A 56,406-nucleotide genomic window follows, 5' to 3' on the forward strand; every position below is an offset into this window, starting at 1 on the left:
CAGTTCTTGTTCGAGTTGGGTGATGCGTTGGGGTGCGTCGGTGGTGTGGTGGGGGTCGGTGGCGATGACGCGGTGGAACCATTGGAGGGCTTCGTGGGTGTTGCCGGTGGTGTGGAGGGTGTCGGCGTAGGTGTATTTGAGGCGGGTGGCCCAGGGGGCGCGGGTGGTGGTGTGGAGGGGTTCGGTTTGGAGGAGTTGGAGGGCGGCTTGGTGTTGGCCGAGGTCTCGGCGGGCGCCGGCGATGACGATGGTGAGTTCGATGTTGCCGGTTTGGTCGAGGTGGTTGCGGGTGGTGGGGGTGTCGTAGGTGAGGGCTTGGGTGGGTCGGCCGAGGGCGCGTTCGCAGTCGGCCATCATGGGGGCGTAGAGGTGTTGGCCGTTGATGCGGCGGGCGGCGCGGAGTTCGGCGAGGGCTTGGGCGTAGTGGCCGGCTGCGTAGGCGGTTTCGCCGCAGGCTTCGCGGATGAGGGCGTTGCGGGGTGCGCGGGCGCGGGCTGCGAGGGCGTGGGCGTAGGCGGTTTCGGGGTCTTCGTCGAGGAGGAGGCCGGCCATGATGAGGTGGCGGGCGACGCGGTCGGCGAGCTTGGCGGGGAGGTTGGAGAGCTGGTCGCGGGCGTAGCGGTCCAGGTCGGTGGCGGCGATGTCGTCGGGGATGGGGGGTCCGTCGTAGGTCTGCTGGTCGGTGGTGCGTTCCTCGCGGTCGCGGCTGCGGGTCGGGCCGCCACGCCGGTCGCCGGGCTTGCCACCGCGGGACTCTGCGGGCTTGCCGCCACGCCGGTCGCCGGGCTTGCCTTTACGGGTGTCGCCGGGCTTGCCGCCACGACGGTCGCTGGGCTTGCCGCCGCTGCGCCGGTCGGCGGGCTTGCCGCCACGGGACTCTGCGGGCTTGCCGTCACGCCGGTCGGCGGGCTTGCCGTCGCGCCGGTCGGCGGGCTTGCTTCCACGCGTGTCGCCGGGCTTGGCGGGTCTGCCGGTGTGGTTTCGGCGGTCGGGGCCGCGTCCAGAGGACTGGTTCATTCCTTGTACTCCTGGTGAAATGCAGCAAGGCCGCCCCCGGGTGGGGGCGGCCTTGTGCGTAATGATTGTCCGGCGGCGTCCTACTCTCCCACGCAGTCTCCCGCGCAGTACCATCGGCGCTGAAGGGCTTGACTTCCGGGTTCGGAATGTAACCGGGTATTTCCCCTTCGCCATGGCCGCCGAAACTCTATGGAGATATCAATCGTTCCCGACTCATATCTCGGGAACCTCACAGTGGACGCGCATGCTCTTGTTGTAGTGAAACAAGCCCTCGGCCTATTAGTACCGGTCAGCTCCATGCATTGCTGCACTTCCACTTCCGGCCTATCAACCCAGTGGTCTGCTGGGGGCCTTACCTGGTAAACCAGTGGGAAACCTCATCTTGAAACGTGCTTCCCGCTTAGATGCTTTCAGCGGTTATCACTTCCGAACGTAGCCAACCAGCCGTGCTCTTGGCAGAACAACTGGCACACCAGAGGTTCGTCCATCCCGGTCCTCTCGTACTAGGGACAGCCTTTCTCAAGTTTCCTACGCGCGCGGCGGATAGGGACCGAACTGTCTCACGACGTTCTAAACCCAGCTCGCGTGCCGCTTTAATGGGCGAACAGCCCAACCCTTGGGACCTGCTACGGCCCCAGGATGCGACGAGCCGACATCGAGGTGCCAAACCATCCCGTCGATATGGACTCTTGGGGAAGATCAGCCTGTTATCCCCGGGGTACCTTTTATCCGTTGAGCGACGCCGCTTCCACATGCCAGCGCCGGATCACTAGTCCCGACTTTCGTCCCTGCTCGAGCTGTCACTCTCACAGTCAAGCTCCCTTGTGCACTTACACTCGAAACCTGATTGCCAACCAGGCTGAGGGAACCTTTGGGCGCCTCCGTTACATTTTAGGAGGCAACCGCCCCAGTTAAACTACCCATCAGGCACTGTCCCTGATCCGGATAACGGACCTAGGTTAGATATCTAGTACGACCAGAGTGGTATTTCAACGATGACTCCACTCGAACTGGCGTCCGAGCTTCACAGTCTCCCACCTATCCTACACAAGTCGAACCAAACACCAATACCAAACTATAGTAAAGGTCCCGGGGTCTTTCCGTCCTGCCGCGCGTAACGAGCATCTTTACTCGTAGTGCAATTTCGCCGAGTTCATGGTTGAGACAGCGCCCAAGTCGTTACTCCATTCGTGCAGGTCGGAACTTACCCGACAAGGAATTTCGCTACCTTAGGATGGTTATAGTTACCACCGCCGTTTACTGGGGCTTAAGTTCTGTGCTTCGCTTGCGCTAACACGTCCCCTTAACCTTCCAGCACCGGGCAGGAGTCAGTCCGTATACGGCGTCTTTCGACTTAGCACGGACCTGTGTTTTTAGTAAACAGTCGCTTGGGCCTGGTCTCTGCGGCCTTCAACGCTTCGTGGAGCAAGTCCACTGACGAATCCGGCCCCCCTTCTCCCGAAGTTACGGGGGCATTTTGCCGAGTTCCTTAACCATGATTCACTCGATCACCTTAGTATTCTCTACCTGACCACCTGAGTCGGTTTGGGGTACGGGCGGCTCTGAAACATCGCTAGATGCTTTTCTCGGCAGCATAGGATCACTCACTTCGACTAAAACGTCTCCCCATCAGCTCTCAGGCATGTGAACGGCGGATTTGCCTACCGTTCGCCCTACGACCTTGGCCGCGGTCTACCATCGCCGCGGTTGAGCTACCTTCCTGCGTCACACCATTGCTTGCCTAGTACCAGTTCGGGTCATGCGCTCTGCCGGTCAATGCTCCCGAAGGAGCTGGAGACCGGTTTCGGGCACTTAGCATCACTGGATTCAGCAGGGTCGCTTCAGTGCCGGTACGGGAATATCAGCCCGTTGTCCATCGACTACGCCTGTCGGCCTCGCCTTAGGTCCCGACTTACCCAGGGAAGATTAGCTTGACCCTGGAACCCTTGGTCATCCGGTGGAGGAGTTTCTCACTCCTCATTCGCTACTCATGCCTGCATTCTCACTCGTGTCGCGTCCACGACTGGGTTACCCCGCCGCTTCACTCGCGACACGACGCTCCCCTACCCATCCACGCACCTGGACCACGAAGGCCTGGTTCATGCGCGAATGCCATAGCTTCGGTGGATTGCTTGAGCCCCGCTACATTGTCGGCGCGAAATCACTTGACCAGTGAGCTATTACGCACTCTTTCAAGGGTGGCTGCTTCTAAGCCAACCTCCTGGTTGTCTCTGCGACTTCACATCCTTTTCCACTTAGCAATCTCTTGGGGACCTTAGCTGATGGTCTGGGCTGTTTCCCTCTCGACTACGGAGCTTATCCCCCGCAGTCTCACTGCTGCGCTCTCACTTATCGGCATTCGGAGTTTGGCTGAGTTCAGTAAGCTTGTAGGCCCCCTAGCCCATCCAGTGCTCTACCTCCGACAAGAAACACGCAACGCTGCACCTAAATGCATTTCGGGGAGAACCAGCTATCACGGAGTTTGATTGGCCTTTCACCCCTATCCACAGGTCATCCCCCCAGTTTTTAACCTAGGTGGGTTCGGTCCTCCACGCGGTCTTACCCGCGCTTCAACCTGCCCATGGATAGATCACTCCGCTTCGGGTCTAGATGGTGCAACTCAAACGCCCTCTTCGGACTCGCTTTCGCTACGGCTACGGCCCTCGCCTTAACCTCGCTACACCACGCTAACTCGCAGGCTCATTCTTCAAAAGGCACGCTGTCACCCTTCACAAGGAAGAGCTCCAACGGATTGTATGCACATGGTTTCAGGTACTCTTTCACTCCCCTCCCGGGGTACTTTTCACCTTTCCCTCACGGTACTAGTCCGCTATCGGTCATCGAGGAGTATTTAGGCTTAACGGGTGGTCCCGCCAGATTCACACCGAATTTCAGGGGTTCGGTGTTACTCGGGGTAACGAACAAGAGCCATGAGCTTACGACTACGGGGGTATCACCCTCTATGCCACGACTTTCCAGTCGGTCTCTCGTCTTCACTCATGGTTTATGACTCTTCGCTGATACGGCAGTCTCAGCAGTTCGGCCCCACGACCCCCCAGTGACAACGCCTGCCGGCTATCACATCACTAGGGTTTAGCCTCTTCCGGTTTCGCTCGCCACTACTTCCGGAATCACGGTTGTTTTCTCTTCCTGCGGGTACTGAGATGTTTCACTTCCCCGCGTTCCCTCCACACGCCCTATGTGTTCAGGCGCAGGTACCTGGACTTTCCTCCAGGTGGGTTTCCCCATTCGGACATCCCCGGATCACAGGTCGGTTGTCACCTCCCCGGGGCTTTTCGCAGACTCCAACGTCCTTCATCGGCTCTCGATGCCAAGGCATCCACCATGTGCACTTAGTAGCTTGTTACATACATTGCTACAAGATGCTCGCGTCCACTGTGAAGTTCTCAAGATACGTCCGGTCCCGCACTCCGATCCGACGCCTACCCACCAACAAGCGGGCGGTTCACCGGGAAGAACGGTCCAAGAAGACCCAACCAACGGCTGATCCTTCAGGACCCAACAGTGTGCTAAGCGCGACCGCCACCAGATACTCGAGGTTCCTGCCCCTGCCCGAAGGAAGAGGTGTACTGACAAGCACCAGTCAACGACCGGCCAACTAATCGACGTCCACTAGTGAGCTGCACTGCGCAGGACATTCGCCCACGACCAGCACATATGGACCCACCAGACGATGCCGGTGAGCCAAAAGCTCCTTAGAAAGGAGGTGATCCAGCCGCACCTTCCGGTACGGCTACCTTGTTACGACTTCGTCCCAATCGCCAGCCCCACCTTCGACGGCTCCCTCCACAAGGGTTGGGCCACCGGCTTCGGGTGTTGCCGACTTTCATGACGTGACGGGCGGTGTGTACAAGGCCCGGGAACGTATTCACCGCAGCGTTGCTGATCTGCGATTACTAGCGACTCCGACTTCATGGGGTCGAGTTGCAGACCCCAATCCGAACTGAGACCGGCTTTTTGGGATTCGCTCCACCTTACGGTTTCGCAGCCCTTTGTACCGGCCATTGTAGCATGCTTGAAGCCCTGGACATAAGGGGCATGAAGACTTGACGTCATCCCCACCTTCCTCCGAGTTGACCCCGGCAGTCTCCTATGAGTCCCCACCATCACGTGCTGGCAACATAGGACGAGGGTTGCGCTCGTTGCGGGACTTAACCCAACATCTCACGACACGAGCTGACGACAGCCATGCACCACCTGTATACCGACCACAAGGGGGGCCACATCTCTGCAGCTTTCCGGCATATGTCAAACCCAGGTAAGGTTCTTCGCGTTGCATCGAATTAATCAGCATGCTCCGCCGCTTGTGCGGGCCCCCGTCAATTCCTTTGAGTTTTAGCCTTGCGGCCGTACTCCCCAGGCGGGGCGCTTAATGCGTTAGCTGCGGCACGGAAACCGTGGAAGGTCCCCACACCTAGCGCCCAACGTTTACGGCATGGACTACCAGGGTATCTAATCCTGTTCGCTCCCCATGCTTTCGCTCCTCAGCGTCAGGTAATGCCCAGAGAACCGCCTTCGCCACCGGTGTTCCTCCTGATATCTGCGCATTCCACCGCTACACCAGGAATTCCGTTCTCCCCTGCATACCTCTAGTCTGCCCGTATCGGAAGCACGCTCAGGGTTGAGCCCTGAGTTTTCACTCCCGACGCGACAAACCGCCTACGAGCCCTTTACGCCCAATAATTCCGGACAACGCTCGGACCCTACGTATTACCGCGGCTGCTGGCACGTAGTTGGCCGGTCCTTCTTCTGCAGGTACCGTCACTCTCGCTTCGTCCCTGCTGAAAGAGGTTTACAACCCGAAGGCCGTCATCCCTCACGCGGCGTTGCTGGATCAGGCTTTCGCCCATTGTCCAATATTCCCCACTGCTGCCTCCCGTAGGAGTCTGGGCCGTGTCTCAGTCCCAGTGTGGCCGGTCACCCTCTCAGGCCGGCTACCCGTCGTCGCCTTGGTGGGCCATTACCCACACCAACAAGCTGATAGGCCGCGAGCCCATCCTTCTCCGCCAGAGCTTTCCACCCCCCACCATGCAGTGAAGGGTCATATTCGGCATTAGACGTCGTTTCCAACGCTTATTCCAAAGAGAAGGGCAGGTTGCTCACGTGTTACTCACCCGTTCGCCGCTCGTGTACCCCCGAAAGGGCCTTACCGCTCGACTTGCATGTGTTAAGCACGCCGCCAGCGTTCGTCCTGAGCCAGGATCAAACTCTCCGTTGAAAAACCCCACAAGGGGCCAACATCAAAATGACCCGGCAAACTGACTGCTGACAGTCAAAATTGTCGGAATTGCCACCGCGACACACACAACACCCCAAAAACGAGGCACCGCATCTGCCGACGGGGGTAAAACTGATTACTTCTCGTCGACTTTTAGCACACTGTTGAGTTCTCAAACATCAGACGCACACCCACCAGACAGACCCACATCAGGGCCCACCCACCAGGGGCTGGTCAAACCTACTTGACTGGTTCGGGCGAGACAAGCTCGCATTCTTCCAGTCCTCGCTCGCCGTTGTCAGCGATCAGTCTCCAGACGAACCTGGCATTGATCGTTTCGGTTCAAGCGGGTCACACCCACCGGACACCCGGCCTTCTGGCCTTGCGCCCCGCCGTGCGGTGCAACAAGAAGAACATTACACACCCCCTCCTGGGGCCGTCAAACCACCCCCCTCCTTGCGCCTCCCGCACGGTCGTGGAGGTCCAGAAAACCCTGGAACGACGGCATCGTGCTGTCGCAGTATGCACGCCTCGGGGCCGGCGGAGCCGCGCGGGCCCGGCACGGTCGCACGCGCCACGTGTCGTTCCGAGGGTCAGCGACACCGAGCAGGACCGCGCGACCCCACTCGGCCTGCGGCCGAGGAGCGCTCGCGATCTGTGGCCCCGGAGACGACGAAGAGCCCCCCAGCCGTGCTGGGAGGCTCTTCGTGGTGCGGGTGGAGCATAGGAGATTCGAACTCCTGACCTCTTCGATGCGAACGAAGCGCGCTACCAACTGCGCCAATGCCCCAGGTCTGGATCAGGTTAGCACCCGTGCCGTCTCGTCCCGCAGGGGGTCCGCACGGCTCCGAGGACTACTCCCCCGACGCGCGACGCGACGTCTCGGGAGCCGCCTGCGCGGACCGTGCGCGACCCGGCAGCTCCACGTCCTCGCCCTCGACGTGTCCGGACGTCCAGGCACCCGGCGCGTCGAAGTCGATGGTGCGGACGGTGCGGCCGACGCGCGGCTTGGTGACGTAGGTGGGCAACGTGACCGGCAGCGGGTCCCAGAGGGCGGTCCCGGCGGTGCTGACCGACGGCACGGCGATCTGCAGCTTCTCCTCGAGGGCGTCGACCGGCAGCTCCGCCCGCTCCATGACGTGCTTGCGGTCGGGCTCGACGTCCTCGAACTGGTGCGAGACGACGACGGTGTGCTCCTCGTCGGGCGTGCGCGGCACGGCTCGGCGCGAGGCTCGCTCGGCAGCGGTGTCGCGCGCCGGGAGCTTGACGGACGGCAGTCGGGAGGAGAGCGGACGACGCTCCGTCGCCGGACGGCTGATGCCACGCTCGGCCCTGACCTGCACACGGCAGGCGACGAGCCAGGCCACCACCAGGGCGACCGGTGCGGCTACCCAGACCGGTGAGACGACGGAGAAGCCGGCGAGCCCACCCACCACGGCGAGCGCGGTCAGCAGGGTCAGCAGCGTGCGACGGCGGCGACGGGCGGCGACGACCGCGGCACGGCGGGTCGGCGCGTCACGGCGGGCGGTCGGGGTCTCGGTCACGGTGGGGGCCTTCGGGGTCGGCTCGGCGGCGGTCGTGGGAGTGTCGACCGGCGCCGAGAGGGGCACCTCGTCGGTGGCGTCCTCGGTCGGCTCGCCGTGGCCGCGACGGGAGATGACGCGGCTCAACGGGCTGAGCGACTCCAGGGACTCCGAGGAGCTCGCCTCGTCGTACCGACGCAGGACGAGCGGCACGAAGTACGCCGCCCACACGGCGACGACGAACGCGACGATCAGTCCATTGGCACCCACGGATCAACCGTAGGTCGCCCGCCGGGGGAATCTCCGCAGGTCAGTCGTGTGTCGCGTGAAGTTTGTGACGGATGTGGCAGGCGTGACTCACGACGGCGACCGACGTCGCGCCTCGTCGTCGCGGGTCACGCGCTCCAGCAGCCGGCCCGGACGGTCGTCGGCGAGCACCTGGAAGACCCGGTGGTCGCGCCAGGCGCCGTCGATGTGCAGGTATCCGCGCGCCAGCCCGACCTCGTCGAGGCCGAGCTTCTGCACGACGCGCAGGCTGGCCTCGTTCTCCGGCCGGATGGAGATCTCGACCCGGTGCAGGCCGACGGTGTCGAGCAGGTGGTCGACGACGAGGGCGACGGCGACGGGCGTGATCCCGCGGCCGGCATGACGTCGTGCGATCCAGTAGCCGATGCTCGCCCACCGGGCAGAGCCCCAGGAGATGCCGTTGACGGTGACCTGGCCGACCATCTCGCCACGCCAGGTGACGACGAAGGGCATCGCCCGACCCTGGCGCGCGCGACGCCGCTGCGTCACGATCATGGCGCGGTACGACAGCGGGGCCGCTCCCCCGCCGGGCGGCAGCGTGGCCTCCCACGGCGACAGCCACGCGACGTCGGCCCGGCGCAGCCGTGCCCAGGCGCGGGCGTCGGAGCGCCGCAAGGGCCGCACCCCGACGTCGCCGTGCGTGAGCTCGACGGGCCAGCCCTTCATGCCGACGCCTGTGGTCCCGGGTGGTCCGGGCCGGCGTGGTCTCCGCCGGCCAGCTGGTCGACGGCGTGCGGGACGACGTCGGCAAGCACCTGGATGGCGTCCTTCACGCCCCCGCGGGAGCCGGGCAGGTTGACGACGAGGGTGCTCCGAGCGACGCCGGCCAGACCTCGCGAAAGGACGGCGGTCGGGACGCCCTTGGCGACCCCCGCGGCACGCAGCGCCTCGGCCAGGCCGGGCAGCTCGCGGTCGAGCAGCGGCCGGGTCACCTCGGGCGTCCGGTCGGTGGGGCTGATGCCGGTGCCGCCGGTGGTCAGCACCACCGCCACACCCGACGCCACGGCGTCGGCGACGGCGTGCCCGACCGGGTCGCCGTCGGGCACGACGGCCGCGTCGCCGGTCTCGAAGCCCCAGGAACGGAGCGCGTCGACGAGCAGCGGTCCGGTCGTGTCCTCGTAGACGCCCGCGGCCGCGCGGTTGGACGCGACGACGACGGCGCCGCGTCGGCCGCCGGTGGCGCCGCTCATCGGACGTCCCAGTCGCCGCTGCGTCCGCCGGCCTTGGCGACGACCTCGACGTCGGTGATGCGCGCCCGCTTGTCGACGGCCTTGACCATGTCGACGACCGTCAGGGCGGCGACGGTGACCGAGGTGAGCGCCTCCATCTCGACGCCCGTGCGGTCGGTGGTGCGGACGCTGGCCGTGATCTCGACGGCGTCGTCGGCGACGTGGAGGTCGACCTCGACGCCGCTGATCGCGATGGGGTGGCAGAGCGGGACGAGGTCGGGCGTGCGCTTCGCGCCCATGATCCCGGCGACCCGTGCGACGCCGAGGGCGTCGCCCTTCGGCACGCCCTCGCCGCGCAGGAGCGCCACGACCTCGGCGGACACCTCGACGCGACCACGCGCGGTCGCCGCGCGGCGGCTGACGTCCTTGGCGCCGACGTCGACCATCCGGGCCGCGCCGGTCTCGTCGACGTGCGTCAGCCGCGGGGCGGACGGCTCCGGACCGGTCACGTCAGAACGGCCTGTCGAGGACGAGGGTGCGGACGGTGTCGCCCAGGTTCAGGGCGGTCTCGTCCTCGCCCACGACGATCAGGGCGTTCGCCTGGGCGAGGGACCCGAGCAGGTGCGACCCGTGGCCCCCGAGGGGGGTCACCTTGGCGCCGCGGTGGGTGACCTCGAAGACGCCGCGGACGTACTGGCGACGCCCGGGGATGGAGGCGATGTCCTGGGTGAGCACGGCGTGCACCATGGGCCGGCGGTACGGCGTGAGGCCCATGAGCCGGCGGATGGCCGGGAGCACGAACACCTCGAAGGACACGTAGGCCGAGACCGGGTTGCCGGGCAGCGTGATGATCGGGGTCTGCTCGTCGAAGATCGTGCCGAAGCCCTGCGGCTTGCCCGGCTGCATGGCGACCTTCGGGAAGGCGACCGTGCCGAGCGCCGACAGCGTCTCCTTGACGACGTCCTTCTCGCCCTCGCTGATGCCGCCGCTCGTCACGACGAGGTCGGCGCGGACGAGCTGCTCGGACAGCGTGCGTCGGAAGGTGCGCGGGTCGTCACCGATGGCGCCCACGCGGTACGCGATCGCCCCGGCCGCCCGCACGGCGGCGGCGAGCATGTAGCTGTTGCCGTCGTAGATGGAGTCGAAGTCGAGGTGGGCGCCCGGCTCGCGGAGCTCGTTGCCGGTGGACAGCACCACGACGCGCGGTCGCGGTCGGGCGGCGACCCGACCCAGGCCGAGCGAGGCCAGCAGCCCTGCCTCCCGCGGGCCGACGACGGTGCCGGCCGGGAGGACGAGGTCGCCCTGGCCGACGTCGCTGCCGGCCCGACGGACGTGCTGGCCCTCGCGCACCGCCTCGGTGAACCGCACCCGCGCGTTGCCGCGGTCGGTGGCCTCGAACGGCACGACGGCGTCCGCGCCGCGCGGGACCGGCGCACCCGTCATGATCTTGACGGCGGTGCCCGGCGAGATCGCGAACGGCCGGCTCGACCCCGCGTAGATGTCGGCCACGACCGGCAGCTCGACGGGCGTGGCCGACGTGGCCTGGGCGAGGTCCTCGGCGCGGACGGCGTACCCGTCCATGGCGGAGTTGTCGAAGCGGGGCAGGGAGATCGGGGCGTGCACGTCGGCGTGCAGCGGCAGGCCGAGCGACTCCACGACCGGCTGGTCGTACGGCTCGAGCGGGCCGATGCCGCGCAGGATCTTCTCCAGGTGGTCCTCGACGGTGAGGAAGCCGTCGGGCACGCTCTCCGGACGCACGCGCGGACGCGGTCCCCGGGGTGGAGCAGCGTCGCCGGACGGCGGAGCGGCCTCGTTCCCTGCGTCGGAAGACATGGGCGTCAGCCTAACCGGGCACCCTGCGGGACGCTGCGTGCCGTGCCGTCGTCGTCCAGGGTCGCGTCGCCGGTGACCACCACGTCGCGCCCGAAGTGCCAGTCGCCGCGCACCGTCAGCGACGACGCCCCGGCGAGCGAGGGCGCGTGCGGGATGCGGGCGTCGAAGTCGGCGATGGTCGTGTAGAAGCGGCGGTCGAGGTCGACGAGCGGCCGCGGGTCGACGGTGGCGCGCAGCCGGCTGTCGTCGCCCAGGCCGAACACGTCCGAGCGGAGCAGCAGCAGGTCGTTGGTCGTCTTGACGGGCAGGAAGCGCGAGCGCTCGACCTCGATGGCGGTGGCGCCGTCGAAGACCTCCACGGCGGCACCCATGGCCGACTCGATCTGCACGACCTTCGGCGACGTCTTGTCGGTGGGGTCGACGGTCTTCTCGTTGCGGATGAGGGGCAGGCCGAGCACGCCGTTGCGCTCGGTGAGCGTGTCGAGCAGCCGAGGCAGGTCGAACCACAGGTTGTTCGTGTGGAAGAACGGGTGCCGGTCCGCGTCGGCCGCGAGCGCTGCGTCCTCGTCGGCCGTCTGCGCGGTCTCGCGGAGCACGAGGCGTCCGTCGGCGCGGCGGACGACGAGGTGGCCGCCCTTGACGTCGGCGGGCGTGCGCCGGCAGACCTCGGCGGCGTACGGCGCTCCGGTCGAGGCGAACCACGCCATCATCGACGGGTCGGGCGCCGCGCCGAGGTTGTCGGCGTTCGAGACGGTGGCGTACCGGTAGCCGGCGGCCACGAGCTGCTCCAGCACGCCCGAGACGAGCAGCGCCGTGTAGAGGTCGCCGTGCCCGGGCGGGCACCACTCGAGCGCCGGGTCGGCGGGCCACTGCACGGGGGTGAGGTCGTCCGCGCGCAGCTTCGGCTCGCGGTTCTGCAGGAAGTCGAGCGGCAGGCCCTCGACCTCGAGGCCCTCGTGCTGCCGCAGCCGTGCCAGCGAGTCGTCCTGCGTGCGGAAGCTGTGCATGAACAGCAGCGGCAGCGTCACGTCGAGGTCGCGCCGGACCTGGAGCACCTGGCGGGCGATGATGTCGAGGAAGGTGAGGTCGGAGCGGACGGGGAGCAGGCTCTTGGCCCGGTCCATGCCCATCGACGTCCCCAGCCCGCCGTTGAGCTTGACGACGGCCGTCACCGCGGCGGCCTCGCGCTGCGCGTCGAGGTCGAAGGTGACGTCGGCGGCGCGGTCCACGTCGACCAGCGGGTCGACGTCGGCCTCGCGGACGAGGCCGGTGGCACCGCCCTCGAGCTGACGGTAGAAGTCGCTGAAGACCTCGATCGCGGGTGCCGCCACGCCGGCGCGTTCCATGGTGCTCCGTGCGAGCTCGAGTCCGTCCACGCGCCTAGGCTAGACGTATGGACCGTCCGGGCGCGCGTCAGCGGAACGACGCGGCCGCCGAGCAGAAGCGGGCGGTGCGTCCGCGACTGCTGGACGCCCGCCGTCGTCGCGACCCCGAGCAGCGTCGAGCCGTCGACGACGCGGTCGCCGCCCACCTCCTCGCGCTGCCGTCGGTGGTCCGCGCCCGTCGCGTCGCCGCGTACCGCTCGATGCCCGGCGAGCCCGGCACGGAGGGGCTGCTCGCGGGCCTGCTCGAGCGCGGCGTGGAGGTCCTCGTGCCGGTCAGCCGAAGCGACGGCTCCCTGGCCTGGGCGTCGCACGACCCTGCGGTCCCGACCACCCGCTCGCGGCTCGGCGTCGAGGAACCGGTGGGCGCGACGCTCCCCGACGACGCGCTCGGCACCGTCGACGTCGTCGTGCTGCCCGCGCTGGCCGTCGACCACGCCGGCCGTCGGCTGGGCCGGGGTGCCGGCTACTACGACCGCGCCCTGGCCGGCCTCCCCCAGCGGCGTCGGCCGCTGCTGGTGGCCGTCGTGCACGCCGAGGAGCTCCTGGCCGAGGTGCCGCACGAGCCGCACGACCTGCCGGTCGACGTGGTCGTCACCGAGAACGGCGTGTTCCGCGTGCCCGAGGCGCCGGTCTAGCTCCCGAGCCGCTCCGCGTCGCGGATCTCGCCCACGAGCTCCTCCAGCACGTCCTCGAGCATGATCACGCCGAGCACTTGCCCGGACCCGTCGGCCACCCGCGCCATGTGGGAGCCCTTGGCCTGCATGACCCGCAGCGCCTCGTAGAGCCCCGACCCCGCCCCGACGGTCGACAGCGGCCGCAGCCACTTGTCGGCGATGGGCGCGCGGCGCGCGACGTCGTCGGTCTCGAGCACGTCCTTGATGTGCAGGTAGCCGGCGAGGTCGCCGTCGGCGTCGACGACGGGGAAGCGCGAGAAGCCGGTGTCGGCGCACGCCCGCTCGACGTCGGCCGGCGTCGCCTCCGGTGCGACGGTCACGAGTCCGTCGCGCGGCAGCAGCACCTGCTCGACCCGTCCGTCGTGGAACTCCAGGGCACCCTGCACGAGCCCGTACTCGTCGTCGTCGAGCAGACCCTCGCGACGCGACTCGTCGACGAGGCCCGCGACCTCGTCGTGGGAGTAGGTCGAGGCGACCTCCTCCACCGGCTGCACGCCGAGCAGGCGGACCGCGAGGTTGGCGATGCCGTTGAGCACGACGACGAGCGGCCGCAGCACGGCGATGACGAGCAGCATGAACGGACCCAGCACGAGCGCGGCGCGGTCGGGCTGCACGAGCGCGAGGTTCTTGGGCACCATCTCGCCGAACACGACGTGCAGGAAGACGACCACCGACAGCGCGATCACGAACGAGATCGGGTGCACGAGGCTCTCGGGCACGTGGGCGAGCTCGAACGCCGGCTCCATCAGGTGCGCGAGCGCGGGCTCGCTGATGGCACCTAGGCCGAGCGAGCAGATCGTGATGCCGAGCTGGGCGGCCGCCATCGCGAGCGTGACGTTCTCGACCGCCTTGAGCGCCAGCCGGGCCGTGCGCGACCCGGCCTGCGCGAGAGGCTCGAGCTGGGTCCGTCGGGCCGAGATGAGCGCGAACTCCGCAGCGACGAACAGGGCGTTGAGGGCGAGCAGCACGAACGTCAGCCCGACGCCGATCCAGTCACCCACGGACGTCACCGTCCCGCGTCGGGTCGGCCCCGCTCGGGCGCGCCCCGCTCGGGTCGGCCCCGTCTTCAGCACCCTCGGGGGCCTCCACGGCCAGGGTCACGCGGTCGATCCGGCGACCCTCCATGCGCTCGACGGTGAGCGAGACCTGCAGCGGCTCGGGGTCGTCGTCCTCGTCGTCCGGCGTGGGGTCGACCTGCAGGTGGACGACGTCGCCGCGCACGCCGAGACGACCCAGCTCGGCGTGCAGCAGGCCGGCGATCGTCTCGTAGTCCTCGCTCTCGGGCAGGGCCACCCCGGTCTGCTCGAGCACCTCGTCGGGCCGCAGGAGACCCGAGAGCGACCAGGCACCGTCGGGACGGTGGCGGCTGCGGCTCGCGACGCGGTCGTGCTCGTCGAGCACCTCACCGACGATCTCCTCGACGAGGTCCTCGAGGGTGACGATGCCGTCGGTCCCGCCGAACTCGTCGACGACGACCGCCATCTGCATCCCCTGCTCGCGCAGCAGCGCCAGCAGGGGGTCGAGCTCGAGGCTGTCGGGCACGGTGGTGACGGGACCGGCCAGGTCGCCGAGACGGACGCCGCGACGTCGGTCGGGATCGACCGCGACCGCCTGCTTCACGTGCACGATGCCCACGACGTCGTCCGGCGACCGGCCCGTGACGGGGAACCGGGAGTGGCCGGTCTGGCGGGCCGCCTCGATGACGTCGAGCGCGGTGTCGCGGACGTCGAGGAAGTGCACGCGGACCCGGGGCGTGCGGACGTCGGCGGCGGTGCGGTCGCCGAAGGCGATGCTGCGCGCCACCAGGTCGGCCGTCTCGTCGTCGATGGCCCCCTCGCGGGCGGAGCGCAGCACGAGCGAGCGCAGCTCCACCGGCGAGCGGGCCGAGCGCAGCTCCTCCTGCGGCTCGACGCCCATGCGCTGCAGGGTGCGGTTGGCCGTGCCGTTGAGGAACCGGATCGGCCAGGCCATCACCCGGGTGAACACCCGCTGCGGCAGCTGGGCGACGGCGGCGACGCGCTGCGGCAGGGCGAGAGCCAGGTTCTTCGGGATGAGCTCGCCGACGAGCATGGTGACGACGGTGCTGAGGAAGAGCGCCAGGCCGTACGCGACGGCGCTCTGCGCCCCGCCGGTGACGCCGAGGTCCTCCAGCGGGCCGCGCGCGAGGCGCCCGATGGCGGGCTCGGCGAGGAACCCGATCGCCAGGTTGGTGATGGTGATGCCGAGCTGCGCCCCGCTGAGCTGGGTCGACAGGCTGCGCAGCGCCTTGAGGGTGCCGGCCGCGCCCGCGTCGCCGCGCTCGGCGTCGCGCTCGACCGTCGCGCGGTCGACCGTCACGAACGAGAACTCGGCCGCCACGAAGACGCCGCACGCGAGCATGAGGAGGAACGAGAGTCCCAGCAGGAGGAGCTCGGTCATCACGGGGTCCCGGATGAGTCAGGGTCGGTCACGATGCAGGGAACTGTACCCTTTGACGTCGGAGACCTCGTGCCGGAGCGGCACCCGCCGACCGGTGACATCCAGGAGAGAAGACCGTGCCGACCTACCAGTACCAGTGCACCGAGTGCGGCAACGCGCTCGAGGTGCACCAGTCGTTCACCGACGATGCGCTGACCGAGTGCCCCGCGTGCCAGGGCCGGCTCCGCAAGGTGTTCAACGCGGTGGGCGTCGTGTTCAAGGGGTCGGGCTTCTACCGCACCGACAGCCGCAGCACGAGCACGTCGTCGGACACCTCGAGCTCGTCCTCCTCGAGCTCCTCGTCGTCGGGCACGACGTCGTCGACCTCCTCGTCGTCGGGCGGGTCGTCGTCCGGCACGTCGACCTCGGGCAGCGGCTCGTCGTCCACGGGCGGCTCGGCCGCCTGAGCGGCTCCCCTGTGGAGACGCGCTGGAACGGGGCCCGGCGCGCTGCCTAGCGTGGGCGGATGGACCGTCTGCGCTCCGCCCTGCTCGAGCACCGTCGTCTGCTCGCGGCCCTGTGCACGGCTCTCGCGGTGCTGCTGGCCCTCGCGTCGGTGCGACGTCCGCCCGACCAGGTGGAGGTGGCCGTCGCCGCCCGCGACCTCGCCAGCGGCACGGTGCTCTCCGCCCGCGACGTCACCTCCTCGCTGCTGCCGGCCGCGGCGGCGCCCCAGCACCTGCTGTCGTCCGACGACCTCGTCGGCCGGCGGGTCGGCGGGCCGATGCGTCGGGGCGAGGCCTTCACCGACGTCCGCCTCCTGGCGGCCGGACCGGTCGACGGTCTGCCTCCGGACCACGTGGTGACGGCCGTGCGGCTCGCCGACGCGGCCGGCGGACAGGGCCTGCGGGTGGGTGACCGGGTCGAGGTGCTCGCGGTGGCGACGGGCGCGGGCGGCCCGCGCGCGTCCGTGGCGGCCTCGGGCGCAGTGGTGGCGGCCCTGCCCGACCCCGACGGGTCCGACGCCCCGACCCTGTGGCTCACCGTCCCGCGCGAGACCGCGCTCGAGCTCGCCCGGGTGGGCGTGGAGGCTCAGCTGAGCGTCGTGGCCGAGGCGGGCGACGACTGACCGCGCCTCGCCCGGTGGGTGGGACGCCGCGCGGCGTCGTCGCGAACCCCTAGGCTCGTGCACGACCTTCACCGACGTCCTAGGGGGACACATGATCAAGGGATTCAAGGACTTCCTGCTGCGCGGGAACATCGTCGACCTCGCCGTGGCCGTCGTCATCGGCACCGCGTTCACCGCGCTGGTCACCGCGTTCACGACGTCGTTCATCAACCCGCTCATCGGGCTGGTCAGCGGCGGCGGCAAGGCCGGGGGCGTGCTGACCGTCAACGGCCAGGACTTCACCTACGGCGCCTTCATCACCGCCGTCATCACCTTCGTGCTCACGGCCGCGGTCGTGTACTTCGTCGTCGTGGTGCCCATGAAGACGATCAACGAGAGGCTCGCACGCGGCAAGGAGGAGGAGCCGGCCGGCGTCAGCGAGGACATCCAGCTCCTGCGCGAGATCCGCGACTCGCTGCAGCGCCAGAACCCCTGACGCCGAGAGCCCCGAGGCGGGACCTCCGGGCTCAGCCGCCGTGGTGGGGCGGGACGTCCCGCAGCAGCTCGTCGTCGCGACGCGAACCTGCGGACGTCCCGTCGTCGCCGCGCTCGTCGCGCGTGGTGTCGGGCAGCAGGTCGCCCAGCAGCAGGGCCGCGCGGCGCCGACGCGCCTGCTCAGCGGCGTCGGGCGTCAGGTCGTCAGAGGACACCGTCGAACCAGTCCGGGGTGAGCTTCGGGAACATCGGGTGCCAACCGGCGCGGTCGCCGAAGCGCTGGGAGGTGACGCGCTGGGAGCGTCCGAAGGTCTCCAGCCGCACCCCCGCGAGCCGCTGCGTGACGCGGTGGTGGAAACGACCGCCGCGTCGTCCGCCGGCGAGAGCCAGCTGCTCGGCGAGGTCCTCGCGACGGCACGGCTCCGCGCCCACGTTGTAGACGCCGGCCGGGGCGGTCAGCGCGGCCTCGGCGGCCGTGCCGACGTCGTCGACGTGCACCAGGTGCACCCACGACGACGGCTCGCCCCAGCCCGTGGGCCGGCCCGATCGGGCGCGCCGCAGCAGCCAGCGCGAGCCAGGGTCGGGCCCGACGATCTGGCCGAAGCGCAGCACGACCACGTCGCGGCCGCGTCGTCCGAGGGCCCGGGCGTGCTGCTCGGCCTCGGCCACCGTGTCGGTGTCGCGGGTGATCTCGACCGGCGCCAGCTCGTCGATCCAGGCGTCACCGCCGTCGGCGTAGATCGACGAGCGGCTCTGCTGCACGAGCCGCGGGACGCCCGCAGCCAGCATGGCCTCGGCCACCCGGCGCGAGCCGACCGCGCGGATGCGGTCGTTCTGGCGCCAGGCGCCGGGCCGCAGCATCGCGAGACCCACGGGCATGCGGCCCGCGAAGTTCACGACGGCGTCGCAGCCCTGCATGCCTGCCGCCATGGCGTCGACGTCGAAGACGGTGCCACGGTGGGGCCTCGCACCGTGCGCCTCGGCGACGCGGGCGGCACGCTCGGAGCGCACCAGGCCGACGACCTCGTGGCCGGCGGCGACGAGGGCGGTCGTGGCGGACCGGCCCATGACTCCGCTGGCTCCGGTGAGAAAGACCTTCAACGTTCTGGCTCCGTGACGTCGGGTGATGTTCCGTCGTGCGTGGACGTTCTCACGACCGCCGATCGGGCGACGTGATCGGACCAGGGTACCCGACGAGCCCTCAGGCCCCGTCCGCGTCGCCCTCCGCCAGCTCCGTCACGAGCGGGACCACGTCGGCGATGGAGTCGACGACGCGGGTCGGCCGGAACGGGAAGCGCTCCACCTGTCCGGGCGCCGTCGAGCCGGTCAGGACCAGGATCGAGCGCAGGCCCGCCTCGAGCCCGGACAGCACGTCGGTGTCCATCCGGTCGCCGATCATGACCGTCGTCTCGGAGTGCGCCTCGATCCGGTTGAGCGCCGTGCGCATCATGAGCGGGTTGGGCTTGCCGACGAAGTACGGCTCGACCCCCGTGGCCTTGGTGATGAGGGCGGCGACCGAGCCGGTGGCGGGGAGGCTGCCCGACGGCGACGGGCCCGTCGGGTCGGGGTTGGTGGCGATGAACCGCGCGCCGCTCTCGATGAGCTGGATGGCCTTCGTGATCGCCTCGAAGGAGTAGGTGCGGGTCTCACCCAGCACCACGTACTCCGGGTCCCTCGTGGTCATGACGTACCCGACGTCGTGCAGCGCGGTGGTCAGCCCCGCCTCGCCGATCACGTAGGCCGTGCCCTCCGGACGCTGCTCGCTGAGGAACTTCGCGGTGGCCAGCGCGGACGTCCAGATCGACTCCTGCGGGATGTCGAGGCCGGCCGCGTGGAGCCGCGCGCGCAGGTCGCGCGGGGTGAAGATCGAGTTGTTCGTGAGCACGAGGAACGGCCGCTCGTGACGACGCAGCGCCGCGATGAACTCGGCCGCACCCGGGATGGCGCGCTCCTCGTGCACCAGCACGCCGTCCATGTCGGTGAGCCACGAGGCGACGGGCTTGGTCAAGGGAGCTCCTGCGGGCGGGATCGTCGGGCCGACCCGTCGGCGACGGGTCCGTCCTCATCCTAGGCGCGCTGCGTCGCAGCCCGGGCGCACGTGCAGGCGTCAGCCGTCGGCAGGCACGGCGGGCCCCACGACGGGGCGGTGCGGGTGCTCGCTGCGTCGGTGCGCGTGCGGGTCGATCTGGTGCACCACGGCCTCGACGAGCCACGCGTCGTCGTCGGTGCGGCACTCCACGACCACGTACGTCCCGAGGTCGCCCTGGGTGCCCAGCGCGACGACACCGCTCATCGCGGCCGTGTGGAAGTCGGCGAGGATGTCCTGCTGCTCGCGCACGCCGCTGACCTCGTACACGACGACGGTCCAGGTGTCCTCGGTCGAACGGGACATGGTCCCTCCACGGGTGCTGGTGCGGGTGCCGCGAGCGTACGACGGCACGGCCGCGGGCGCGCGTCGAACGGATGGCGGGCGGGTGAACGGCTCGCGCGGCTGGCAGATCGGGCCGAGAGGCGGATACTGAGGCGATGAGAGCCCGACGCGTGGTCACGGCCGTCCTCGGCGGGGCGCTCTGCGCCGGCGCCGCCCTCGCCGGAGGGGCACCGGCCGCCACGGCGGCGGCCGACCCGCCACCTCTCGACGTGCGGGTGGTGCAGGCAGGCCTGCAGCATCCGTGGGCGCTCACCTTCCTCCCGGACGGGTCGATGCTCTACACCCAGCGCGACCGGCTGTCGGTCACCCTGCGCGACCCGCAGGGACGCTCGACGGTCGTGCTCTCGCGTCCCGCCGGCATGTGGTCGGGCGGCGAGACCGGCCTCATGGGCCTCGAGAAGTCCGCCGACTTCGCCCGCAGCGGCGTCTTCTACACCTGCCACGGCTACCGCTCGGGCGACGTGCGGGACGTCCGGGTGGTCGCGTGGCGCCTCGACCGGTCGGCCGGCCGGGCGACGTTCGTCCGCAACGTGGTGGTCGGCCTGCCGTCGAGCACGGGCCGCCACGGCGGCTGCGCGCTGCGTCGGGGCAAGGCCGACTCGCTGTTCATCGGCACGGGCGACGCGGCGCGCGGTGGCATCCCGCAGTCGTTGACGTCCGGCGGCGGCAAGGTGCTGCGCGTCTCGGCGACGACCGGCCGGGGATACGACGACAACCCCTGGGCCTCGGCCCGCACGGCGATGCAGCGCCGGGTCTGGACGTACGGCCACCGCAACGTGCAGGGAGTCGTCCGTCAGCCGTCGACGGGACAGATGTGGTCGGTCGAGCAGGGCTCCTACCGCGACGACGAGGTGAACGTGCTCGTCAAGGGCGGCAACTACGGGTGGAACCCCGTGCCGCGCGCGTAGGGCGACCCCGACTACAACGAGGGCGCGAACTCCCCGATGACCGACGACGCCCTTCCCGGCACCCAGCGCCACGCGGCCTGGAGGTCGGGCACGTCGACGGTCGCGACCAGCGGCGCCGACTTCGTGAGCGGGTCGGGCTGGGGAAGCCTCGACGGCGCGCTCGCGGTGGCGACCCTCAAGGGCACGAGCCTGCGCCTGCTGACCTTCGACAGCAGCCGTCGCCTGGTGCGTCAGTACACCCCGTCGGAGCTCTCCGGCACCTACGGCCGGCTGCGCGGCGTGCAGCGCGGACCGGGCGGGGTGCTGTACGTGACCACCTCGAACGGCACGGACGACAAGATCCTGCGGGTGGCGCCGCGGGGGTGAGGCGGGGGACTCGCCCGAAGCCAGGGGCACGCAGGACTCTGCGTCGGTGCGCTGGAGGTCGGACGCTTCTGCGTTCGCGACGGGATCCCGACACCAACGCAGCATCCTTCGACCCTCCGCGCAGGGACCCAGAGTCTCCAGTTCGCCGCCGCTGAGTAGCGAGCCGCGTCGGTTGGTGCCCCCGGCAGGATTCGAACCTGCGACCTGCGGTTTAGGAAACCGTTGCTCTATCCCCTGAGCTACGGGGGCCCGCGGGTGCGTGCGATCACCGCGACGCGCCCAGTGCAGCGTACCGGGCCGACGTCGCGGAGCAGCGGGGCGTGAGCCGAGCTCCGGTTCGGGCGTCAGGACGCGGAGGGTGAGGGCCGGGGGCGGCGGCTTCTCCTGCGACCAGGAAGGCCCACGTCGGTCCCGCCGTCGGCCTCCTCTTCCACCGCACGGGTCACGGAGGCCGCGACCCGGTCGCGGCCTCCGTCCCGTGCGCTCGCGTCGGCCTCGACGAGGAGCACGTCGTGGCCGGCGCGGGCGCACACCTCGGCGATGCCGGATCCCATCAGGCCGCCGCCGAGGACGCCGATCGCGAGCGGGTCGCTCACGCCGCCGCCTCCTCGCGGGTCACGAGGAAACGTCGGTAGGCGTCGTCGGTGAGGAACGCGGGGAGGTCGTCCCCGAGCGCACCCCGCCGCACGACGTGGCGCAGCGCCTCGATGCGCTCGGGCGGCCGTCCCGCCTGCTCCAACGTGTCGAGCTCCTGCTCCAGCAGCGCCGCGACCCGGAAGCGCGTCACGACACCGCCGCCGTCGATCGGCGTCGCGTGCCGGCACCACTGCCAGAGCTGGCAGCGCGAGATCTCCGCCGTCGCAGCGTCCTCCATCAGCCCGTCGAGCCCGACCGCGCCGCGGCCGTCGAGCCACGCGTCGACGTAGCGGACGAGGACCGAGACGTTCGCCCGCAGGCCCTGGGCCGTGACCTCGCCCGGCGTGGCAGCGACGTCGAGCAGGTCCGCGGCCGACACCTCGACGTCGTCACGCTGCCGGTCGACCTGGTTCGGCCGGTCGCCGAGCACCGCCGTGAAGGCGTCACGGCACGTCGGGACCAGGCCGGGGTGCGCCACCCACGACCCGTCGTACCCGGCGGCCGCCTCGCGCTCCTTGTCGGCCCGGACCTTCGCCAGGGCGTCGCGGTTGCGGTCCTCGTCCCTGCTCGGGATGACGGCCGCCATGCCGCCGATGGCGTGCGCGCCACGTCGGTGGCAGGTCTTGACGAGCAGCTCGGTGTAGGCGCGCATGAACGGCACGGTCATCGTCACGTCGGCGCGGTCCGGCAGCACGTAGGCCGGGTCGGCCCCGAGGTTCTTGATCGTGCTGAAGATGTAGTCCCAGCGGCCCGCGTTGAGACCGGCGGCGTGGTCGCGCAGCTCGTAGAGGATCTCCTCCATCTCGAAGGCCGCGGGCAGCGTCTCGATGAGCACCGTCGCGCGGATCGTGCCGTGCGGGATGCGCAGCCACTGCTCGGTGCGGGTGAACACGTCGTCCCACCAGCGCGCCTCGAGGTGGCTCTCGAGCTTCGGCAGGTAGAAGTACGGCCCCGTGCCCTGCTCGATGAGCCGCCTGGCGTTGTGGTGCACGTAGAGACCGAAGTCGAAGAGCGCTCCGGCGATGGGTGCCCCCTTGATGCGCAGGTGCTCCTCGTCGAGGTGCAGGCCCCGGGGGCGCACGATGATCGTCGCCAGGGGACCGTCCTCCAGCACGTACCGCTTGCCGTTCTCCTCGTGCTCGATCACTCGGCTGACCGCGTCGTGCAGGTTCAGCTGGCCGTCGACGACGTTGCGCCACGACGGGCTCGTCGCGTCCTCGAAGTCCGCCAGCCAGCCCTGCGCGCCGGAGTTGAGCGCGTTGATCGTCATCTTGCGGTCGACCGGCCCGGTGATCTCGACCCGCCGGTCCTCCAGGCCGGGACCGGCCCCCGCCACCCTCCAGGACGGGTCCTCGCGGATCCCGGCGGTCTCGGCCAGGAAGTCGGGGCCCCCGCTGGGGCCGGCTGCGAGGTCCCGGTCGCGACGCAGGCGCAGCAGCTCGCGACGGCGTCCGTCGAACCGGTCGTGCAGCATGCGCAGGATGCCGAGCCCGCCGTCGCTGAACACCTCGTGGTCACGCGGCCCGACCGGGCCGAGCACCTGCATGTCGTTGCGCGTGGGTGCACACATCAGAACTGCGCCTCCTCGGTCGACCCGGTCAGCGCCGTGGTGGACGACGCCGGGTTGATGGTCGTGCTGAGGGCGTCGAAGTAGCCCGTGCCCGCCTCGCGCTGGTGCTTCGTGGCGGTGTAGCCGCGCGCCTCGTCGCCGAACTCGCGCTCCTGCAGCTCGACGTAGGCGCTCATGCCGGTGCGCGCGTACCCGTGGGCGAGGTCGAACATCGAGTGGTTGAGCGCGTGGAAGCCGGCGAGGGTGATGAACTGGAAGGTGTAGCCCATCGCGCCGAGCTCGCGCTGGAACCTCGCGATGGTCGCGTCGTCGAGGTGCTTGCGCCAGTTGAACGACGGCGAGCAGTTGTAGGCGAGCAGCTGGTCGGGGTGCTCCTTCTTGATCGCCTCCGCGTACTGGCGGGCCAGCTCGAGGTCCGGCTCGGACGTCTCCATCCACAGCAGGTCCGCGTACTCGGCGTAGGCGAGGCCACGGTCGATGCACGGGTCGATGCCGTTCGACACCTCGAAGAAGCCCTCCGAGGTGCGCCCACCGGTCAGGAAGCGCCGGTCGCGCTCGTCGACGTCGCTGGTGAGGAGCGTCGCGGCCTGGGCGTCCGTGCGGGCGATGACGACCGTCGGCACGCCGGCCACGTCGGCGGCGAGGCGCGCCGCGTTGAGGGTGCGGACGTGCTGCTGGGTCGGCACCAGGACCTTCCCGCCCAGGTGGCCGCACTTCTTCTCGCTCGCGAGCTGGTCCTCCCAGTGCACGCCCGCGGCGCCGGCGGCGATCATCGCCCGCATCAGCTCGTAGGCGTTGAGCGGGCCACCGAACCCGGCCTCCGCGTCGGCGACGATCGGGGCGAACCAGTCGCGGGTCACCTGCCCCTCGGCGTGCTCGAGCTGGTCGGCGCGCTGCAGGGCGTTGTTGATGCGGCGCACGACGGCGGGCACCGAGTTGGCCGGGTAGAGGCTCTGGTCGGGGTAGGTCTGTCCGGCGAGGTTCGCGTCGGCGGCGACCTGCCAGCCCGACAGGTAGATGGCGCGCAGACCGGCGCGGACCTGCTGCACGGCCTGGTTGCCGGTGAGGGCGCCGAGCGCGTTCACGTAGTCGACGCCCTGGACCTGACCGGAGACGTACTCCCACAGCTTGCGGGCGCCGAGGTCGGCGAGGGTGTGCGCCTCCTGCACGGTGCCGCGCAGGCGCACGACGTCGGCGCCGGTGTAGTCACGCTTCACGGTCGCCCACCGCGGGTCGGACGCCCAGGCGGCGTCGAGCTGCTCGGCGGTCGGGGCGGGGTTCTGGTTCGTCATCGTCGCTCCTGGTGCAGTGCTCCCGGTCCGGGTGATCCGGGGCGTCTCGGGATCCAGTGCAGCGGCCGCCGGAACCGAGGTGAAGGGACGCACGACGCCAGGTTCTGACGACCAAGACCGCCGCTTTTGCCAAGATTGCGAAGGCTCGACCTTTCACAGATCGCCTACGGTGAGCGCATGGACAAGCTCTACGCAGGTGCGCGGCTGCGCCGACTGCGCGAGGAGCGCGGCCTCAGCCAGGTCGAGCTCGCCCGGATCCTGGCGATCTCGGCCAGCTACCTCAACCAGATCGAGCACGACACCCGCCCCCTGACGGTCACCGTGCTGGTGCGGCTCACCGAGGTGTTCGGGGTCGACCCGGCGTTCTTCAGCCCCCGCGACACCGCCCGCCAGCTCGCGGAGCTGCGGGAGGCGCTCCCCGAGGCCGGCGGCGCGACCGGCCTGCCGCTGTCGGACCTGCAGCAGGTCGCGGGGTCCATGCCCGAGGTGGCCGAGGCGATCGTGCAGCTGCACCGGCGCTACCGCGACGCCGTGGCGGCCCTGGAGGCCTTGACGGACCGGCGCACCGCGGCGCAGGCCCTGATGCCGCACGAGCACGTCCGCGACTTCTTCTACCGGCACCAGAACTACATCGACCCCGTCGACCGCGCTGCGGAGGACCTCGCGCGGTCCATCGGGACGCGACGTCTGGAGGTGCGTCACCACCTGCGACGGCACCTGCAGTCGGCCCACGGCGTCACCGTCGCGACCACCGAGCCAGACGGGCGCAGCACGCTCGAGTACGACGAGACGACCCGGACGCTGCGCCTCGCGCCGGACCTCCGCCCGGGGCAGCAGGCGTTCCGGATGGCCACCCAGCTGGCCTACCTCGAGGCGGCCGACGTCCTCGACACCGTCCTCGACGCCGAGACCTGGCCCGACGACACCACCCGCGCCCTGGCACGCATCGGTCTGGCGCACTACTTCGCCGGGGCGCTGATCCTCCCCTACCGCCCCTTCTTCCGCGCCGCCGAGCGCCTGCGCTACGACGTCGAGGTGCTGGCCGAGCACTTCGGCGTCGGCTACGAGACCGCGGCGCACCGGCTCAGCACGCTCCAGCGGGCGGAGCTGCGCGGCGTGCCGTTCATCTTCGTGCGCGTGGACAAGGCGGGGAACATCTCCAAGCGCGTGTCGGCCACCGGCTTCCACTTCTCGCGCAGCGGCGGGACCTGCCCGCTGTGGAACGTCTACGACGCCTTCGCCTCCCCCGGGCAGGTCGACGTGCAGGTGGCGGAGATGCCCGACGGCCAGCGCTACCTGTGGACTGCGAGGACCGTCACCCGGCGCCGCGGTGGCTACGGCAGCGCTGCCAAGACCTTCGTCATCGGCCTGGGCTGCGAGCTGCGCCAGGCGGGTCGCCTCGTCTACAGCGCGGGCCTGGACCTCGCCGAGCCGGACGTCATGCCCATCGGTCCCGGCTGCCGCACGTGCGACCGCCCTCGCTGCCCGCAGCGTGCGGCGCCGCCGATCGGTCGTCCGCTGCAGGTCGACGAGCGGCGCAGCTCCTTCGACCCCTACGGTGTTGGCCGGCCGGTCTGACCACGGGCCACGTCACCGGCGCGGCGAGCTCCCCCCGCGCCCGGGCCCGAGGCCCTCCAGGGGTCGACGCGGGGGAAGCCGCTCCAAACGGTAGTGCTCGCGACCCTCGCACGGCCAGGCCTGCGACGGCCACGGTCGAGGTCGGGGTCAGGGCGCCTTCAGCCCGAAGAAGTCGGCCATGAGCCTGGTGGCGTCGACCGACGACGTCGTCCTGCCCAGCACCGGCACCTCGAAGCCGGCCCCGGGCCAGGTGTGACCGCCGTCGTCGATGACGTAGGCCTGCAGCCGGCTGCCGTCGGAGCACCCGCGCCACGTCTCGCGGACCACGTCGGAGGCGACGTCCTGACGACGCGGCTCGCGTGCGCAGCCGTCGTGGCCGGCCCAGTCGCCGAGCACCGTCTGCACTGCCCGGACGGGGAAGATCGGCGTCTCGCCGCCCTGGTACGGGACCACCTCGTCGCCGGTCCCGTGGAAGTAGATGAACGACGTCGGCGGGGCGTCGCCGCAGGCGGCCTCGTCGTAGAAGGTGGCCGCGACGCCGCCGTAGGCACGGAACGGGTAGACACCGCGGCAGGCCATCGCGAAGACCACCGCCGAGCCGTTCGACATGCCCGCCGCGAACTGGCGGTCGGTGTCGACGCACCACTCGTCGCCGAGCCGCTCGCTGAGCTGCAGCCAGAAGGCGGCGTCCGAGCGGGGCTGGTCGGCGGTGGCCATGACGTCCCACTCGCGGCGGGGCTCGAGCGCCTGCGGCGCCACGACGATGAAGTCGCGCTCGTCGGCCACGGTCGGGAAGCCCGAGTAGGTGAGCACCTGCGGGGCGTTGCTGCCCAGCCCGTGGAAGAGGTACACCACCGGGAGGGCCCGTCGTCCGTCGTACCCGGGCGGGACGTGCACGACGTACGACCGTTCCGAGCCGTCGACGTCGATCGTGCGGGTCACGTCGCGGGTGCCTCCGGTGATGTCGTCCGGGACGCTGCCGCATCCCTTCGCGCCACCGGCGGGCGCGGAGGTCGTCGGGGTCGCGGACGCCGACGGCTCGGCCCGGTCGGTGCCGCCGTCACGCGTGCAGGCCGAGAGGGCCAGGGACAACGCGACGACCGCGACGAGTGCTCGCACCCTCGTAGTCTGCCTGCTCGGCACGAACCCGTCCGCCCGAGTCGCTCGGCTCGCGGCCGTCCGACGCCCCGCCTACGGTCGGACCATGGTCCGCCTGCGTCGCACGTCACCGTCCATGGCCGGCTGGACGCGGGTCAAGCACGGCCGAGGGTTCCGCTACCTCGACCAGGACGGCGCGCCGCTGGAGGAGATCGACGTGGCGCGCTGCAAGGAGCTCGTCATCCCGCCCGCCTGGACGAAGGTCTGGATCTGCCCGGCCGAGAACGGCCACCTCCAGGCGGTCGGCACCGACGACGCCGGACGCCGGCAGTACCTCTACCACCCGGCCTGGCGGGAGCGTCGCGACGCCGAGAAGTTCCAGCACATGGAGGGCTTCGCGACGGCGCTGCTGGAGGCGCGTGACGGCGCGCGCGAGGAGGTGGCGGACGACGCGACGCTGCGGAGCACGGCGGCGCTCGCCTTCTGCCTGCTCGACCTCGGCATCTTCCGGGTCGGCTCGGACCGCTACACCGACGAGAACGGCAGCTACGGGCTGACCACGATCGAGAAGCAGCACGTGCGCCGCGACGGCGACTCGCTCGTGTTCGAGTACGTCGCCAAGAGCGGCCAGGACCTGGAGGTCTCGCTGCGCGACGAGCGGCTCGTCGCGGCCCTCGAGCCGCTGCGCCGCCGACGCACCGGCGGTGACGTCCTGCTCGCCTACCGGGGCGGCGACGGGTGGTCGACGCTGGGCGCCACGGCCGTCAACGACTACGTCAAGGAGGTGCTGGGCGAGGAGTACTCGGCCAAGGACTTCCGCACCTGGCGCGGCACGGTGATCGCCGCGGCCGCGCTCTCGTCGTCGGACGCGTCGACCAAGACCGCCCGCAAGAAGTCGGTCGCGGCTGCCATGCGGGAGGTCGCCGAGCACCTGGGCAACACGCCTGCCGTCGCCCGCTCCTCCTACGTGGACCCCCGCGTCGTGGACCTGTTCGGCGACGGCGTGGTCGTCGCAGGCGGCCACCGTCCGGTCGCACCCGGCGAGCCCGTCAGCCGCACCCTGGAGAAGCAGGTGCTGGAGCTGCTCGGGAAGGCCTGAGGCTCAGTCGAGCTCGCCGAGCGCAGTCTCCACGGCCCGCCAGAACGTGGGGTAGGCGTAGACGGAGTTGCGCAGCGTCGCGATCGGCACCTCGCCCCGTACCGCCACGGCGAGCCCGGAGACGCTCTCGCCACCCGTCGGGCCGACGAACGTCGCACCGACCAGCACGCCGCGTGCGGCGTCGGCCACGAGCTTGACGGTGCCCTCGGCGCCGGGGCCGTGGGTGAAGCCACGCGAGCTCTGGGCGAGGTCGGTGGTCGCGACCCGGACGTCGATCCCGCGCTCCCGCGCCTGCTTCTCGGTGAGGCCGACCCCGCCGACCTCGGGGTCGGTGAAGGTGACGCGCGGGAAGGAGCCGTCGTACTCCGGGAGCGTCTCGCCGAGGATGGCTCGCGCGGCCCGGTCGGACTGGTACATCGAGACGTGGGTGAACGCGCCGCGGCCGGCGACGTCGCCGACGACCCACAGGCCGTCGGCCGCCTGCATCGCGTCGTCGACGTCGATCGAGCGCGCGGTGGGGTCGAGACCGACGGTGTCGAGGCCGATGTCGGAGATCTGCGGCGTGCGTCCGGCGGCGACGAGGAGCTGCTCCACGTGCACCGTGCCCGACGCGAGCTCGAGCGTGAACTGCTGCCCGTCGTGCGACACGGAGTGGATGCGCTCGCCCTCGCGGACGTCGATGCCGTCGCGCTCGAACGCGCCGCGCAGGACGTCGGCCGCCTCGGGCTCCTCGGGTCCGAGGATGCGCGGGCCGACCTCCACGACGGTGACCTCGCTGCCGAACCGAGCGAACGCCTGGGCCAGCTCGAGCCCGATCGGACCGCCCCCGACGACCGCGAGCGTGGCCGGGAGCACGGACGCCTCGAGCGCCTCGTGGTTCGTCCAGAACGGCGTGTCGGCCAGGCCGTCGATCGGCGGTACCGAGGCACGGGTGCCCGGGTTCAGCACCACGCCGCGCCGCGCCTCCAGGCGCGTGGTCCCGCCCTCGGCCAGGTCGACCTCCACGGCCCGCGGCCCCGCCAGCCGACCGTGACCCCGCAGCAGGCGAGCGCCCGACCCCTCGAGGCGCTCCGCGGCGACGGTGTCGTCCCAGTCGTCGGTGGCCTCCTCCCGGATGCGACGCGCGACGACGGAGAAGTCGGGCTCGACGGTGGCGGCGCCGGCCAGCTCCGCGGCACGTCGCGTCTCCACCACCGCACCGGCGGCGCGGATGAACATCTTGGAGGGGATGCAGCCCCAGTAGGGGCACTCGCCGCCGACCAGCCCCGACTCGACCGCGACCACGTCGAGGCCCTCCCCCGCCAGCCGGGACGCGAGCGCCTCTCCACCGGGTCCGAGTCCGATCACCACCACGTCGCAGGTCGTCATGACCCCATCCTGGGGCAGACCGCCGACCCGGGCCAGCGGGCCCCGAGCTCACCGTCGCGCCCCCGCGGCGGACACCGCTACGGACGGGGTCCGTGGGTCTGCAGGAACAGCACGGGGCCGGCGGCCGACCGCGCCCGGACCGCTGCGAGCGCTTTCGCCGTGTAGACCGGCTCGAGGTGCAGGCCCTGCTCCTGCGCCCACGCGAGGGCGGCCTCGCCCTCCGGGGTGGACGCCCCGTACGTGGCACCCAGCCAGCCGTGGTCGGCGTCGAGGTCGTCCGGCCTCACCCGGGCGTCGACGAGCACGCCCCGCGTGCGCAGCAACGACGCGGTGTCGTCGGCGAGACGCGCCACCGTGACGGCGTCGAGCCGGAACGAGTCGTTGACGACGACGCCGAGCACGCGCGAGCGCAGCCCCGCCAGCCGCAGGCCGAGCGTCAGGCCCGCCGCAGTGCCGCCGGAGCCCACCGCCGTCACCACGGTCGCCGGCTCGGGCAGCAGCCCCGCCTCGACCTGCGCGGCGATCTCGAGCGCCGTCTCCACGTAGCCGAGCGTGCCCACGGGCGACGAGCCGCCGGCCGGCAGGTAGGCCGGTGTCCGCAGCCCGTCGGCGTAGCGGGCGAGGAGGAACGGCGCCGCTGCGCGCAGCCGCGCCACGGACCGGAAGCGGTGCACCACGGCACCGGAGGCGTCGAGGCGACGGGTCTGCTCGCGGACGTGGTCGTCGACGGGCTGGTCGACGAGCCCGAGCACCACCCGCAGGCCCTCCTCGCGTCCGTACAGGGCCGCCGCGAGGCCCCAGTGGGTGCCGATGCCGCCGACCGTGAGGAGCGTCCCCCGCTTGCGACGCCGCACGTCGGGCAGGATCCACTCGAGCTTGCGGACCTTGTTGCCGCCCCAGCCGCCGTCGCCGAAGACCGACTCGTCCTTCAGCCAGAAGCCGTCGATCTCCCGCACCGGGGTGGGGCCGCGGCCCAGCCGGGTCCACGGCAGGTCGGCACCCGGGAACCGGCGCAGGAGCAGGCTCATCCGACCAGCCGCCGCGCGTCGAGCAGGCCCGCACCGAACGTCTGGTCCTTGCCCCGCGGTCCGAGGTCGCGGGCGGTCTCCTCCAGTCGCGCCGCGACCCGCTGCGCGCTGAGCCCGCGGCGGCTCATGGCGAGTGCGGCCGCCGCGGCGACGTAGGGCGACGACATCGACGTGCCGCTCAGCGCGCAGTAGTCGTCGGGGCACGACAGCCGGTCGTCGCGCGGGACCGTCGACCAGATGCCCCGCCCCGGGGCGACGACGTCGACCCACGACCCGCAGCTGCTGAACGACGATCCCCTGAGGTCGGCGTCGACCGAGCCCACGCCCACGACGCCCGGGTAGGCCGCCGGGTACTGGACCGGCCGGAACAGCACCCCGCACCCGCTGTTGCCCGCGCCCGCCACGACGAGCACGCCCTTGCGCTGCGCGTAGGCCACGGCCCGCGCGAGTGCCGGGTCGTCGGTGCTGGCGGAGAGCGACAGGTTCACCACCTGCGCCTTGCGGTCGACGGCGAGCAGCACGCCGCGCGCGACGTCGTCGCTCGAGCCCCGCCCGTCGGCACCGAGCACGCGGACCGGCAGGACCGCGGCGCGCGGCGCCAGGCCGGCGACGCCCCGACGGTTGCCGGCCACCGCGGCGACGATCCCCGCCACGTGCGTGCCGTGCCCGTGGGGGTCGCGGGAGACGGTCCCGCCCGTGAGCACGTCGACGCCCCGCATGACGTTGCCGCGCAGGTCGGGGTGGGTGCGGTCGACGCCCGTGTCGACGACGGCGACCACGGCGCGCGGGGTCGAGCGGGTGGCGCGACCGTCGGCGCGGCGCCACAGCGTCTCCGCCTGGAGCCGGTCGAGCGCCCACTGCCGACCGCGCAACGTGTCGTTCGAGCGCAGCGCCGTCACGGGCTGCGCCATGGAGACCGTGACGGTGGCGGGGTCCTGGAGGCGGGCGGCCACGACCCGCCGCGCCTGCGCACGGTCGTCGACACGAACGGTGCGCACCACGGGTCGCCCGTCCGGTGCGGTCGTGGTCGTGACGACCCGCAACGCTCCCTCCAGCGGGGCGGAGCCGACGATCCGCGCCACGGCAGCCCGCGTGGAGTCCACCTGCGGCGCCGCCGACGCGGGCACGACCACCGCGCCCGCGCAGGCTGCGCCGACCGCCGCCAGGGCGGCCGCGCGGACACGTCGTGTGCGTGGGGTCACGCGCCGGAGACTACCGCTCCCGCCACCTCAGCACGCTGTACACGAGCAGACCCCACGCCGCGAAGGCCGACGCGACCAGCCCGAGCCCCGTCCCCCAGCCCGCCGCAGGCAGCCGCGGACCGAACCCGACGCCCAGCACCTCGAACTCCGGGATCGTCGGGCTCACCCACCACACGACGCCGAGCACGGCGAGCCAGACGCCGCCGAGCGCGCTGAGCACGATGCGCGGCCAGGTGGCCACACCGAACCGGGCGGCCTCCACCGCCTTCTCGCGCAGGGGGTCCAGCACCCGCCGCGCCCACGCGTGCTGACGGGCCAGGATCGTGATGCCCGCGAGGATGATCAGCAGGCCCGGGCCGGGCAGCGGCCAGAGGATGATGCCGATGACGACGACCGTCCAGCCGAGCACCTCGGTGACGACCCGCTCCGCCACGCCCTGATCGCGGCCCCGACCTTCCATGCGCACAGGATGCCGCACGGTCCCAGCCGCGGCACCCGACGCCCACCGATCCCCGACGCCGACGGCGTCGAACACCCCACGCGGACCCCGGCTGGCGGGGCCGACCCGACCGGACCAGGATTGACCCCATGAACAAGGCTGCTGCGCTGCACTCCCTCGCCGAGGACGCCCTCGGCATGACCCTCCCCGTCCGGCTGCGGCTGTGGGACGGCAGCGAGGCCGGCCCCGAGGACGCCCCCGTCCTGGTGCTGCGCGACAAGCGCGCCGTCCGCCACGTGCTGTACTCCCCCGGCGAGCTGGGCGTGGCCCGGGCGTACGTGCAGGGCGACCTCGACATCGAGGGCGACCTCGCCGACGGGCTGCGCACGATGTGGGAGGCCGTCCGCAACGCCCGCGCAGCCGACGCGAACGCCGCGCGTCCGCGCATCAAGACCCGGCACGCACTGCGCGGCGCCTGGCTGGCCCTGCGGCTCGGCGCGATCGGGCGTCGACCCAAGGCGCCCGCCGCGGAGTCGAACCTCTCGGGCGAGCTGCACAGCCGCGAGCGCGACCGCGCCGCCATCAGCCACCACTACGACCTCTCCAACGACTTCTACGAGCTCGTCCTCGACCCGCAGATGGCGTACTCGAGCGGCTTCCACGCCGACCCGACGTGGTCGCTGGAGCAGGCGCAGACCGCCAAGCTCGACCTCGTCTGCCGCAAGCTCGGCCTGCGACCCGGCATGCGGATGCTCGACATCGGCTCGGGCTGGGGCTCGCTGAGCCTGCACGCCGCCGAGCACTACGGCGTGCACGTCACCGGCGTCACCCTGTCGCACGAGCAGCGCGACTTCGTCATGAAGCGCGCGGCCGAGCGCGGGCTGCAGGGTCGCGTCGAGGTGAGCCTGCGCCACTTCCGCGACCTCGCCGGCGCCGGCGTGGCCGACGGCACCATCGACGCGATCGCCTCGATCGAGATGGGCGAGCACGTCGGCGACGAGGAGTACGTCGTGTTCACCGAGTCGATCCACCGCTACCTGCGCCCCGGCGGCCGCGTGCTGATCCAGCAGATGTCGCGCAGCAACGACCAGGTCGGCGACCGTCCCGGGGGCGGCCCGTTCATCGAGACCTACATCGCCCCCGACATGCACATGAAGCCGATCGCCAAGACCATCGGCCTCATCGCCGGAGCCGGCCTGGAGATCCGCGACGTGCAGGCGATGCGCGAGCACTACCCCCTGACCGTCGCCGGCTGGGCCCGCAACCTCGAGGAGAACTGGGGCACCGCGGTCGCGCTGGTCGGTGAGGAGACCGCGCGGGTGTGGCGCCTCTACCTGGCGGGCGGGTCGCTCGCGTTCGAGGAGAACCGCATGGGCGTCGACCAGATCCTCGCGGTCAAGCCGTCGCCCGCCGGACGCTCGGACATGCCGCTGACCCCGCTGGAGTGGCTCGCATGATCGCCAACGACGGATCGCACAGTCTGCTCACCCTGGCGATCGGGCTGGCGACCGTCGTCGTCTTCATGGGCGTCTGCATGGCCATCTCCGTGCGCGTGCAGAAGCTCACGGTGGTCGACACCGCCTGGCCGCTCGGGTTCGTCCTCGTCGCCGTCGTCTCCGTCTTCGTGACGAACGCCGGCGACGGCATGCCCGCCCCGCAGCTCCTCCTGCTGGTCCTGGTGACGCTGTGGGGCCTGCGCCTCGCCGCGCACCTGCACCACCGCAACAGCGGCAAGGACGAGGACCCCCGCTACGCCGAGCTGGCCGAGGCCGACGGTCGTTCGTTCGCGCAGGTGGCGCTCACCCGCGTGTTCCTGCCGCAGGGCATCGCCATGTTCCTCGTCGCCACCCCGGTCATGGTCGGCATGAACAACCTCGGCGTCGTCGGCTGGCTCGGGTGGCTCGGCGTCGCGGTGTGGGCGGTCGGCCTGTTCTTCGAGGCCGTCGGCGACTGGCAGCTCGCCCAGTTCAAGAAGGACCCCGACACCAAGGGCAAGATCATGGACCAGGGACTGTGGCGCTACACCCGGCACCCGAACTACTTCGGTGACGCCTGCGTGTGGGCCGGCATCTGGCTGGTCGCCGCGTCGTCGTGGGCCGGCGTCGCCACGGTCGTCAGCCCGATCGCGATGACGATCTTCCTCACCAAGGTCACCGGGGCGGCGAACAACGAGAAGGGCATGCGCAAGAGCAAGCCCGGCTACGACGAGTACGTGCGCCGCACGAGCGGCTTCATCCCCCTGCCCCCGAAGAAGGCCTGAGCATGGCGCCGGTGCTCGTCACGGGGGTCACCGGCTTCGTCGGTGCCCACCTGGCGGCAAGGCTCGTCGAGCTCGGCCGCGAGGTGCGCGTGCTCGTGCGCGACCCGGCGCGGCTGCCCGACGCCGACTGGGTGCGCCACGTCGAGGTCGTGCAGGGCGACGCGACCGACGCCGGGTCGCTCGGCCGGGCGCTCGACGGCGTGTCCGTGGCCCACTACCTCCTGCACGCGATGTCCGACGGCGACGACTACGCGGCCGCAGACCGCGAGATGGCTCAGACGTTCGCCGCCGCGGCCGAGCGTGCCGGGGTGCGCCGCATCGTCTACCTGGGCGGTCTGCGCCCGCCGGCGGACAGCGAGCCGACCGAGCACCTGGCGTCGCGCGACGAGGTCGCGCAGATCCTCCTCGCGGGAGCGGTGCCCGCCGTGGTCCTGCGGGCGGGCATGGTGATCGGCCGCGGGTCGGCGTCGTTCGACCTCATGGAGGTCGCGACCCGGCTGCTGCCGGTGGTGGTCGGGCCGACGTGGCTGCGCCGGCACATGCAGCCGGTCGCGCTCGACGACCTGCTGCACTACCTGGTCGCCGTCACCGACCTCGACGACGACGTGAACCGCGGCTTCGACGTGGGCGGTCCCGACGTCATGAGCTACCGCGAGCTGCTGGAGGCGCACGCGCACGCGTCGGGCCGTCGGCGCCCTCCGGCGCTGCTGTTCCCCGTGCTGCTGCCGCACACGTTCAGCCTGGTCGTCGGCACGCTGGCGCCCGGGTCGAGCTCGCTGAACGCTGCCCTCGTCCACAGCCTGAGCCTCGACATGGTGTGCACCGAGCGCGACCTCGAGGCCCTGGTGGGTCCGCCCGAGGGCGGCCCGACCGGTGTCGAGGAGGCCCTGCGGCGCGCGAACGCCTGAGCGTCGCGTCGTCGTCGGGCCAGGCCGGCAGGAGCCGGAGAAGCTCTATTCGCTGACGAAGATGTGCACCGCGGCGTCGGCGTCGACCTCGGCGGTCTCGCCCTGGCGGGCGACGACGACGCCGTCGTGACCGCGCGAGACGAGGACGTCGTTGCCGGGCAGCGCGCCGACGCGGCGCAGCACCGACATGACCTCGGTGTCCTTCTGCAGCTCCTCGGCGATGCGACGCACGATCCGGCGGACCGGCTCGTCGCCACCGCGGACCGCCCGGGTGAGCGGCTCCACGCCGTGCAGGAACAGCGAGGGGTCGACGGTCTCGCCGAGCTCGTCGAGGCCGGGGATCGGGTTGCCGTACGGCGACTCCGTGGGGTGCTCGAGCAGCTCGACCAGGCGGCGCTCGACCTGCTCGGACATGACGTGCTCCCAGCGGCACGCCTCCTCGTGCACGAACTCGATCTCCAGACCGATGATGTCGGTGAGCAGACGCTCCGCGAGGCGGTGCTTGCGCATGACGCGGGTGGCGAGGGCGCGGCCCTTGTCGGACAGCTCGAGGTGACGGTCGCCCTCGACGGTGAGCAGGCCGTCGCGCTCCATGCGGGCGACGGTCTGGCTGACCGTCGGGCCGCTCTGGTGCAGACGCTCGGCGATGCGCGCGCGCAGGGGGACGATGCCCTCCTCCTCCAGCTCGAAGACGGTGCGCAGGTACATCTCGGTGGTGTCGATCAGCTCGCTCACGCGCCCATTGTTCCATGGCGTGCAGACAGCCCGTGCACGCGTGAGGATGAGAACCGTGTCGACCTCCGTGATCTGCTTCCGCTCCGACTTCCGGCTGAACGACAACCCCGCGCTGCGCGAGGCCATCGAGGCGGGTCCGGACGGGGTCGTGCCGATGTTCGTGCTCGACGACCACTACTGGGGACCGAACGGCCGGACCCGCCTGGCCTACCTCATGGCGCTCCTGCGCGACCTCGACGAGCGCGTCGGCGGGCTCACGGTCGTGCACGGCAAGCCGTGGGAGGTGGTGCCGCGCGTCGCCCGCGCGGTCGAGGCCACCAGCGTGCACGTGGCCGCCGACTACGGCCCGTACGAGAAGGATCGTGACGACCGGGTCGAGAAGGCCCTCGCCGACGACGACGTCGCCCTCGTGCGCACGGGCTCGTCGTACGCCGTCGCGCCGGGGCGGGTCACGAAGGACGACGGCAGCCCGTACCGGGTCTTCACCCCGTTCTACCGCGCCTGGCAGCAGCACGGCTGGCGCGCACCCGCCCCCGGCGTGCGGTCGGTGCCCTGGATCCGCGCCGACGTGCGCACCAAGCAGATCCCCGACGTCGACCCGCCTGAGGGCGTCACGCTCCCGCCGCTGGGCGAGGACGCTGCCCGGCGCCGCTGGCGCGAGTACCTCGACCAGGTCGACGAGTACGACGACCTGCGCGACCTGCCGGGCCGCGACGCGACGTCGCGCATGTCGGTGCACCTGAAGTGGGGGACGATCCACCCGCGGACGATGCTGGCCGACCTCGCCGACCGAGGCAGCAAGGGGGCCGAGGCCTATGCACGCGAGCTGGCGTTCCGCGAGTTCTACGCCGACGTCGTGCACCACCGCCCCGACACGCTCGCCGGCTACTACGACAAGCGGTTCGAGGCGATGGACTACGACGAGCCGGGCGAGGACCTGCAGGCGTGGAAGGACGGGCGCACCGGGTTCCCGATCGTCGACGCCGGCATGCGCCAGCTGCTCGCCGAGGGCTGGATGCACAACCGGGTGCGCATGATCGTGGCCAGCTTCCTCGTCAAGGACCTGCACCTGGAGTGGACCGTGGGCGCCGACCACTTCCTCGACCTGCTCGTCGACGCCGACCCGCCGTCGAACCAGCACGGCTGGCAGTGGGTCGCGGGCTGCGGCACCGACGCGTCGCCGTACTTCCGCATCTTCAACCCGACGTCGCAGGGCAAGAAGTTCGACCCCGACGGGACCTACGTGCGTCGCTGGGTGCCGGAGCTGCGCGACGTGCCGAAGACGTTCGTCCACGAGCCGTGGAAGCTGGACGAGCCGCCGGCCGACTACCCCGCGCCGATCGTCGACCACGCCGAGGAGCGCGAGGAGTCGCTGCGTCGCTACGCGGCGCTGCGCTCCTGACCCTGCACCGAGGGTCGTCGTTCGCGGGCGGGTCCGTGGTTACGGTGGGGCGGTGACGACGATCCCGCGCAGGTACAACGGTCCCGAGCACTCCGGCAACGGCGGGTGGGTGAGCGGCCTGCTCGCCCACGAGCAGACCCAGCGGCACGGCGACGAGGTCGTGACGGCCACGCTGCGCCAGCCGCCCCCGCTCGAGGTGCCGCTCACCTGGGAGGAGCACCCCGACGAGGTGCGCCTCGTGACCGCCGGCGGCGCGCTCATCGGCGAGGCGGCCGCGGGGACGTTCGAGCACGATCCCCTGCCCGCGCCGTCGGCCGAGGAGGCCGAGGCGGGCGTGGCGTCCTACCCCGGCTTCACGCTGCACCCGTTCGACCGCTGCTTCACCTGCGGCACGGACCGCGAGCCCGGCGACGGGCTGCGGCTGTTCACGGGTCCGGTGGGCGACGGCCGGCGCACGGCAGGCACCTGGACGCCCGACCCGGGCGTGGCCGGCGACGACGGGCTGCTCGACGTCCCGACCACGTGGGCGGCGCTGGACTGCCCGGGCGGCTGGGCCGCCGACTTCACCGCGCAGGCGATGGTGCTCGGCCGCATGACGGCGCAGGTGCTGCGCCGTCCGTCCGCCGGCGAGCCACTGGTCGCGTCGGGCCTGCTGCGCGAGCGCGACGGCCGCAAGTTCCGCACCGCCACCGCCCTGCACACCACCGACGGCGAGCTGCTCGGTCGCGCCGAGCAGGTGTGGATCGAGATCGACCTCGCCCGCTTCTCGTGAAAGCAGCTCTCCCACCGCACAGAACTCCGACCGCAACGGTCGCGTCTGCATGTTGTCAGCGGGATCTGCGACGCTGACCGGATGACCGTAGGTGCGAGTGCACATCTCCTGTTCCCCGACATGGCAACGCCCGACTACGAGCTCGGGTCAAAGGTCGCCGCCGCGCTCGCCGTCGGGTCCTCCTGGAAACACAGGAAGGTAGAAAGCCTGCGCCTGCTCGAAGGGGAGCTTGGCCGGCGGCGGGTCTCGCTGGACTTCACGCCCTACGGAGATGCAACCGTCGGAGGTGAGGCCGGACAGCCGACGTGGCGCATCGTGCCCTTGACGATGCTTGAGAAGCGACCGCTCAGAGATTTCGACCTTCAGGACCAGGACGGACGTCCGTTGACTGTTCTGGGGCGCGCCGACGACGGTTTCGTAGCCTGGTCAGTCCTCGCAGAACGCTTCAGGGTCGACCTCGACCATGATCTGGGACCCGACATCCTCCAGGCCCTGTACGACGTGGTTCACAGCCCTTCTCCGGAAGCAGCCAAGCTTGCGGACGACCTCGTCGACGGCACGGTTCAAGGTGCAAGCGTGTTCCAGGCCGAGCGTCTGGACCAGGAAACGAGGAACCTCGTTCAAGACTTGGCTCGAAACTTTCTGCTCATCACCCTCCTGCCCTTCGATTCTTGCCAGAGGCAGATCGTGAAGTACTCGTCGCACTGGCAGATTGATCCTCCGGACGAGCTACCGACGCTTGTGGAGCGCTTCCAGGTGGGACTGGGGCTGAGAGCGTTACCTCTGCAGCTGGACGTCGGCGGAGCCTCGGACGCGGCGTCGTACCACCTGGAGGTCCATGCGGTACCGGGAATGCTGATCTCCCACATGTCACTACCGATGGGAGCGGGCGACTCACCTTTTCGTGAAGACGATCAGATCGGGTTGATAGGACACACGGTCGAGTCCTACGACGTCTCGCCGCAGGAGAAGGCAGTCTTGAGCCTCATGGTTCCCCGCGGGGGAATGAGGTCAGTTGCACTCTTCACCACTGCCTTCACGAGCGTGGTCTTCGCCCTCGAACGACTGCTGCCCGGCGCGCATGAGGCTCTCCTGACCAGCAGCGACGGCGCTGCTGCCGTGCTGCTCATCATTCCTGCTGCTTACTCGCTGGCGCTCTCACGACCGAGCGAGAACGCAGTGCTCTCGCATCTGTTGTGGCCGTTGCGCTTGCTGACGGTCGTCTGCATCGTTCTCCTGCTCGCCGGGGCGGCGAGCCTTGTTGGAGTCCTGCATTCGCCCTTCACAGACGTGCTGTGGTGGAGCGGTTCTGCCGTTGCTGCCACATCCCTGGCGATCCAGTGCTGGGCCTGGCTTGTGTCGGAGGCTCGGGGTACAACATGGTGAGAGCGCGATACGCTGGCGACGGAGGAAACTGACATGGCCCGGAAGATCAAGACCACTGAGCGTGCGATGGGAACTATTCGCTCCATCGAGGGAACGCGTCAGTCCTCGTCGTCTGCAACCCGGTCCGTCGTCTCGGGCCGCTACGTCAAGCCCAGTCACTCCAGCCCCAAGCCCACCTGAGGAGACCTTCGCCCTGCTGGTCAGGGCGTGGGGTTGCGCGCGTCGTAGGCGCGGAAGCCGCGCGACCGCAGCCCGAACCAGGCCGTCGCGGCCACGCAGAGCGCGCCGCCGACGGTCATGGCCCACGCCTCGCCGGCCAGGCCGGCCAGCGAGCCCATCACGAAGTCGCCGAGTCGCGGACCACCGGCCACGACGACGATGAACACCCCCTGCATCCGACCTCGCATCTCGTCGGGCGCGGCGGTCTGCAGGATCGTCGACCGGTAGGCCGCGCTGACCATGTCGGCCGCACCCGAGCAGGCCAGCATCAGCACGCACAGCCACAGCAGCGAGGCTCCGGAGAACACCGAGACGCCGGCCAGGGCCACGACCGTGCCGTACACGCACACGGCCGCGACGACGGCCACGCCGTGGCGGTGGACCCGGCTGACCCAGCCGGAGACGACGAAGGCGGCCACCGCACCGATCCCGGGTGCCGCCTGCAGCAGCCCCAAGGTCTCCGGCCCGGTGGCGAACACCGTGACGGCGAGCGCCGGGAACAGCGCCCTCGGCTGCGCGAGCACCATCGCGAACAGGTCGACGACGAAGGTCATGCGCACGTTCGGGGCGGCGCCGAGGAAGCGCAGCCCCTCCACCACCGACCGCAGACCGGGCGCCCCCTGGTGCGATGTCGGGGGCATCGCGGGCAGCCGCGACAGCGAGTACAGCGCGGCGACGAACAGCACGACGTCGACCACGTAGGCGGCGTCGACGCCCTTCCACGCGATGAGCACGCCGCCGAGCAACGGCCCGGCCGTGAAGGAGAGGTTCGTCGCCGCCATGCCCAACGCGTTCGCGGCCGGCAGCAGCTCGGCCGGGAGCAGCCGCGGCAGCATCGCCGAGCGAGCAGGCTGGTTCACGGCGAACAGCGCCGACTGCACGGCCACCAGCCCGTAGAGGAACCCCACGGAGTCGATGCCGGCAAGGCTGTGCGCGACGAGCGCCATCGAGCACAGCCACAGCCCGAGCGCCGAGGCCAGCGCCACCCGACGTCGGTCGAAGGCGTCGGAGAGCGCGCCGCCGTAGAGACCACCGAGCACGAGCGGCAGCAGCCCGGCAAGCCCGATCAGGCCGACGGAGAACGACGAGCGGGTCAGCGAGTAGACCTCGAACGCGATCGCGACGATCGTCATCTGCTGGCCGAAGGCGGACACGGTCTGGCCGATCCAGAGCCGTCGGTACGCCGGGGAGGCCCGCAGCGGGCGCACGTCGGTCAGCACCCCGGACAGTCGACTCACGCAACGATCCTGACGCATGCCCCGGACCCGACGGTTGGCAGGATGCCCTCATGGCCCGCGCACCGATGTCGACGCAGAAGGTGCAGCAGTGGATCATCAGCCTGCTGGTGCTCGCCGTCTCGTGCTTCCCGCTCGGTGCCCTCACCGCCGCGGTCGCGATGCTCGCCGACGAGCGGCACGACGCGGCACTGGTGCTGGTCGGCGTGATGGCGGCCCTCGGTATGGCCGCGGTGTCCGCCGGGCGCCTCGTCCACCGGCTCTCCCCCGTGTCGCCGTGGACCCTGCTCGGCCTGCTCCCGGCCCTCGCCGCGGCGGCGCTCTACCTCTGACGTCCCTACGGCTGGAGCCGCACGCGTTCCCATCCCCCCACGTCGCGGCGGTACAGCAGCCGGTCGTGCACACGGTTGCGTCGACCGTGCCAGAACTCGATGGTCTCCGGGACGAGGAGGTAGCCGCCCCAGGTCGACGGTCGCGGCACCTCGCCGTCGCCCGCCGCGTCCTCCGCCGCCCGGACCTGGGCCTCGAGCGCCCGCCGGTCGGTGACGGGTCGTGACTGGTGGGAGCCGACGGCGCCGACCTGCGCGCCGTGCGGTCGGCTGGCGAAGTAGGCGTCGCTCTCGGCCGCCGGCAGCCGCTGCACCGATCCCTCCACCCGCACCTGGCGCTGGAGCGGGTGCCACAGCAGGGTCGCGGCCGCCCGCGGGTTCGCCTCGAGCTCGCTGCCCTTGCGCGACGTGTAGTGCGTGAAGAACGTGACGCCGCGCTCGTCCAGGCCCTTCATGAGGACGATCCGCACCGACGGGCGACCGTCGAGGGTGGCCGTGCCGAGCGCCATCGCGTTCGGCTCCGGCACGCCAGCGTCGACGGCGTCCCGGAGCCACCGGGCCAGGAGGTCGAACGGGTCGTGGCCCGCCTGCGCCTCGTCGAGCCCACCCTCCTCGTACTCGCTGCGCATCGCGGCCAGACGGTCGTGGTCGATCGGACGCTCCATGCGGCTCACGCTAGCGCCGCCCGGACCAGCCAGCAGGACTCGCCGTGCCGGGTGCTCATGGCTCAGGGCAGAATGCAGGCATGGCTGATGACGTACAGGTGCACCACGGGCTCGAGGGAGTCGTCGCGTTCGAGAGCGAGATCGCCGAGCCCGACAAGGAAGGGTCCGCGCTGCGGTACCGCGGCGTCGACATCGACGACCTCGTCGGCCGTGTGCCGTTCGAGAAGATCTGGGGACTCCTCGTCGACGGCCACTACGAGCCGGGCCTGCCGCCCGCCGAGCCGTTCCCCATCCCGGTCCACTCCGGCGACATCCGCGCCGACGTGCAGAGCGCCATCGCGCTCACCGCGCCGGCCTGGGGCCTGCGCCAGCTGTACGACATCCAGACCCCCGAGCAGGTCCGCGAGGACCTCTCCCGCACCGCCGTCATGATCCTGTCGTACGTCGCCCAGGCGGCGCGCGGCGTCGGCCTCCCGATGGTGCCGCAGGCGGTCATCGACGAGCAGGAGACGATCGTCGAGCGCATGCTGATGCGCTGGCGCGGCGAGGTCAACCCCGACCACGCCAAGGCCATCGACGCCTACCTCGTGTCGGCCGCCGAGCACGGCATGAACGCCTCGACCTTCACCGCGCGCGTGATCGCCTCCACCGGCGCCGACGTCGCCGCCGCGCTCTCGGGCGCGGTGGGCGCCATGTCGGGACCGCTGCACGGTGGCGCGCCCTCGCGCGTGCTGCACATGATCGAGCAGGTCGAGAAGTCCGGCGACGCCGAGGGCTACGTCAAGCAGCTCCTCGACTCCGGCGAGCGCCTCATGGGCTTCGGGCACCGCGTGTACCGCGCCGAGGACCCCCGCGCCCGCACCCTGCGCCGCACGGCCAAGGAGCTGAACGCGCCGCGCGCCGAGGTCGCCGAGGCCCTGGAGCAGGCCGCCCTGGCCGAGCTGCGTGCCCGCCGCCCCGACCGCGTGCTCGAGACCAACGTCGAGTTCTGGGCGGCCATCGTCCTCGACTTCGCCGAGGTGCCCCCGAACATGTTCACCGCGATGTTCACGTCGGCCCGCACGGCCGGCTGGAGCGCGCACATCCTCGAGCAGTACAAGAAGGGCCGGCTCATCCGTCCCTCGTCGATCTACGTCGGTCCGTCCGAGCGCAAGGCCGACGAGGTCGACGGCTGGAACCCGGCCTGGGCCGACCGCTGACCCCACGCCCCGCGCGATCGCACGGCGCCCGTCCCGACCACGTCGGGGCGGGCGCCGTCGTCGTCGCGGCTCGGGCTGCGCATCACCAGCAGGCCCCTACGGTGGGAAGCATGACCGTACGCGACATCGCACTCAACGACGGCACGACGATCCCGCAGGTCGGCTTCGGCGTGTTCCAGATCGACCCCGCCGACACCCAGGCGGCCGTCGAGCAGGCGCTCGAGGTCGGCTACCGCCACATCGACACCGCCCGGATCTACGGCAACGAGGAGGGGGTCGGCGCCGCCCTGAAGGCCACGGGCCTCGCCGACGAGGTCTACGTGACCACCAAGCTGTGGAACGAGGACCAGGGCCACGACTCCACGCTGAGCGCCTTCGACGCCAGCATGGGCCGCCTCGGCATCGACACGCTCGACCTCTACCTGATCCACTGGCCGACGCCCGCGCACGACACCTACGTCGAGACCTGGAAGGCCTTCGAGCAGCTCAAGGCCGACGGTCGCGTGCGCTCGATCGGCGTCTCCAACTTCCGCGTGCAGGACCTGCAGCGCCTCGCCGACGAGGGACTCACGACCCCCGTGGTCAACCAGATCGAGCTGCACCCCGCACTCACGCAGGACGTGCTGCGCGCCTACCACGCCGAGCACGACATCGTGACCGAGGCGTGGAGCCCGCTGGCCCAGGGCGAGGTTCTCGACGAGTCCGCGGTCGTGGAGATCGCGCAGGCGCACGACGCGACGCCGGGCCAGGTCGTCCTGGCGTGGCACCTCGCGCTCGACAACGTGGTCTTCCCGAAGTCGGTGACGCCGTCGCGCATCGCCGAGAACTTCGCCGCGACCGAGCTGACGCTCTCCGACGACGAGCTGCAGCGCATCAGCGCGATCAACCGCGACGAGCGCACCGGGCCGGACCCGGCCGAGTTCAACTGACCCGCACGCGACGAGACCCTGGCCATCCCCCCGAACGGCCAGGGTCTCGTCGTGTGTGATGGACCATCCCCCCGAGATGCTCCACCGCCGACCCGTCCCCCGACAGGCCGGACGTCGTGTCAGCCGGCGTCAGGCACCAGTCCCGCGACCAGCGGCTGGATGCCGGCGGTGTCGTCGAGCGGCTGGATGCCCTCGCCCAGGGGCTGGATGCCCTGGCCGAGCGGCTGGATTCCCTGGACGGTCGCGTTCGCGGCGGCCGGAGCCATCGTGAACAGGGCGGCGGCACCGGCTGCTGCGATCATGGAGCGCGTGCGGTTCGTCGACACCGTGGTTCCTTCCGTGGTCGTCCTGGTAGCAGGAGACTACACCGAACTAGTCCTTTGGGACTAGACCCCGATAGTCATCTCTTTGTCCCAATTCCTCGCGCGTCCTGCCCTGCAACGCCGGGCGTGCTGGTCGAGACCGGCCGCGGGTGGCGCGACCGCCACGTCTCGTAGGGTGGGACGGTGACCACCGCAGACCTCGCCCGCGCCGCCGCGGATGCCCTGGCCGAACGAACCGGAGGGGCGGCCCACGACGTCGCCCTCGTCATGGGCTCGGGCTGGCTGCCCGCCGCCGACGCGCTCGGCACCCCCGACCACGAGATCGCGCTCGCGGACCTGCCCGGCTTCAGCGCCCCCGCGGTCGCCGGCCACGGCGGGACCGTCCGCTCGGTGCAGGTGGGCGAGCGTCGCGCCCTGGTGTTCCTGGGCCGGACCCACTTCTACGAGGGCAAGGGCGTGGCTGCCGTCGTGCACGGCGTCCGCACCGCAGCGGCCGCCGGCGTGCGGACGGTCGTGCTGACCAACGGCTGCGGCGGGCTCGACCCCCGCTGGACGCCCGGCACCCCCGTGCTGATCAGCGACCACATCAACCTGACCGCCACCTCCCCCATCGAGGGCGCGAACTTCGTCGACCTGACCGACCTGTACTCGAGCCGGCTGCGTGCGCTCTGCCGCGAGGTCGACCCGTCGCTCGACGAGGGGGTCTACGTGCAGTTCCCCGGACCGCACTACGAGACGCCGGCCGAGATCGGGATGGTCCGTGCGATCGGGGGAACCCTGGTGGGCATGTCGACCACGCTGGAGGCGATCGCCGCCCGCGAGGCCGGCCTGGAGGTGCTCGGCCTGTCGTTGGTGACCAACCTCGCCGCCGGCATCTCCGGCGAGCCCCTGAACCACGAGGAGGTGCTCGAGGCCGGGAAGGCGGCCGCGAGCCGCATGGGCGCCCTGCTCGCCGACGTCATCCCCCGCATCTGAGCCTGACCGGCCACCCACGCCCCGAGGAGCACCCATGTCCGTCGTCGACCTCGCACTCGACTGGATCAGCCAGGACCCCGACCCGCAGACCCGAGCCGAGCTGCAGGCCCTCGTCGACGCCGACGACACCGCGGCGCTCGAGGACCGCTTCGGCACCCGTCTGCAGTTCGGCACCGCCGGGCTGCGCGGTGCCCTCGGCGGCGGTCCGAACCGGATGAACCGCGTCATCGTCGCCAAGGCCGCCGCAGGGCTCGCCGCCTACCTGCGACGCGAGGTCGACGGGGAGCCGTCGGTGGTCGTGGGCTACGACGCGCGGCACAACTCCGACGTCTTCGCGCGCGACACCGCCGAGATCATGCAGGCGGCGGGCGTGCGCGCCTACCTGCTGCCCGAGCACCTGCCCACGCCGGTGCTCGCCCACGCGATCCTGCACCTGGGCTGCTCGGCCGGCGTCATGGTGACGGCGTCGCACAACCCGCCGCAGGACAACGGCTACAAGGTCTACCTCGGCGACTCCAGCCAGATCGTGCCGCCCGCCGACACCGACATCTCCGCGCTCATCGACGAGGTCGGTCGGGTCGACGAGCTGCCCCGCAGCGACGAGTACACCGTCTGCGGTCCCGACGTGGCCGAGGCCTACGTGCAGGCCGTCGTCGACCTCGCGCACGACGGCCCGCGCGACGTCGTCGCCGTGTACACGCCGATGCACGGCGTCGGACGCGACACCCTCGTCGAGGTCGTGCGCCGCACCGGCTTCCCCGCCCTGCACGTGGTGCGCGAGCAGGGCGACCCCGATCCCGACTTCCCCACCGTCGCGTTCCCGAACCCCGAGGAGCCGGGCGCGATGGACCTGGCGCTGAAGCTCGCCGCGGAGGTCGAGGCCGACGTCATCGTCGCCAACGACCCGGACGCCGACCGATGCGCCGTGGGAGTCAGGGACGGTGAGGCGTTCCGGATGCTCACGGGCGACCAGACGGGAGTGCTGCTGGCCGAGCTGCTGCTGCGCCGCGGCGTGGACGGCACGTACGGGTCGTCGATCGTCTCCTCCGACATGCTCGGCCGGCAGGCCGAGGCGCACGACCGGCGCTGGCAGCAGACCCTCACCGGCTTCAAGTGGCTCGGCAAGATCGGCGACCTCGCGTTCGGCTACGAGGAGGCGCTGGGCTACAGCGTGGCCCCGCACGTCGCGCGCGACAAGGACGGTGTGTCCGCGATCCTCGCGGTGCTCGAGCTCGCGGCGGAGCTGAAGGCCGAGGGACGCACGCTCCTCGACCTGCTCGACGACCTCTACCGCGAGCACGGGCTGCACGCGACCGGTCAGCTGTCGGTGCGCGTCGACGACCTGTCCATCATCGCCGACGCCATGAGCACGCTGCGCACCACGCCGCCGCGGCTGCTGGGCGGCCTGGAGGTGACGGCCGTCGACGACCTCGCGGACGGGTACGCGGGCCTGCCGCCCACCGACGGGATCCGGCTGGCCCTGGCTCTGCCGCCGGCGACGGAGGCCGCCCCCCACGGACCCGCGATCGACTCGGCGCGCATCATCTGCCGCCCGTCGGGCACCGAGCCCAAGCTCAAGTGCTACATCGAGGTCGTCGTGTCGGTGCAGGACTCCGTCGAGGTGTCGCGCGAGCAGGCCGACGCCACCCTGGACGCGCTGCGCTCGGACCTCGCGACGGCTCTCGGCCTCGCGTAGGTCGCGCTAGTTGTGATGTCCAGGGACGTTGTTGTCGACCTGGGTGAAGGGTGAAGGCCTCCTGTGGTGAGAGTGGAGCTGTCTAGGAACCGCTTCACGCACCAGGAGGCCTTCGTGTCCCACGCTAACGCTGCTCTGACCCCACGCGCCCGGTTGAGGCTCGCGAAACTGATCGTCGAGGACGACTGGCCCGTGACTGCGGCGGCGAAGATGTTCATGGTCTCTGTCCCGACCGCCCGCAAGTGGGCGAGCAGGTTCCGCACGGAAGGGCCTGCCGGGATGGTCGACCGCTCGAGCCGGCCGCGCTCGTGCCCACATCGCACGTCCGAGGCGGTGAAGCGCCAGATCGTCGCTCTGCGGTGGCGTCAGCGTCTCGGGCCGGTGCAGATCGGCGGGCAGCTCGGTCTGGCACCGTCGACCGTCCACGCTGTTCTGGTGCGTTGTCGGCTCAACCGGCTGCGTCACATCGACCGGGTCACCGGTGAACCGATCCGCCGCTACGAACACCCACATCCAGGATCGATGATCCACGTCGACGTCACCAAGTTCGCGAACATCCCCGACGGCGGAGGCCACCGCTTCGTCGGGCGACAGCAAGGGCGGGTCAACGCCATCGCCACCGCGACCAGAACCGGTGAGCGGAGCCCGACCTACCGCCCGGTCATCGGCACCGCGTTCGTGCACACCGTCATCGATGACTACTCCCGCCTGGCCTACGCCGAGATCCACGCCGACGAGAAAGCCGCCACCGCGATCGGAGTCCTGCAACGGGCCGTGGCCTGGTTCGCCGACCACGGCGTCACCGTCGAACGCGTCTTGTCCGACAACGGCAGCTGCTACCGCGCCCACGCCTGGACCCAGGCCTGCACCGACCTCGCGATCACCCCCAAACGGACCCGGCCCTACCGACCCCAGACCAACGGCAAGATCGAACGCTTCCACCGCACCCTCGCCGACGGCTGGGCCTACGCCCGGCACTACTCCAGCGAGACCGAACGCCGCTCAGCCCTCCCGCACTGGATCCACTCCTACAATCACCACCGGACCCACTCCGCCATCGGCGGCCCGCCCATCAGCAGGATCAACAACCTGCCTGGACATCACAGCTAGTCGTCGTCCTTCTTCGGCTCCGGCTCCTTGCCGCAGATGATGCGGTCGGCCGCCTGGTAGACGGCGGTGTCGGTCTCGCGCTTCACGACGCGACCGTCCTTACGCAGGGTGCGGTAGATGTCGATGTCGAAGCCGGGCAGCGCACCCTGGGGTGCGCAGGAGGCCGAGTCGTCGTAGCGCGTCTGCCCGGTGCGGAAGTTGCGCCGTTCGGACTGGCCCGCCTCGACGTCGAACTCCTTCGTGCCCCAGATCTGCACCGTGGTGCGGCCGACCCCGCCCGGCGAGCTCGGCTGCACGAACGAGCGGATGAGCACGCCGCTCTTCAGGTTGTTGCGGAAGCGCAGGTCGAGCGACCCGAAGTAGACGGTCGCCTCGCGACCCACGGGGTAGCGGTCGATGTAGAACGCGTGCGGGTGGTGCTCCACGTCGTCGAGGCCGGCGAAGAAGGCGGCGTTGTAGGTGGTGGTGACCACCTGCGACACGCCTCCGCCGAGCTCGTCGCGGAAGCGACCCCCGTTGATGACCGAGCCGCTGGTGAACCCGTTCGCCGCGGTCCGCTCACCCACGGTGTCGTTGAAGGAGAACGTCTCCCCTGGCTCGACGATGGTGCCGTCCAGCAGCTGGGCGGCTCGGCCCTGGTTGATGTTGCGGTACTCGGCGTGCGGGTACTCGGTGGTGAACTCGCTGACCTTCTCGGTGATGCGCAGGGCCTTGGCGTCCTCGGTGGTGAACTCCGGCTCGACGACCTTGGCCTCGACCGTCACGGCGCGCTCGGCACCGCTGCGCGTGAGCACCGGCACGAGCTTCTCGGCCATCTCCTTCGGCTGCAGGCCGATGCCCTCCTTGCCCGGCACGACCACGGGACGCTCGCCGCGGATCTCCACGGTCGCGTCGACCGCCTTGCGTCCGATGCCGGTGGTGGCGTCGGTGAGGGGCGCGGCGAGCCGCTCCGGGTCGATGACCGGGGTCATCGTGCCGTCGACCGGCTCGACGCGCAGGGCGGGCGCGTAGGCGGTCACGGGAAGCTCGACCTTCTGGCGGCCGACCTGGATGGTCACCGGTGCCGCGACGGCCGGCCGGGCGATCGAGGAGACCGCCTCGCGCAGGCCCGCGACGTCGACGGCGGGCTCGACCGCGGTCGTCGGGACCTCGACCGGCTCGTCCTGCACCAGGTACTCGTCCTGGATGAGCCGGGCCGTGGCGGCGGTGCGGATGGTGAGGCCGTCCTTGGGCTGACGCGCGCGGGGCGCAGCGTCGGGGAAGGTGATGAGGGCCTCGGTGACGGGCACGTCGACGGCCTCGCCGATGCCCTGGACGGCCGACCGCAGCGCCTTCTCGTCGACGTCGAGCACGGGGGCACGGTCGCGGCTGCCGACCACGAGCGCGACCATGTCGCGCGGGTCCCAGCTGCGCGCGCCGCCCGCCGCGTCGACGGAGGCGTCGACGTCGAGCGCGAGACCGGCGTCGGACGGCGTGATCTCGAAGCGCTCGTCGCCGTGGACCAGGACGACCGGGTCGTCCTGCTTCGGGCCCAGCTCCTCCTCCAGCGTCGCGCGTGCGTCGGCGGGCGACATGCCGCCGACGTTGACGCCGCCGATGGTCGTGCCGGCCGCGAGCCGGCTGCCGGTGAGCAGGTAGCCACCGACGTAGAGGCCGCCGAGCAGGACGACGGCGGCGACGAGCGCCCAGCGCCCCCAGTGCCGCCCGGACCCCTCGTCGCCCGGGTCGCCGACGTCGCCGTCGACGTCGCCCGCCGGGGGCTCGTCGGACCAGCCGTCGGGGTCCACCGCGTGCGGCGGGGGTGCCGCGGCGAGCGGTGCGTCGTCCTCGACGTCGTCGGTGGTCGCGGCGGTCGCGGGCGACTCGGCACCCTCCGGCTCGTCCTCGGCCCACTCGTCCTCGGACCGCTCGCCCTCAGCGCGGGGGGCGTCGTGGTCGGCGAGCGACCAGCTCTCCGTGGGGGCGTCGTCGAGGTCGAACTCGTCGGACTCGACCACCGGCTCGACGTCGGCGTCGGAGACGGTCTCGTCGAGGTGTCCCTCGTCGGTACCCTCCACGTCGGGCGACTCCGGTCGCTCGTCGTTCATGCCTGGCTCCCTCGGGTGGTCGGCTCTGCGGCGACGATCGCGCGATCGTGCCCCGTGCGACCGGTAGTACAACAGAGGATCGACCCCTGCGTCACGCTCGTCGGCGCCGGTCGCATTCCTCCCATGATGACGGAGCGACCCCGGCGGCCCCGCACCGCGCTCACCTGGCGAGGCGCGGCGCGACCACGACCGCGGCCGCGCAGAGCCCCAGGCCGCCGATCGTGAAGGTCCACCCGAGGGTGTCCGAGGCCACCAGGTAGGAGCCGGTCGACTGCACCTGCTGGAGCAGCAGGACGAGGGTCCAGCCGAAGCCGAACCAGGCTGCGCCGACCCGCACGAGACCGTCGCAGGCGACGGCCGCGGCGAGCGTGGCCACGAGCGCGAGCACGAGTCCCCACGGGACGTCGAGGCCGCCCGCCCCCACCGTCATGCGGTGCACGACGGCACCGAGCGCACCGACCCACGCGCCCAGCAGCAGCACGCCGACGCGGGCGAGGACCGCCCGCACGCTCACACGCCCGTGCCGGCGAAGAGGTCGTCCTCGAACGACGTGCCGGGCACGGGTGCCGCCACACCTTTCACCAGCCGGTAGTGCTCGGTGCCCCACGCGCGGAACGCCACGTCGTTGGACAGGGCGAAGAACGGTCCGTCGACCGAGATCTGCGTGGCGTGGGCGCGCATGGCGTCCAGCTTCGCGTCGACCCACGGGCTGCCGTCGATCTCCGCGTCGAGGTCGTCGTCGTCGATGGCGAACGGCGGCAGGTGGTCGGGGTCGAGACCCTCCATGAACTGCAGGTCGCCGGCCGCCCGGATCTCCTTGATGCCCTCGCGCATCGCCCGCGCCGACATCGCCGTCCAGTAGACCTTCGCGACGTCCCACGCGTCGCCGAGGTCGTGGCGGTAGGAGCGGGCCGCGGCGAGCGCGACCGCGTAGTGCGCGACGCGGTGCGCCTGCACGTGGTCGGGGTGGCCGTAGTTGCCGAAGTCGTCGTAGGTGACGAGCACCTGGGGACGGACCTCGCGGATCACGGCGACCAGCTCGTTCGTCGCCTCGAGCAGGTCGGCGTGCCAGAAGGCGTTCTCGTGGATGTCGTCGGCGGCCGTGGCGTTGCCGTCGTCGCCCCACTTCATGCCGGAGTCGCGGAAGCGGCCGTCGCCACCGAGCCTGCGGAAGTCCGTGACGCCCAGCAGCCGCATCGCCTCGGTCAGCTCGGTGAGCCGGTGCTCGCCGAGCGCGTCGTCGCGGTCGGCGGCCAGGTGCTCGAGCTCGGGCACGAGGATCTCGCCCATCTCGCCCAGCGTGCAGGTGACCAGCGTGACGTGCGCTCCCTCGCTCACGTACTTCGCCATCGTGGCGCCGTTGTTGATGGTCTCGTCGTCGGGGTGGGCGTGGACGAGCAGGAGACGACGGTCGGGCAGGGGCATGAGGTCAGCGTATCGGCGGGCCGGGCACCCGACGGTCGGGCGAGGCGAGCGGGTGATGCCGGCCCCCGACCGTCCGGATGATGGGATGGGCGCATGAGCGTCTCCTACCCTCGTCTCGCCGCCCGCACCGCCCGGTTCACCCTCGGCATCCCCCGCGACCTCACCGTCTCGCCGGACGGCTCGACCGTGTGGTTCGTGCGGACCGCCGACGGCGTCTCGCGCACCGGTGCGCTGTGGGCGCACGACGTCGCGACGGGCGAGGAGCGCGTGCTCGTCGACCCCGCGACGCTGCTGGCCGACGGCGAGCAGCTCTCGGCGGCGGAGCGGGCCCGCCGGGAGCGCTCCCGCGAGCAGGGCGCGGGCGTCGTCGGGTACGCGACCGACACGGCGGGACGCTGGGCGTCGTTCGCCCTCTCGGGTCGGGCCTGGGCGGTCGAGCTGGCCTCGGGCGAGGTGCACGAGCTGCCCGCCGTCGACGGCGTGATCGACCCGCGGGTCGACCCGACCGGCCGGCGCGTGGCGTACGCGGCGGACGGGGCGCTGCGCGTCGTCGACCTGCCGGGGAACGCGTCGGGCGCCGGGCCGGCCGACACGGCCCTGGCCACGCCCGACACCCCGACGCAGGTGTGGGGGCAGGCCGAGTTCATCGCCGCCGAGGAGATGGGGCGCTTCCGCGGGTTCTGGTGGGCGCCGGACGGCGAGTCGCTGCTCGTCGAGCGGTACGACGACGCCCCGGTCGCGACCTGGCACGTGGCCGACCCCGAGCACCCCGACCGCGCGCCGGTCGAGCAGCGCTACCCCGCCGCCGGCACCGCCAACAGCGACGTCACCCTCTGGCACGTCACGCTCGACGGACGTCGCACCGAGGTCGTGTGGGACCACGAGCGGTTCGAGTACCTGGCCTCGGTCACGTGGACCGAGCACGGCGCACCCGTGCTGCAGGTCCTCACCCGCGACCAGCGCACCGCGGAGGTGCTTGCGGTCGACGTCGCCGACGGCTCGACGCGCACCCTCCGCACCCTCACGGACGAGGCGTGGGTCGAGGTGCTGAGCGCACCGCGGTACGCCGCCGGTGGTCGGCTGGTCTCCGTCGAGGACGTCCCGGGGTCGGACGGCACCGGGTCGGACGGGGAGGAGGCGCGCCAGGTCGTCGTCGACGGCACCCCCGTGGGTCCGCAGGGATGGCAGGTGCGCGGCATCGTCAGCACCCACCCCGACGCCGTCGTCGTGACCGCGTCGCAGGAGCCCACCGAGGTGCAGGTCGTGCGCGTCGGCCTCGACGGCTCCGTCGAGCCGCTGACGTCGGGGCAGGCCGTGCACGGGGCCGCGGTCGGCGGGGGCACCACGGTGGTCAGCCGGTCGGCGCTCGACACGGTGGGCACGACGTTCACGGTGCACCGCGACGGCTCCGACGACGTCTCGCCGCTGCGCGTGGTGGCCGAGCCGGCTCCCTTCGACCCCGCGGTGACGATGGTGGCGGTCGGTACCCGACAGCTGCGCGCCGCCGTCCTCTTCCCGCGTGACCATGTGCCGGGGTCGCGGCGCCTGCCCGTCCTCATGGACCCCTACGGCGGACCGCACGCCCAGCGCGTGCTCGCGTCGGCCCGCATGTTCCTCGAGGCCCAGTGGCTGGCCGACCAGGGCTTCTGCGTCGTCGTCGCCGACGGTCGCGGCACGCCCGGGCGCGGCAAGGCGTGGGAGCGCGAGGTGCTCGACTCCTTCGCCACGGTGACGCTCGACGACCAGGTCGACGCCCTCGCCGGCGTCGCCGAGCGCTGGCCCGACGACGTCGACACGTCGCGCGTGGGCATCACGGGATGGTCGTACGGCGGCTACCTCTCGGCGCTCGCGGTGCTCGCCCGGCCCGACGTGTTCCACGCGGCCGTCGCCGGCGCGCCCGTGACCGAGTGGCGGCTCTATGACACCTGCTACACCGAGCGCTACCTGGGCCACCCCGACGAGCAGCCCCACGTCTACGACCGCAACTCGCTGCTGCCCCTCGCCGAGCGGCTCGAGCGACCGCTCATGCTCATCCACGGGCTGGCCGACGACAACGTGGTCGCCGCGCACACCTTGCGCCTCTCCTCGGCCCTGCTGGCCGCGGGCCGGGCGCACACGGTGCTGCCGCTGTCGGGCGTCACCCACATGACCCCGCAGGAGGTCGTCGCGGAGAACCTCAAGCTGCTCCAGGTCGACTTCCTCCGCACCCACCTCGACGCCTGACGCGTCCTGCGGACCTGATGACGGTCCTCGCCGCGGCGAACGTCATCAGGTCCACGAAACGCGGCGCGGGGACTCCTCCCTACTGCTGGCGCTTGAGGCGCTTCGGGGCGGTGGGGAGGTCGGGGACCGACGGCGGAGCCGTGTCGGCGCGGCGCGGGTCGCCGGGCAGCCAGCCCCCGTACACGTCGACCATGTCGACGACGCGCTCGTCGAACGGCTCCACGACGACCGCCCAGGCGCGGTCCTCGGAGTCGTCCTCGCCGGCGAACCCCTCGGCCCGGGCAGTCACGGTGTAGCCCTCGGCCTCGAGGGCCTTCACGAGCTCCGCGGCGTCGTCGCGCTCGTCGAACCAGATCTCGTCCATGGCCCCCGATCGTAGGACGTCGGGTCAGCCCTCGTGCAGGGCGAAGTCGTCGAAGTCGAAGCCGGGCGAGACCACGCAGCTCACCAGCGCCTCGTGCTCGCCCGGGAGCGTCCGCTGCCAGACGCCCGCCGGCACGAGCAGCTGCGACACCTGCGTCGGGCCGACGCCCACCACGTGCCGCTCGACGGCGTCCGGCGCGGCCCCCGACCCGCCGAGCTCGAGCGCGACCTCGCCGGTGTGGGCCAGCCACAGCTCGTCCGACACGACCCGGTGCCAGGCGGAGGAGTCGCCGGCCGGCAGGAGGAACCAGATCAAGGTCGCGGTGGGCCTGACGCGACCGTCGGGCAGGGTCACGTCGACCGGCGAGCGCCACGTCTGGCGGTACCAGCCACCCTCCGGGTGGGGCTCCAGCGCGAGGCGGACGGCGGTGCTGGGGACGTCGGAGGCCTTGGCGGTCATGGCTGCACGGTAGTAGCCTGGAGGTCCCCTACCCGCGAGGTGATCCGCCACCGTGAAGCTCTGAGGTCCGAGCCCAGCGCACGTCCTGCGACGTCAGCGCGTCTCGTCGACCTCCTTCACGGCAGCACCGGGTCCCCCGAGGACCTTCCGTCGTGACCTCCCGACGACGCGCGCCCGCGCGGCTCACGCAGCCCCGCCCGCCCGCGATCTCCTCGGAGGCCCCATGTCCGCGACCTTGTCCTTGCACCACCTCACCCACACCTGGCCCGACGGCACGACCGTGCTCGCCCACGTCGACCTCGACCTCGGAGCCGGTGTCCACGGCCTCGTCGGCACGAACGGCAGCGGCAAGTCCACCCTGCTCCGGCTGCTCACCGGCGACCTGACGCCCACCGAGGGGATCGTCACGGTCGGCGGCACGGTCGAGCTCCTCCCGCAGGACCCCGTGCCCTCGGTGCGTGGACTCGGCGTCGCGCACGTGCTCGGCGTCGCCGAGACCCTCACGGCCCTGCGCGCCGTCGAGGCCGGGAGCACCGACCCTCGCGACTTCGACGCCGTCGGCGACGACTGGGACGTCGAGGAGCGAGCCCGCGCCTGGCTCGACCGGCTCGGGCTGCGTCGGGTCGGCCTCGAGCGCGACGCAGCGAGCCTCTCCGGGGGCGAGCTGGTGCTGCTGGCGCTGGCCGCGCGGCTGCTGCGCCGCCCGGACGTGCTCCTGCTCGACGAGCCGACGAACAACCTCGACCGCCGCGCCCGTGCACACCTGGCCGAGGCCCTGCACGGCTTCGGCGGCGTCGCCCTGGTGGCCAGCCACGACCGTGAGCTCCTCGAGCACGTCGACAGCGTCGTGGAGGTGCACGCCGGGACCGTCCGCGTGGTCACCGGCGGGTTCTCCGTCTACGAGGAGGTGATCGCGGCGGAGCAGGACGCGGCCGGACGCGCCGTGCGCGACGCCCGCGCCGACGTCAGGCGTCAGCAGCGCGAGCTCGTGGAGGCTCGCACGAAGCTCGACCGACGAGCCCGCACCGCCGCGAAGGCGGAGACCGAGAAGCGGGTGCCGAAGATCATCGCGCACGGTCGACGGATGCAGGCCCAGGTCTCGGCGGGACGACTCCGCGGCGCGCACGAGGAGCACGTGGAGCAGGCCAGGTCGCGGCTCGACGCCGCACAGGAGCGGGTGCGGGACGACCGCGAGGTCCGCCTCGAGCTGCCCGACACCGCCGTCCCCCGCAGCCGCGACGTCCTGGTCACCGACGGCCTGGTGCTGCCGCGGGTCGACACGGCGGTCGACCTGCACCTCCGGGGTCCGGAGCGGGTCGCCCTCGTGGGCCCGAACGGCAGTGGCAAGTCGACGCTGCTGCAGGTACTGCTGGGCGACCTCGTCCCGACAGCGGGCAGCGTCCGCGTCGGCGTGCCCGTGGGGCACCTCGCGCAGCGCCCGGCCCTTCCCGACGAGCAGGCCAGCGTGGTCGAGAACGTCCGGCAGGCAGCGCCCGACGCCCCGCCCCAGACGGTCCGCGCCCAGCTCGCCCGGCTGCTGTTCC

At 71.3% G+C, this 56,406-nt stretch carries 50 protein-coding genes, 2 tRNA genes, 3 rRNA genes and 2 pseudogenes (1 of these 57 only partly in view); 21 read left to right on the forward strand and 36 right to left on the reverse strand.

Annotation, left to right across the window (positions count from 1 at the left end; translation table 11 throughout):
- The 11 genes from QE370_RS00005 to QE370_RS00055 form a co-directional block, all read right to left on the reverse strand.
- On the reverse strand, positions 1-1,017 hold a 1,017-nt coding region (locus QE370_RS00005; RefSeq protein WP_309632977.1), incomplete at its 3' end, for a tetratricopeptide repeat protein.
- Positions 1,018-1,084: 67 nt separating this feature from the next.
- Positions 1,085-1,201, reverse strand: a 5S ribosomal RNA gene (rrf, locus tag QE370_RS00010).
- Positions 1,202-1,276: 75 nt separating this feature from the next.
- A 23S ribosomal RNA gene (locus QE370_RS00015) occupies positions 1,277-4,384 on the reverse strand.
- A 353-nt stretch (positions 4,385-4,737) separates the two neighbouring features.
- Positions 4,738-6,256: ribosomal RNA gene (locus QE370_RS00020) — 16S ribosomal RNA — on the reverse strand.
- Together the 16S, 23S and 5S rRNA genes form the textbook arrangement of a ribosomal RNA operon.
- Before the next feature lie 717 nt (positions 6,257-6,973).
- Positions 6,974-7,046: transfer RNA gene (locus QE370_RS00025), tRNA-Ala, on the reverse strand.
- 64 nt (positions 7,047-7,110) lie between these two features.
- Entirely contained in the window at positions 7,111-8,049 is a 939-nt protein-coding gene (locus QE370_RS00030; RefSeq protein ID WP_309632978.1) for a hypothetical protein, read from the reverse strand.
- Between the two features lie 87 nt (positions 8,050-8,136).
- Positions 8,137-8,751, reverse strand: coding sequence for a GNAT family N-acetyltransferase (locus QE370_RS00035; protein WP_067859159.1), 615 nt, complete (start codon positions 8,749-8,751; stop codon positions 8,137-8,139).
- Positions 8,748-9,275, reverse strand: a complete 528-nt coding sequence (locus QE370_RS00040) for a molybdenum cofactor biosynthesis protein B (protein WP_253026882.1) — start codon at positions 9,273-9,275, stop codon at positions 8,748-8,750. The genes QE370_RS00035 and QE370_RS00040 overlap by 4 nt, the downstream gene beginning before the upstream one ends.
- Entirely contained in the window at positions 9,272-9,700 is a 429-nt protein-coding gene (moaC, locus tag QE370_RS00045; protein WP_396127828.1) for a cyclic pyranopterin monophosphate synthase MoaC, read from the reverse strand. The genes QE370_RS00040 and moaC overlap by 4 nt, the downstream gene beginning before the upstream one ends.
- Positions 9,701-9,764: 64 nt before the next feature.
- Complete coding sequence (gene glp / locus QE370_RS00050; protein WP_236749735.1) at positions 9,765-11,012, reverse strand: gephyrin-like molybdotransferase Glp; 1,248 nt, start codon at positions 11,010-11,012, stop codon at positions 9,765-9,767.
- Between the two features lie 80 nt (positions 11,013-11,092).
- Entirely contained in the window at positions 11,093-12,433 is a 1,341-nt protein-coding gene (locus QE370_RS00055; protein WP_253026894.1) for a UTP--glucose-1-phosphate uridylyltransferase, read from the reverse strand.
- A gap of 47 nt (positions 12,434-12,480) precedes the next feature.
- Between QE370_RS00055 and QE370_RS00060 the strand changes: the two genes are divergently transcribed.
- Positions 12,481-13,107: a 5-formyltetrahydrofolate cyclo-ligase gene (locus QE370_RS00060; protein ID WP_309632980.1), complete on the forward strand. Its 627-nt coding sequence runs from the start codon at positions 12,481-12,483 to the stop codon at positions 13,105-13,107.
- Here the strand turns inward: QE370_RS00060 and QE370_RS00065 are convergent.
- Complete coding sequence (locus QE370_RS00065) at positions 13,104-14,147, reverse strand: hemolysin family protein (protein ID WP_253026886.1); 1,044 nt, start codon at positions 14,145-14,147, stop codon at positions 13,104-13,106. The two genes, QE370_RS00060 and QE370_RS00065, sit on opposite strands and share 4 nt — an antisense overlap.
- The gene (locus QE370_RS00070) at positions 14,140-15,564 is read right to left on the reverse strand and encodes a hemolysin family protein (RefSeq protein ID WP_309632981.1); all 1,425 of its coding nucleotides are present in this window, start codon (positions 15,562-15,564) and stop codon (positions 14,140-14,142) included. Before QE370_RS00070 ends, QE370_RS00065 begins: the two co-directional genes overlap by 8 nt.
- A 164-nt stretch (positions 15,565-15,728) precedes the next feature.
- On the opposite strand from QE370_RS00070, the pseudogene QE370_RS18115 reads away from it, so the two are divergent.
- A pseudogene (locus tag QE370_RS18115) lies at positions 15,729-15,773 on the forward strand (hypothetical protein); the annotation flags it as partial.
- Between the two features lie 62 nt (positions 15,774-15,835).
- Here the strand turns inward: QE370_RS18115 and QE370_RS00080 are convergent.
- Positions 15,836-15,991: a hypothetical protein gene (locus QE370_RS00080; protein WP_309635282.1), complete on the reverse strand. Its 156-nt coding sequence runs from the start codon at positions 15,989-15,991 to the stop codon at positions 15,836-15,838.
- A 78-nt stretch (positions 15,992-16,069) separates the two neighbouring features.
- On the opposite strand from QE370_RS00080, the gene QE370_RS00085 reads away from it, so the two are divergent.
- Positions 16,070-16,672, forward strand: a complete 603-nt coding sequence (locus QE370_RS00085; RefSeq protein WP_309632982.1) for an SAF domain-containing protein — start codon at positions 16,070-16,072, stop codon at positions 16,670-16,672.
- A 91-nt stretch (positions 16,673-16,763) separates the two neighbouring features.
- Positions 16,764-17,147, forward strand: a complete 384-nt coding sequence (gene mscL / locus QE370_RS00090; protein WP_253025868.1) for a large conductance mechanosensitive channel protein MscL — start codon at positions 16,764-16,766, stop codon at positions 17,145-17,147.
- A 31-nt stretch (positions 17,148-17,178) separates the two neighbouring features.
- Here the strand turns inward: mscL and QE370_RS00095 are convergent, their stop codons facing one another.
- The 4 genes from QE370_RS00095 to QE370_RS00110 all read right to left on the reverse strand — a co-directional run bounded on the left by QE370_RS00095 (position 17,179) and on the right by QE370_RS00110 (position 19,538).
- Positions 17,179-17,361, reverse strand: a complete 183-nt coding sequence (locus QE370_RS00095; RefSeq protein ID WP_253025866.1) for a hypothetical protein — start codon at positions 17,359-17,361, stop codon at positions 17,179-17,181.
- The gene (locus QE370_RS00100; protein ID WP_309632983.1) at positions 17,351-18,247 is read right to left on the reverse strand and encodes an NAD(P)-dependent oxidoreductase; all 897 of its coding nucleotides are present in this window, start codon (positions 18,245-18,247) and stop codon (positions 17,351-17,353) included. The genes QE370_RS00095 and QE370_RS00100 overlap by 11 nt, the downstream gene beginning before the upstream one ends.
- Before the next feature lie 100 nt (positions 18,248-18,347).
- A complete protein-coding gene (locus QE370_RS00105; RefSeq protein WP_067861756.1) occupies positions 18,348-19,121 on the reverse strand; it encodes an HAD-IIA family hydrolase in 774 nt (257 codons plus the stop codon).
- A gap of 132 nt (positions 19,122-19,253) precedes the next feature.
- On the reverse strand, positions 19,254-19,538 hold the full coding sequence (locus QE370_RS00110; RefSeq protein WP_309632984.1) for a hypothetical protein: 285 nt from the start codon (positions 19,536-19,538) through the stop codon (positions 19,254-19,256).
- A 134-nt stretch (positions 19,539-19,672) separates the two neighbouring features.
- On the opposite strand from QE370_RS00110, the pseudogene QE370_RS00115 reads away from it, so the two are divergent.
- A pseudogene (locus tag QE370_RS00115) lies at positions 19,673-20,851 on the forward strand (PQQ-dependent sugar dehydrogenase).
- Between the two features lie 173 nt (positions 20,852-21,024).
- Here the strand turns inward: QE370_RS00115 and QE370_RS00120 are convergent.
- From QE370_RS00120 to aceA, 4 genes are all read right to left on the reverse strand, one after another.
- Positions 21,025-21,100 (reverse strand) — tRNA-Arg (locus QE370_RS00120).
- A 95-nt stretch (positions 21,101-21,195) separates the two neighbouring features.
- Positions 21,196-21,447, reverse strand: coding sequence for a 3-hydroxyacyl-CoA dehydrogenase NAD-binding domain-containing protein (locus tag QE370_RS00125; protein ID WP_309632985.1), 252 nt, complete (start codon positions 21,445-21,447; stop codon positions 21,196-21,198).
- Positions 21,444-23,057, reverse strand: coding sequence for a malate synthase A (gene aceB, locus QE370_RS00130; RefSeq protein WP_309632986.1), 1,614 nt, complete (start codon positions 23,055-23,057; stop codon positions 21,444-21,446). Before aceB ends, QE370_RS00125 begins: the two co-directional genes overlap by 4 nt.
- A complete protein-coding gene (aceA, locus tag QE370_RS00135) occupies positions 23,057-24,349 on the reverse strand; it encodes an isocitrate lyase (RefSeq protein WP_309632987.1) in 1,293 nt (430 codons plus the stop codon). Before aceA ends, aceB begins: the two co-directional genes overlap by 1 nt.
- Positions 24,350-24,526: 177 nt before the next feature.
- Between aceA and QE370_RS00140 the strand changes: the two genes are divergently transcribed.
- Entirely contained in the window at positions 24,527-25,927 is a 1,401-nt protein-coding gene (locus QE370_RS00140) for a short-chain fatty acyl-CoA regulator family protein (protein ID WP_309632988.1), read from the forward strand.
- Positions 25,928-26,074: 147 nt separating this feature from the next.
- Here the strand turns inward: QE370_RS00140 and QE370_RS00145 are convergent, their stop codons facing one another.
- Positions 26,075-27,046, reverse strand: coding sequence for a PHB depolymerase family esterase (locus tag QE370_RS00145; RefSeq protein WP_253025846.1), 972 nt, complete (start codon positions 27,044-27,046; stop codon positions 26,075-26,077).
- Between the two features lie 85 nt (positions 27,047-27,131).
- Here QE370_RS00145 and QE370_RS00150 point away from each other — a divergent pair, with 85 nt between their 5' ends.
- Positions 27,132-28,124 carry a DNA topoisomerase IB gene (locus tag QE370_RS00150; protein ID WP_253025844.1) on the forward strand — a complete coding sequence of 331 codons (993 nt, stop codon included), beginning with the start codon at positions 27,132-27,134 and terminating at the stop codon, positions 28,122-28,124.
- 3 nt (positions 28,125-28,127) lie between these two features.
- Here the strand turns inward: QE370_RS00150 and QE370_RS00155 are convergent, their stop codons facing one another.
- The 4 genes from QE370_RS00155 to QE370_RS00170 form a co-directional block, all read right to left on the reverse strand.
- Positions 28,128-29,492, reverse strand: coding sequence for an NAD(P)/FAD-dependent oxidoreductase (locus QE370_RS00155; protein ID WP_253025842.1), 1,365 nt, complete (start codon positions 29,490-29,492; stop codon positions 28,128-28,130).
- Between the two features lie 77 nt (positions 29,493-29,569).
- A complete protein-coding gene (locus QE370_RS00160; protein ID WP_253025840.1) occupies positions 29,570-30,520 on the reverse strand; it encodes a 1-aminocyclopropane-1-carboxylate deaminase/D-cysteine desulfhydrase in 951 nt (316 codons plus the stop codon).
- The gene (locus QE370_RS00165) at positions 30,517-31,722 is read right to left on the reverse strand and encodes a S8 family serine peptidase (protein ID WP_309632989.1); all 1,206 of its coding nucleotides are present in this window, start codon (positions 31,720-31,722) and stop codon (positions 30,517-30,519) included. The genes QE370_RS00160 and QE370_RS00165 overlap by 4 nt, the downstream gene beginning before the upstream one ends.
- A 10-nt stretch (positions 31,723-31,732) precedes the next feature.
- Positions 31,733-32,182, reverse strand: coding sequence for a PGPGW domain-containing protein (locus QE370_RS00170; protein WP_253025900.1), 450 nt, complete (start codon positions 32,180-32,182; stop codon positions 31,733-31,735).
- A gap of 128 nt (positions 32,183-32,310) precedes the next feature.
- On the opposite strand from QE370_RS00170, the gene QE370_RS00175 reads away from it, so the two are divergent.
- The 3 genes from QE370_RS00175 to QE370_RS00185 are packed head-to-tail and all read left to right on the forward strand — an operon-like array spanning position 32,311 to position 35,329.
- The gene (locus QE370_RS00175; protein WP_309632990.1) at positions 32,311-33,618 is read left to right on the forward strand and encodes a cyclopropane-fatty-acyl-phospholipid synthase family protein; all 1,308 of its coding nucleotides are present in this window, start codon (positions 32,311-32,313) and stop codon (positions 33,616-33,618) included.
- Positions 33,615-34,421: a DUF1295 domain-containing protein gene (locus QE370_RS00180; protein ID WP_253025896.1), complete on the forward strand. Its 807-nt coding sequence runs from the start codon at positions 33,615-33,617 to the stop codon at positions 34,419-34,421. Before QE370_RS00175 ends, QE370_RS00180 begins: the two co-directional genes overlap by 4 nt.
- A gap of 2 nt (positions 34,422-34,423) precedes the next feature.
- Positions 34,424-35,329, forward strand: a complete 906-nt coding sequence (locus tag QE370_RS00185; protein ID WP_309632991.1) for an NAD(P)H-binding protein — start codon at positions 34,424-34,426, stop codon at positions 35,327-35,329.
- Between the two features lie 45 nt (positions 35,330-35,374).
- Here the strand turns inward: QE370_RS00185 and QE370_RS00190 are convergent, their stop codons facing one another.
- Positions 35,375-36,064: a metal-dependent transcriptional regulator gene (locus tag QE370_RS00190; RefSeq protein WP_067859227.1), complete on the reverse strand. Its 690-nt coding sequence runs from the start codon at positions 36,062-36,064 to the stop codon at positions 35,375-35,377.
- A gap of 46 nt (positions 36,065-36,110) precedes the next feature.
- Here QE370_RS00190 and QE370_RS00195 point away from each other — a divergent pair, with 46 nt between their 5' ends.
- The 3 genes from QE370_RS00195 to QE370_RS00205 all read left to right on the forward strand — a co-directional run bounded on the left by QE370_RS00195 (position 36,111) and on the right by QE370_RS00205 (position 39,624).
- Positions 36,111-37,466, forward strand: a complete 1,356-nt coding sequence (locus tag QE370_RS00195) for a deoxyribodipyrimidine photo-lyase (RefSeq protein WP_309632992.1) — start codon at positions 36,111-36,113, stop codon at positions 37,464-37,466.
- 52 nt (positions 37,467-37,518) lie between these two features.
- Entirely contained in the window at positions 37,519-38,238 is a 720-nt protein-coding gene (locus tag QE370_RS00200) for a hypothetical protein (protein WP_309632993.1), read from the forward strand.
- 81 nt (positions 38,239-38,319) lie between these two features.
- Complete coding sequence (locus QE370_RS00205; RefSeq protein WP_309632994.1) at positions 38,320-39,624, forward strand: hypothetical protein; 1,305 nt, start codon at positions 38,320-38,322, stop codon at positions 39,622-39,624.
- A gap of 200 nt (positions 39,625-39,824) precedes the next feature.
- Here QE370_RS00205 and QE370_RS00210 read toward each other — a convergent pair whose 3' ends face one another.
- Positions 39,825-41,081, reverse strand: a complete 1,257-nt coding sequence (locus tag QE370_RS00210) for an MFS transporter (protein ID WP_309632995.1) — start codon at positions 41,079-41,081, stop codon at positions 39,825-39,827.
- 50 nt (positions 41,082-41,131) lie between these two features.
- On the opposite strand from QE370_RS00210, the gene QE370_RS00215 reads away from it, so the two are divergent.
- Positions 41,132-41,410, forward strand: coding sequence for a hypothetical protein (locus QE370_RS00215; RefSeq protein WP_253025884.1), 279 nt, complete (start codon positions 41,132-41,134; stop codon positions 41,408-41,410).
- Positions 41,411-41,415: 5 nt separating this feature from the next.
- Here the strand turns inward: QE370_RS00215 and pdxH are convergent, their stop codons facing one another.
- Positions 41,416-42,072 carry a pyridoxamine 5'-phosphate oxidase gene (pdxH, locus tag QE370_RS00220; RefSeq protein WP_309632996.1) on the reverse strand — a complete coding sequence of 219 codons (657 nt, stop codon included), beginning with the start codon at positions 42,070-42,072 and terminating at the stop codon, positions 41,416-41,418.
- 80 nt (positions 42,073-42,152) lie between these two features.
- Between pdxH and QE370_RS00225 the strand changes: the two genes are divergently transcribed.
- Both QE370_RS00225 and QE370_RS00230 read left to right on the forward strand, forming a co-directional pair.
- Positions 42,153-43,271 (forward strand): citrate synthase 2, encoded by a 1,119-nt coding sequence (locus tag QE370_RS00225; protein WP_253025882.1) that lies wholly within the window; start codon positions 42,153-42,155, stop codon positions 43,269-43,271.
- A gap of 110 nt (positions 43,272-43,381) precedes the next feature.
- The gene (locus QE370_RS00230) at positions 43,382-44,200 is read left to right on the forward strand and encodes an aldo/keto reductase (RefSeq protein ID WP_253025880.1); all 819 of its coding nucleotides are present in this window, start codon (positions 43,382-43,384) and stop codon (positions 44,198-44,200) included.
- Positions 44,201-44,319: 119 nt separating this feature from the next.
- On the opposite strand, the gene QE370_RS00235 is transcribed toward QE370_RS00230, so the two are convergent.
- A complete protein-coding gene (locus QE370_RS00235; RefSeq protein WP_253025878.1) occupies positions 44,320-44,526 on the reverse strand; it encodes a hypothetical protein in 207 nt (68 codons plus the stop codon).
- A gap of 180 nt (positions 44,527-44,706) precedes the next feature.
- On the opposite strand from QE370_RS00235, the gene QE370_RS00240 reads away from it, so the two are divergent.
- The 3 genes from QE370_RS00240 (at position 44,707) to QE370_RS00250 (ending at position 48,304) form a co-directional block, all read left to right on the forward strand.
- A complete protein-coding gene (locus tag QE370_RS00240; protein WP_253025876.1) occupies positions 44,707-45,498 on the forward strand; it encodes a purine-nucleoside phosphorylase in 792 nt (263 codons plus the stop codon).
- A gap of 34 nt (positions 45,499-45,532) precedes the next feature.
- Entirely contained in the window at positions 45,533-47,194 is a 1,662-nt protein-coding gene (locus QE370_RS00245; protein WP_309632997.1) for a phospho-sugar mutase, read from the forward strand.
- 114 nt (positions 47,195-47,308) lie between these two features.
- Positions 47,309-48,304 carry an IS481 family transposase gene (locus QE370_RS00250; protein ID WP_309632998.1) on the forward strand — a complete coding sequence of 332 codons (996 nt, stop codon included), beginning with the start codon at positions 47,309-47,311 and terminating at the stop codon, positions 48,302-48,304.
- Here the strand turns inward: QE370_RS00250 and QE370_RS00255 are convergent.
- From QE370_RS00255 to mshB, 3 genes are all read right to left on the reverse strand, one after another.
- Positions 48,301-50,391: a VanW family protein gene (locus QE370_RS00255; RefSeq protein ID WP_309632999.1), complete on the reverse strand. Its 2,091-nt coding sequence runs from the start codon at positions 50,389-50,391 to the stop codon at positions 48,301-48,303. The genes QE370_RS00250 and QE370_RS00255 overlap by 4 nt on opposite strands.
- Positions 50,392-50,551: 160 nt before the next feature.
- The gene (locus QE370_RS00260) at positions 50,552-50,905 is read right to left on the reverse strand and encodes a hypothetical protein (protein WP_309633000.1); all 354 of its coding nucleotides are present in this window, start codon (positions 50,903-50,905) and stop codon (positions 50,552-50,554) included.
- Complete coding sequence (mshB, locus tag QE370_RS00265; RefSeq protein WP_253027366.1) at positions 50,902-51,816, reverse strand: N-acetyl-1-D-myo-inositol-2-amino-2-deoxy-alpha-D-glucopyranoside deacetylase; 915 nt, start codon at positions 51,814-51,816, stop codon at positions 50,902-50,904. Before mshB ends, QE370_RS00260 begins: the two co-directional genes overlap by 4 nt.
- 93 nt (positions 51,817-51,909) lie before the next feature.
- Here mshB and QE370_RS00270 point away from each other — a divergent pair, with 93 nt between their 5' ends.
- Positions 51,910-54,039, forward strand: a complete 2,130-nt coding sequence (locus QE370_RS00270; RefSeq protein ID WP_309633001.1) for a prolyl oligopeptidase family serine peptidase — start codon at positions 51,910-51,912, stop codon at positions 54,037-54,039.
- 79 nt (positions 54,040-54,118) lie between these two features.
- Here QE370_RS00270 and QE370_RS00275 read toward each other — a convergent pair whose 3' ends face one another.
- Together QE370_RS00275 and QE370_RS00280 are read right to left on the reverse strand one after the other, a co-directional pair.
- Entirely contained in the window at positions 54,119-54,403 is a 285-nt protein-coding gene (locus QE370_RS00275) for a hypothetical protein (RefSeq protein WP_309633002.1), read from the reverse strand.
- 24 nt (positions 54,404-54,427) lie between these two features.
- Positions 54,428-54,862 carry a cupin domain-containing protein gene (locus tag QE370_RS00280; RefSeq protein WP_309633003.1) on the reverse strand — a complete coding sequence of 145 codons (435 nt, stop codon included), beginning with the start codon at positions 54,860-54,862 and terminating at the stop codon, positions 54,428-54,430.
- A gap of 223 nt (positions 54,863-55,085) precedes the next feature.
- On the opposite strand from QE370_RS00280, the gene QE370_RS00285 reads away from it, so the two are divergent.
- On the forward strand, positions 55,086-56,406 hold the 5' portion of the coding sequence (locus QE370_RS00285) for an ABC-F family ATP-binding cassette domain-containing protein (protein ID WP_309633004.1). The gene runs 284 nt beyond the window's last position; 1,321 of the gene's 1,605 nt are visible here — the first part of the coding sequence; its start codon is at positions 55,086-55,088; the stop codon falls past the right edge of the window.

Source organism: Aeromicrobium sp. SORGH_AS_0981 (assembly GCF_031453195.1).
GTDB lineage: Bacteria > Actinomycetota > Actinomycetes > Propionibacteriales > Nocardioidaceae > Aeromicrobium.

What these genes read in the sequence shown, in the direction of transcription:
- QE370_RS00255 (WP_309632999.1), bottom strand. Translation starts at nt 50,391, where the DNA reads ATGAACGACGAGCGACCGGAGTCGCCCGACGTGGAGGGTACCGACGAG.
- QE370_RS00270 (WP_309633001.1), top strand. Translation starts at nt 51,910, where the DNA reads ATGAGCGTCTCCTACCCTCGTCTCGCCGCCCGCACCGCCCGGTTCACC.
- pdxH (WP_309632996.1), bottom strand. Translation starts at nt 42,072, where the DNA reads ATGGAGCGTCCGATCGACCACGACCGTCTGGCCGCGATGCGCAGCGAG.
- QE370_RS00155 (WP_253025842.1), bottom strand. Translation starts at nt 29,492, where the DNA reads ATGACGACCTGCGACGTGGTGGTGATCGGACTCGGACCCGGTGGAGAG.
- QE370_RS00180 (WP_253025896.1), top strand. Translation starts at nt 33,615, where the DNA reads ATGATCGCCAACGACGGATCGCACAGTCTGCTCACCCTGGCGATCGGG.
- QE370_RS00110 (WP_309632984.1), bottom strand. Translation starts at nt 19,538, where the DNA reads ATGTCCCGTTCGACCGAGGACACCTGGACCGTCGTCGTGTACGAGGTC.
- QE370_RS00160 (WP_253025840.1), bottom strand. Translation starts at nt 30,520, where the DNA reads ATGAGCCTGCTCCTGCGCCGGTTCCCGGGTGCCGACCTGCCGTGGACC.
- QE370_RS00170 (WP_253025900.1), bottom strand. Translation starts at nt 32,182, where the DNA reads ATGGAAGGTCGGGGCCGCGATCAGGGCGTGGCGGAGCGGGTCGTCACC.
- QE370_RS00085 (WP_309632982.1), top strand. Translation starts at nt 16,070, where the DNA reads ATGGACCGTCTGCGCTCCGCCCTGCTCGAGCACCGTCGTCTGCTCGCG.
- QE370_RS00105 (WP_067861756.1), bottom strand. Translation starts at nt 19,121, where the DNA reads ATGGACGGCGTGCTGGTGCACGAGGAGCGCGCCATCCCGGGTGCGGCC.
- mshB (WP_253027366.1), bottom strand. Translation starts at nt 51,816, where the DNA reads ATGCCCCTGCCCGACCGTCGTCTCCTGCTCGTCCACGCCCACCCCGAC.
- QE370_RS00245 (WP_309632997.1), top strand. Translation starts at nt 45,533, where the DNA reads ATGTCCGTCGTCGACCTCGCACTCGACTGGATCAGCCAGGACCCCGAC.
- QE370_RS00225 (WP_253025882.1), top strand. Translation starts at nt 42,153, where the DNA reads ATGGCTGATGACGTACAGGTGCACCACGGGCTCGAGGGAGTCGTCGCG.
- moaC (WP_396127828.1), bottom strand. Translation starts at nt 9,700, where the DNA reads ATGGTCGACGTCGGCGCCAAGGACGTCAGCCGCCGCGCGGCGACCGCG.
- QE370_RS00275 (WP_309633002.1), bottom strand. Translation starts at nt 54,403, where the DNA reads ATGGACGAGATCTGGTTCGACGAGCGCGACGACGCCGCGGAGCTCGTG.
- aceA (WP_309632987.1), bottom strand. Translation starts at nt 24,349, where the DNA reads ATGACGAACCAGAACCCCGCCCCGACCGCCGAGCAGCTCGACGCCGCC.
- QE370_RS00215 (WP_253025884.1), top strand. Translation starts at nt 41,132, where the DNA reads ATGGCCCGCGCACCGATGTCGACGCAGAAGGTGCAGCAGTGGATCATC.
- QE370_RS00230 (WP_253025880.1), top strand. Translation starts at nt 43,382, where the DNA reads ATGACCGTACGCGACATCGCACTCAACGACGGCACGACGATCCCGCAG.
- QE370_RS00185 (WP_309632991.1), top strand. Translation starts at nt 34,424, where the DNA reads ATGGCGCCGGTGCTCGTCACGGGGGTCACCGGCTTCGTCGGTGCCCAC.
- QE370_RS00060 (WP_309632980.1), top strand. Translation starts at nt 12,481, where the DNA reads ATGGACCGTCCGGGCGCGCGTCAGCGGAACGACGCGGCCGCCGAGCAG.
- QE370_RS00175 (WP_309632990.1), top strand. Translation starts at nt 32,311, where the DNA reads ATGAACAAGGCTGCTGCGCTGCACTCCCTCGCCGAGGACGCCCTCGGC.
- QE370_RS00070 (WP_309632981.1), bottom strand. Translation starts at nt 15,564, where the DNA reads ATGACCGAGCTCCTCCTGCTGGGACTCTCGTTCCTCCTCATGCTCGCG.
- QE370_RS00140 (WP_309632988.1), top strand. Translation starts at nt 24,527, where the DNA reads ATGGACAAGCTCTACGCAGGTGCGCGGCTGCGCCGACTGCGCGAGGAG.
- mscL (WP_253025868.1), top strand. Translation starts at nt 16,764, where the DNA reads ATGATCAAGGGATTCAAGGACTTCCTGCTGCGCGGGAACATCGTCGAC.
- QE370_RS00055 (WP_253026894.1), bottom strand. Translation starts at nt 12,433, where the DNA reads ATGGAACGCGCCGGCGTGGCGGCACCCGCGATCGAGGTCTTCAGCGAC.
- aceB (WP_309632986.1), bottom strand. Translation starts at nt 23,057, where the DNA reads ATGTGTGCACCCACGCGCAACGACATGCAGGTGCTCGGCCCGGTCGGG.
- QE370_RS00195 (WP_309632992.1), top strand. Translation starts at nt 36,111, where the DNA reads ATGAGAACCGTGTCGACCTCCGTGATCTGCTTCCGCTCCGACTTCCGG.
- QE370_RS00280 (WP_309633003.1), bottom strand. Translation starts at nt 54,862, where the DNA reads ATGACCGCCAAGGCCTCCGACGTCCCCAGCACCGCCGTCCGCCTCGCG.
- QE370_RS00150 (WP_253025844.1), top strand. Translation starts at nt 27,132, where the DNA reads ATGGTCCGCCTGCGTCGCACGTCACCGTCCATGGCCGGCTGGACGCGG.
- QE370_RS00040 (WP_253026882.1), bottom strand. Translation starts at nt 9,275, where the DNA reads ATGAGCGGCGCCACCGGCGGCCGACGCGGCGCCGTCGTCGTCGCGTCC.
- QE370_RS00205 (WP_309632994.1), top strand. Translation starts at nt 38,320, where the DNA reads ATGACCGTAGGTGCGAGTGCACATCTCCTGTTCCCCGACATGGCAACG.
- QE370_RS00035 (WP_067859159.1), bottom strand. Translation starts at nt 8,751, where the DNA reads ATGAAGGGCTGGCCCGTCGAGCTCACGCACGGCGACGTCGGGGTGCGG.